We start from the raw sequence: 57,671 nt of genomic DNA on the forward strand, positions 1-57,671 counted from the left end.
TAGCGGCGCCTGACTCGCGACACGCGCGGCAACCCGCGGGCGCATCGCCTTGCGTCCGCTCTTGCCCTTCTGGCGCAAGCTGGCGGTGCGCGCGGGCCGTCGGTTTATAATCGAACGACAGTCTCATAACGACCAACCGCGCCCGGGCCGCGCGCACCGCAACGCACTGGCGGGGCGCCTGAGCCCGGCATAGCATTTTCAGGGCCGGACGACATGGAAGCCAAACCTCCCCGCCGCACACGCGAACGGATTCTCGAGCTGTCGCTGAAGCTGTTCAACGAGATCGGCGAGCCGAACGTCACCACGACGACCATCGCCGAGGAAATGGAGATCAGTCCAGGCAACCTGTATTACCACTTCCGCAACAAAGACGACATCATCAACAGCATCTTCAGCCAGTTCGAGCAGGAGATCGACAAGCGTCTGCGTTTTCCCGAAGACCATCGCGCCACCATCGACGAGATGTGGGCCTATCTGCAGTACATGGTCGATTTCACGTGGCGCTACCGCTTTCTGTATCGCGACCTGAACGATCTGCTCGCGCGCAACCGCACGCTGGAAATGCACTTCAAGCGGATCATCAGCCACAAGGTGCACTTCGCGAAGCAGTTCTGCGAGCAGCTCGTGGAAGACGGCGAAATGGTCGCCACGCCCGCCGAGATCGACGTGATCTCGACCAACATCGGCGTGATCGCCACCTACTGGCTGTCGTACCAGTTCGTGATGAACCCGCGCAAGTACAACGACCAGGCAGCGATTCGCGACGAGCTGCATCAGGTCAGCGTGCAGATCGTCTCGCTGATGGCGCCGTACCTGCGCGGCCGCGCGCGCGAACTGTTCGACGACCTCGTTTCGGGCAAGCTCGCGAAGCGCGAGTTCTACGATTACCTGCCGCCGCGCGAGGGTGCGAACACAGCGAAAGACAACCGCGAATAAAGGCCACAGCCGAATGAAAGCAGTCTGCGTATATTGCGGCTCCTCGCCTGGAGCCAACCCGATCCACACCGAAGCGGCGCAGGCATTCGGCCGCGCGCTCGTCGCCGCGAATCTCGCGCTCGTCTACGGCGGCGGCAAGGTAGGTCTGATGGGCGTGATCGCCGACACCGTGATGGCGGGCGGCGGCCGCGCCATCGGCGTGATTCCCGAGTTGCTGGTCGACAAGGAAGTGGGCCACGCGGGCCTGACCGAGCTGCACGTCGTGCCCGACATGCACCAGCGCAAGAAAATGATGGCCGATTTCTCCGACGCTTTCGTCGCGTTGCCGGGCGGCGCGGGCACGCTCGAAGAGCTGTTCGAGGTCTACACCTGGGCGCAGCTCGGCTATCACCGCAAGCCCGTGGGCGTGCTCAATATCGGCGGCTTCTACGATCCGCTCATGGCGCTGCTCGATCACACCGTGCGCGAAGGCTTCATGCGCCAGACCTACCGCGATATGCTGCAAACCGACAGCGACCCCGTCGCGCTGATCGCGAAGCTCAAGCGCTACCACGCGCCCGCGAAAGACAAGTGGGCGCAGCAGCGCGAGAACGTTTGATCCCCGTCGGATCGCATGGCGCCATTGGCGCAGACCAACCCGAGTCACTACGCGCAGTCATCACCATGAGTGCATCGCAATGAGCAAGGTTGCCCTGATCACCGGCGCGAGCCGCGGCATCGGCCGCGCGACGGCGCGCCTCCTCGGCGCACACGGCTGGACCGTGGGCGTCAACTATCTCCACAACGAGCCGGCCGCCGACGAATCCGCCGCCGAGGTGGGCCGCGCCGGCGGTCACGCGCGCGTGCTGCGCGGCGACGTGGCGAGCGAGGCCGATGTCATCGCGATGTTCGACACGCTCGAATCGGCCTATGGCAGGATCGACGCGCTCGTGAACAACGCGGGCATCGTCGCGCCCGGTAGCCAGGTCGCCGACATGAGCGCCGAGCGCCTGAAGCGCATGTTCGACGTGAACGTCTATGGCGCATTCCTGTGCGCGCGCGAAGCGGCGCGGCGCATGTCGAAGGACCGCGGCGGCGACGGCGGCGCGATCGTGAACGTCTCTTCCGCGGCGGCGCGGCTTGGCTCGCCCAACGAGTATGTGGACTATGCGTCGTCGAAAGGCGCAATCGACACGATGACGATCGGCCTCGCCAAGGAACTCGGCCCCCAGGGCGTGCGCGTGAACGCGGTGCGCCCCGGCCTCATCGATACCGAGATCCACGCGAGCGGCGGCCGCCCCGAGCGCGCAGCCGTGCTCGGCGCGCAAACGCCGCTCGGCCGGCCCGGCAGCGCCGACGAAGTCGCGCAAACGATCGTGTGGCTGCTGAGCGACGCCGCGTCCTATGTGACGGGCGCCCTCGTCGACGTGAGCGGCGGTCGCTGAAGAAACGCGCTGACGTTCGTTAGAACGACGATCCGCGTTCGCGCAGGAATGCCGTTTCCTCTTCCGTGGACGCGCGCCCGAGTTGCGCATTGCGATGCGGAAAGCGCCCGAAGCGTTCGATGACCTTCGCGTGCTGCACCGCGTAATCGTAGTAGCCCTGACCTTCCGGATCTTTTGCCAGCTCGCCGAAGAGCCGCAGCGACTCGCGCTGCGCCTCGATGCTCTCGGCATGCTCGAAGGGCAAGTAGGCGAACGCGCGGTGCTGCAGCGTGGGCAAGCGCAGATCGGCGCCGCTCGCCACCATCGCGCGCGCGATCGCGAGCGCCTTCTCGTCGGCGACGAACGCGCGCGGCGTGCCGCGATGGCAGTTGCGCGAAAACTGGTCGAGCACGATCACGAGCGCGAGCGCCCCCTCGGGCGTCGCGCACCAGGCGTCGAGTTCGCCCGCGTGGGCGGCGTCGACCAGCGCGCCGAAGCGTTCGCGCAACTGTGCGTCGAACACCGCGCGTTTGCGGAACCACATCTTGCGTTCGCGGCCGAACGCCTCCGTGCCCGGCGCACCGAACCAGAAGTCGAGCACCGCGCGCGGACCGGGATTCATTGCACGAGTTCGAGGACGAGGCGCCGCGTGCGTGCGCTCTTCTTCTCGAGCTTCGCGACGCGCAGCCCGCCGATCTCCTGCGTGTTGCGCACGTGGGTGCCGCCACAGGGCTGCAAGTCGACGTTTTCGATACGCAGCAGACGCACGCGGCCAAGGCCCATCGGCGGCTTGACGCTCATCGTGCGCACGAGGTCGGGGCGTTGCGCCATCTCGTCGTCGGTGATCCATTCGGTCGCCACCGGATGCGCGCCCGAGACGAGCTCGGCGAGCCGCGCCTCCACCGTCTCGCGCTCGATAGGCTCCACGGTCGCGAAGTCGAGGCGCGCGTAGTCGGTCGTGATGCTGCAACCGTCCACGGGGTAAGGCAGCACTGCGCACATCAGATGGCTCGCCGTATGCAGACGCATATGCCGATGGCGGCGCGCCCAGTCGATCTCGGCGCGCACGCGTGCGCCGGCGGCGAGGCGCGCGAGGAGCGCTTCCTGCCCGGGCGCGGGGACGTGCAACGCGTCGTCGGGCGTCGCGCCGTCGAACTTTGCCTTGCGCGTGTCGGCGATCTCGATGCGCGTGCCGTCGGCGAGCACCAGCGCGCCCGTGTCGCCGGCCTGGCCGCCGCCGAGCGGATAGAACACGGTCTGGTCGAGGCGCACGCCGTCGTCGCCGACGGCGAGCACGGTCGCCTCGCAATGCGTGAGATAGGCGTCTTCGCGAAAGAGCGCGCGGGTGGTCGTCATAGAGGGTGTCTCCTTGTTCCGTCTACCGGTGGCCGTGCGGCGCGCAATCCGCGTCTAACCCAAACCGCCTCGCCAAAAGGCCATTATGGCCGCGTAGCAGACGTCCTCGCCGGACAGCCGCAATCCGTGAGCGCCTGACTGTACTGGCCCACGAACCGGCACAATGGAGCGCAGCCGACCCGGCTCCAACCGGGCACCGCCTCAGCCCGGATGATTGCGCATCCAGTCGGCCGTATCGAAAAACGAATGGAGCAGGCGCTCGCGCAGCGGCTCGGGCAGGCCGACGTCTTCCATCGCCCAGGCCATGCAGCGCAGCCACTGGTCGCGCTCCGAAGAGGCGATCGCGAACGGCAGATGACGCGCACGCAGGCGCGGATGCCCGAAGCGCTCGATATAGTGGTCCGGGCCGCCGAGCCAGCCGCAAAGGAACCAGAACAGCTTGTCGCGCGAACCATCGAGCGTTTGCGGATGCATCGCGCGGATGCCCGCGAATTCGGCTTCGAGGTCCATCAGGTCATAGAAACGGTCGACGAGCTCGCGCACGCGCGCCTCGCCGCCGACGAGTTCGAAGGCCGTGGGTTTTTGCGGCGCTTCGTCAGCGGGATCGGTCATACGGTCAATACAATGCGAAATGAGGGACGGCCAAGCGCGCCATCGCGCCGCCGGCAAGCAGCGATTTTCGCATAGTGGCGCGGCGCGGGCTGGCGCGTCACGCGTCGCGCAGCGATTGCAATGCCGGCCGCGCGAGCACGTGCCGCAGGCTGATCCAGCCCCCCACGCCCGCGCAAACCACGCCCGCCGCGATGCCGGCCGGCAAGACCCATGGATCGAACGGGAGATAGAACTGGAAGACGTGCGTGGCGAGCACCGAGCCGACGGCCTGCGCGCCGATCGCCGCCATGAGCCCCGCGAGCGCGCCCACGGAGATGAATTCGGCCACCTGCACCGTGCGGACCTGCCGGTGCGACGCGCCCAACGCACGCAGCAGCGCCGACTCGCGCATGCGTTCGTCGCGCGTGCCTGCGAGCGCCGCGTAGAGCACCAGCACGCCTGCCGCCAGCGTGAAGAGAAAGAGGAACTGCACGGCGCCGATCACCTGCTCCAGCACGCGTTCGATCTGCGCGAGGATCGGCGCGATGTCGATGGCGGTAACGTTCGGATAGCGCGCCACGAGGCCATCCACGACCCCGCGCTGCGCGGGCGGCAGGTGAAAGCTCGTGATGTATGTCGCAGGAAAATCGCGCAGCAGCCCGGGCGGCATCAGGACGAAGAAGTTCACCTTGAAAGAACCCCAGTCGAGCTTGCGCACGCTCGTCACGGGCGCCGTCACTTCGAGGCCGGTCACGTCGAACTTCAGCACGTCGCCGGGCTTGACGCCGATGAGCTTCGCAAGGCCCTGCTCGATCGAAAGCTGCGGCGCACTGGAATCGCCGTACCAGGTGCCCGCCTCGATGCGGTTGTCGTCGGGCAGCGTAGTCGTATACGAGAGATTGAATTCGCGGTCTACGAGCCGCCGCGCGTCCTCGCTCTTGTACGAGTCGGGATTCACGGGCTTGCCGTTGATCGAAATGAGGCGCCCGCGAACCATCGGCTGGAGGTCGCTATCGGTCATTCCCGCAATGCCGTGCGTGCGCAGCCAGCTGGCCACGGCGCCGCGCTGATCGGGCTGGATGTCGATGAGAAACTCGTTGGGCGCGTCGGGCGGCGTGGACTTGCGCCAGCCTTCGACGAGATCGTTGCGTGTCATCGCGATCAACAAGAGGCACATCAAGCCGATGGCGAGCGCCGTGATCTGCAGCGCGCTCGCGCCGGGCCGCCGCTCGAGCGACGCCAGCGCATAGCGCCAGCCCACGCCGGCGCGCGTCTGACCGCCCAGGCGTCCACTGCGCGCCACGCGCGCCGCGCACCAGAGCGCCGCGCGCGCCACGCTCGCGAATACGAGCAGCCCGATGGCGAAACCACCGGCCACGATGCCGCCGAGCTTCAGCTCCCCCGCCGCGAGCACGAGGAGCCCCGCGAAGAGCGCAATCCCCACGCCATACGCTGCCCACGCGGCGCGCCCTTCGTCGCCCCACTCGCGGCGTAGCACCCGCACCGGCGGCACGCGCGTGAGCGGCAAGAGCGGCGGGAGCGCGAAGCCCAGCAACAGCACCAGTCCCGCGGCGATGCCCTCGATCACGGGCAACGGGCCGGGCTGCGGCAGCACGACGTCGATTAGATTGCCGAGCCATGCGAGCAGCGCGAGATGCCCCGCATAGCCGAGCGCGACGCCGAGCGCGCCGCCCACGAGCCCGAGACCCGCGAATTCCAGCACGAAGAGTGTGCGCAGCGTGCGCTGGCTCGCGCCGAGGCAACGCATGGCGGCGCAGGCGTCGAGATGGCGGCGCGTATACCGATGCGCGGCCATGGCGATCGCAACCGCCGCAAGCAAAGCAGTGAGGAGCGAGACGAGCGTGAGGAAGTGGCGTGCGCGATCGAGCGTCTCACGTACTTGCGGCTGGCCGTCCTGGAGCGATTCGAGCGCGACGCCGCGCATCTTGCCGCCCTCCACGCGCGCACGCGCCCAGGACGCGAACTGCGCGACGGCCGGATCGGCGCCCGCCACCAGCAGTCGGTAAGTCACGCGGCTGCCATAGCCGATCAAACCCGTCGACGCGACTTCGTCCGCGCGCATCATGAGGCGCGGCGAGAAGTTCACGAACGAAAATCCGCGGTCGAGTTCTTTCGTGATGAGCGCATTCACCGTGAAGGTGCGCGTGCCGACCTTGACGGTATCGCCGATGTGCACCTTGAGCGCTTCGAGCAACTCGTCGTCGACCCAGACGGTGCCGGGCGGCGGAATGCCCTGCGCCGCGTGGTCGGACGCCCCCGGCGCGGCCGCGATGCGCAGCGCGCCGCGCAGCGGATAGCCGGCCGAGACAGCCTTGATGGCCGCAAGGCGCGAGGCCGTCGCACTTGCGGCGGCGCCGGATGCTGCGAAAGCGGATGGCGCGCCCGAGCTGACCATGCTCGGGAAAATGGCGGTGGTCGCCGTGCGTAACGCCAGCGCTTGCGCCTCGCGCGCAAACATTGGATCGACGGGATGATCGGCGCGCACGATGAAGTCCGCCGCGATCATGCGCCGGGCATCGCGTTCGAGGCCGCGCTGCAGCCGGTCGGCGAGAAAACCCACGCTGGCTAGCGCGGCCACGGCGAGCACCAGCGCGAACAGCAGCATCGTCAGCTCGCCCGCTCGCCAGTCGCGCGCCGTCATCCGTGCGGAAAGATGCACGAGATCGGACCAGCCCGGCGTGGCCCGCACGGCGGCGGACCGATGCGTGCCGCCCCGGTCGCCGTTGGCCCCGGGCGGCTCGTCCTGGACGAGCCCCGGGCCACCGTCGCTACGCGCAGGCCTGCTGTTGGGGGAAGAAGGCGCGCCGCCGCTCAATCGTGATGACCTCGCAACGAAAGCCGCGAGACCATGTGCGCTGCCATGCCGCGGAAGCCGCCCTGCACGCCGCGCCACAGGCGCGGCAGCGCCCAGCCCGCCAGCACGAGAAACGCCACCAGCATGACGAGGAAGAGCAGCGGCACGAAGAACGCGAGCAGGACGCCCACGAACGTCATGCCGTCCTCGGCAGTCGACGTGACGACGTTCGACACGGGCTCGGGCGATAGATTGATGAGTGCGCGCGTGCCGGCCTTGGCGAGATGCGCCGTGCCCGCGAGCGTGCCGCCCGCGAGCGCGGCGACGGTCAACAGCGCCGGGTCGGCATGGCCGAGCGAGCCGGCCGCGAGTACGGCACCGGCCGGAATGCGAATGAAGGTATGCACCGCGTCCCACAGCGAGTCGAATGCGGGGATCTTGTCGGCGAGGAATTCGAGCACCGTGAGCACCGCGGCAATGCCGATCACCCATGGCGATGCGAGCACGGCAAGCGTGTCGGGCAGATGGATGAGCCCAAGGCGCTGCAGTACCCCGGCCAGCAGCACGGTGAGATAGAGGCGCAGGCCGCTGCCCCAGGACAGGCCCGCCGCTAGCGAAAGTGGTTCCAGCATGGCTGCCTCCTCGCGCGGCGCGGCCGGGGCGCCGGCGCTCCGCGTCTGAAGCGGGAGAGCATGAGCGACACGCGCATGCTCGCCGCTCATGCGGCGCGGAGTGTTATCGGGTTATGACCGTTCCATTATAGCCACCCTCGCTGCGGTGCCGCAGCGGGTGTTGCGCAGCCGCGGCACAAGCTCCTCGTCAAGGTATGCACAGCGAATTTGCGGCTGTAGTCGACTCAGACGGCCGAAGAAAGCTTCATGCCAACGAGACCGACCACGATCAGCGCGGCGCTCGCCACGCGCATGGCGCTCACCGTCTCGCCCAGCATGACGATGCCGAGCACGAACGCACCGACCGCGCCGATGCCCGTCCACACCGCATAGGCGGTGCCGAGCGGCAGCTGCCGCATCGCCATGGCAAGCAGCACGAAGCTGCTCAGCGCCGTAACGACGGTGAACACCGAGGGCCAGAATCGCGTGAAACCTTCGCAGGATTTGAGACCGGCGGCCCACGCCACTTCGAGCAGGCCAGCAATAAGGAGAAGAAACCAGGACATGGGGAACGCTCCATTCAAAAAATGGGGCCGTCCCCGATGAAATCGATACGCGCAAGGCCGTCCTTACGAAACTGTAATCATAGCACCGGCGAGGTGAAGGACTACTGCACACCGACCAGCCGATATCCCACGCCTGTCTCGGTGATGATGTGCTCGGGCTGCGCGGGGTCGCGCTCCAGTTTCTGCCGCAGATGCGCCATGTAGATCCGCAGGTAATGGCTGCTCTCCACATGCGACGGCCCCCAGACCTCGCGCAGAAGCTGCCGGTGCGTGAGCACGCGTCCGGCGTCGCGCACGAGCGTGGCGAGCAGGCGGTACTCGATGGGCGTGAGGTGCACCGGCGCGCCGTCGCGCGTGACCCGGCGCAATCCGAGGTCGACGCTCACGCCGCCGAAGCTCACTTGCGGCGCTTCGTTCGCGCCGCCGCGGTTGCGACGGCGCAACTGGGCGCGAATGCGCGCGAGCAGTTCCGAAACACCGAATGGCTTCGTGAGGTAGTCGTCGGCGCCGGCGTCGAGCGCGGCCACCTTCTCGCTTTCCTGGGTGCGCGCCGAGAGCACGATCACGGGCAGGTCGCTCCAGCCGCGCAGTTCGCGGATCACGTCGAGCCCATCGGTGTCGGGCAGCCCCAGATCGACGATCACGAGATCGGGCTTGCGCGTGGCCGCCTCGACGAGGCCCTGCTTGCCGGTCTCGGCGTCGTGCACGACGATCCCCTCGTCTTCTAGCGACGTGCGCACGAAACGGCGAATCTGCTTTTCGTCTTCGATCAGGACAACGGCGATGCTCGGGTCACTCATGGGCGGATTTGGGATCGTCGGTTGTCTGCGCCGCGGGCGTCCTCGGGGCGGGCTCGGATTCCGGCTCGTTCAACGCTTCGAGCGTATCGAGCGGCGCCGGCGACTCAGCCACATCCGCGGGAAGCGGCGGCGGCGTCTCCACGGGCAGCGCGAACCAGAACGTCGCGCCTTCCACGCGGCCGTCGGCGGCGACGCGATTGGCCGCGCCGATTGTACCCCCATGGGCCTCCACAATCGCCCGGCAGATCGCGAGCCCGAGCCCGATGCCAGGCTTCGCCGACTCCTTCTCGCCGCGCGTGAATTTTTCGAACACGCGCTCGCCCATGCCCGGTGGAAGACCCGGCCCGTTGTCCTCGACCGAGACGCGCACGAACGGCTGGCCGCCCTCCTCCACACGGCGCGCGGCGATGGTGAGCGGCGTGTCGGCGGGCGTGTACTTGGCCGCGTTTTCGAGCAGGTTCGAGAAGAGCCGCTCCATCAGCACGGCATCGAGTTGCAGCAGCGGCAAGCCTGGTTCGAGCTTCACTTGCACCGGGTGGTGCGCGAGCACCCGGCGGCAGGCGGCGAGCGCCGCCCCCACGGTTTCTTCGAGCACCGTCCACTGGCGGTTGAGCCTCAGGCTGCCCGCCTGCAGCCGCGCCATATCGAGCAGGTTCGTGACGATCCCCGTCATGCGCAGTGCCTCGTCGTGGATCGCCTCGATCAGTTCGCTCGAGCGCGAGTCGCGCGGCATGTCGGCCGGCTCATGCGTTTGCGCGAGCATCGACGAGAAGCCGACGATCGCCGTGAGCGGCGTGCGCAAGTCATGCGAGATGGCGGAAAGCAGCGAGTTGCGCAGCCGCTCCGATTCCATGTTGACGAGCGCGTCGCGCGCGATGTCCACGTAGTGCACGCGCTCGAGCGCGAGCGCGATCTGCGCCGCGAACGCGTCGAGCATGCGCTGCTGCTCGGGCACGTGCAGCTCGCGAGCGTCGCGGGGCACGACGGCGAGCACGCCGCGCGTGCGCATCGGCGCCCTGAGCGGCAAATAGCGCGCGGCGGCCGCCGGCAGCGTGTCGGTGCCGTGGCCGGCGGGCTTTTGCTGGTCGTACACCCACTGCCCCACGTCGAGGTCGAGGTTTTCGGCATCGAGCATGATCTTCGGATCGGGCTCCTCGATCTTCTGCTGCACCTTGTCGACGCTATCGGGCAAGAGCAGTGCCACGCGCGCGCCGAACACCTCGCTCACGTGCCGGCTGCCGATCGCCACGATCTGCTCGGTGGTGAGCGCCGCGGCCAGCTCGCGCGCCATCGCATACATCGCGCCCGTGCGCTGCTCGCGCCGCTGCGCGACGCTCGCCTCGCGGCGCAGGCTCGACGTGAGGTGGCTGATGACGAGCGAGGTCAGCAGCATGCCGACGAAGGTCAGCAGATATTGCGTGTCGGAGACCGAGAACGACATGCGCGGCGGCACGAAGAAAAAGTCATACGCCGCGACGCTCGCGAACGAGAGCATCACGCCCGGCCCGCGCCCGAGCTTCGTCGCCGCGAAGATCACGCCGAGCAGATACAGCATCACGAGGTTCGCGAGGTCGATGCGGTCGATCAACATGCTCGCGATGAGCGTCACGCCGGCGCAGATCGCGAGCGCGGCCGCATAGGCGCGCGGCGGCGAGCGCTCGGCGCCGCCCACCGCGAGCGCTTCGCGCCAGGCATTGGCGGCGCGCGCGGCCGCGCTTGCCGCGCCTTGCTCGCCGCTCGCGCGTACCGTCTCACCCGCTTTTGCCCGCACCAGCGTGAGATCGACGTCGCCGGCCTTCTCCGCGAGACGCTCGCCGAACGAGCGCTTGAGCCAGCGTGAAATGCCGGTGCGCAGCGATCCGCCCGCCACGAGCTTCGACACATTGCGCAGCCGCGCGTAACCGACCAGCGTGGTCGCCGCGTCTGCACCCGCGAGCGTCGCCGTTTCGGCGCCCAGTTCGGAAGCGAGCTTGAGCGCGCCGAGCGTGCGCTCGCGGACCGCATCGGGCAGGCGCTGGAGCCTCGGCGTCTCCACATACACGGCGATCCAGTCCGCCTTCAGGCTCGCCGCCAGCCGCGCGGCGGCGCGCACCAGCGCGTTCGCCTCGGGCCCCGGCCCGACGCAGACGAGCAGGCGCTCGCGCGCCTGCCACACGTGCTGGATCGAGCGGTCGGCGCGATACTCGCGCATCTGCGCGTCCACGCGATCGGCCGTGCGGCGCAGCGCCAGTTCGCGCAACGCGATCAGGTTGCCCTTGCGGAAGAAGTTGCGCACCGCGCGCTCGGCTTGCGCCGGCATGTAGACCTTGCCGTCGCGCATGCGGTCGAGCAACTCTTCGGCGGGCAGGTCGACGAGCGTCACTTCGTCGGCGCCGTCGAACACGCGGTCGGGCACGGTCTCCCATACGCGGATGCCCGTAATCTGCCCCACCACGTCGTTGAGGCTCTCGAGGTGCTGGACGTTGACGGTCGTGTAGACGTCAATGCCCCCATCGAGCAGTTCGTAGACGTCCTGCCAGCGCTTCATGTGGCGCGCGCCGGCCACGTTCGAATGGGCCAGCTCGTCGACGAGCACCAGTTGCGGCTTGCGCGCGAGCGCCGCGTCGAGGTCGAACTCTTCTAGCACACGCCCGCGATACGCGATGCGCTGGCGCGGCATCACTTCGAGGCCGCTGGTCAGCGCGGCGGTCTCGCTGCGCCCATGCGTCTCGACGATGCCCACCACGACGTCCACGCCTTCCTCGGCGCGGCGGCGCGCGGCCTGCAGCATCGCATAGGTCTTGCCGACGCCCGCCGAGGCGCCGAAAAAAACCTTGAGCTTGCCGCGGCGGCGCTTTTCTTCGTCGCGCTGGAGGCGGTCGAGCAGTTCGTCGGGATCGGGGCGGTTCATGCGAAGGTCGGGATGCGAGGTTGGGAATGCACAGCACGTGATGTCACGGACCACGAAAGATCGTCTCACCGCGGCACCGAAATGGCAAACCGCATGCACCGCGCGTCGTGCGCCGTGCATGCGGATGAAGCGCTGATGCCGCTCGAGCGTCGCTCAGCTCGCCTCTTTGCCGTCGAGCGCGAGGTTCAGTTCGAGCACGTTCACGCGCGGCTCGCCGAGCACGCCGAACTGGCGGCCCTTCGTATGCCGATCCACGAGCGCCTGCACATCATTCGCGCTCAGGTGGCGCGCCTGTGCGACGCGCGCCACCTGGTAGGCGGCGGCGGCGGGCGTGATCTCGGGGTCGAGGCCGCTGCCCGAGGACGTCACGAGGTCGACAGGAATGGGCTGCGAGACATCCGTACCCGCCGCCTTGAGGGCGGCGATGCGGCCTTTGACTTCGTCGGCGAGCGCCGGATTGGTCGGCCCGAGGTTCGAGGCGCCGGAACCCGTCGGGTTGTAGGGCATCGGCGTGGTGGCCGAGAGACGGCCCCAGAAGTACTGGGGCGCGTCGAACTGCTGGCCGATGAGCGCGCTGCCCACCACCTTGCCGTCGACTTCGACCAGACTGCCGTTGGCCCGGCGGTGGAACGCGGCCTGGCCGAAGGCGGTCATCACGGCCGGATACACGAGGCCGGTGATGACCGTCAGCACGGCGAAGATCACGATCAGAGGACGAAACTGCGATTTCATTTTGGTTTCCTATGTATCTATCCGTGTGTGTCGGCGGACGTGGATCAGACCCAGCCGAACGCGGCGAGCACCATGTCGATCAGCTTGATGCACGGGAATGGCAGCAAGATGCCGCCGAGGCCGTAGATCAGCAGATTGCGGCGCAACAGCGTCGCGGCGCCGAGCGGCCGGTACTTCACACCCTTGAGCGCGAGCGGAATCAGCATCACGATGATCAGCGCGTTGAAGATCACCGCCGAGAGGATCGCCGACGACGGCGAGCTCAAATGCATGACGTCGAGCACGCGCAGTTGCGGGTAGGTCGTGGCAAACGCCGCGGGGATGATCGCGAAGTACTTCGCTACGTCATTGGCGATCGAGAACGTCGTGAGCGAGCCGCGCGTCATGAGCATCTGCTTGCCGATTTCGACGATCTCGATGAGCTTGGTCGGGTTCGAGTCGAGGTCGACCATGTTGCCCGCTTCCTTCGCGGCCTGGGTGCCCGTGTTCATCGCCACGGCCACGTCGGCCTGCGCGAGCGCCGGGGCGTCGTTGGTGCCGTCGCCCGTCATCGCCACGAGCTTGCCCTGCGCCTGGTGCTCGCGGATCGTTGCGAGCTTGGTTTCAGGCGTGGCCTGCGCGAGGAAGTCGTCCACGCCGGCTTCGGCGGCGATCGCGGCCGCGGTCAGGCGGTTGTCGCCCGTCACCATCACGGTCTTGATGCCCATCTTGCGCAGCTCGGCGAAGCGCTCCTTGATGCCGCCCTTCACCACGTCCTTCAGCTCGATCACGCCGAGCACGCGCGCCGTGCCGTCGTGCATCTCCGCCACCACGAGCGGCGTGCTGCCCCGGCGCGCCACGTCGTCCACGGCGTGTTCGACTTCGGCCGGGAAACGGCCGCCGCGCGCTTGAACGTACTGCTTCACGGCGTCGGCGGCGCCCTTGCGGATTTCGCGCCCCGGCAGATCCACGCCGCTCATCCGCGTTTGCGCGCTGAAGGCGATGAAATCCGCGTGCAGCGGACCCATGTCGCGCTGGCGGATGTTGAAACGCTGCTTCGCGAGCACGACGATGCTGCGGCCTTCCGGTGTTTCGTCGGCGAGCGACGAGAGCTGCGCGGCGTCCGCGAGCACCTCTTCGGTCACGCCCGGGGCGGGCACGAACATCGACGCCTGACGGTTGCCGAGCGTGATCGTGCCGGTCTTGTCGAGGAGCAACACGTCCACGTCGCCGGCGGCTTCCACCGCGCGGCCCGACGTCGCGATCACGTTGGCCTGCATCATGCGGCTCATGCCGGCCACGCCGATCGCCGAGAGCAGACCGCCGATGGTCGTCGGAATCAGGCAGACGAGCAGCGCCACGAGCGCCGTGATCGTGACCACGTGGCCGACCGAATGTGACAAATGAGCGGCTTCGACCGAGAACATCGAGAACGGCAGCAGCGTTGCAGTGGCAAGCAGCAGCACGATGCTTAGCGCGACCAGCAGGATCGTGAGCGCGATTTCGTTAGGCGTTTTCTGGCGCTTCGCGCCTTCGACCATCGCGATCATGCGGTCGAGGAACGCTTCGCCGGGGTTCGCCGTCACGCGCACGACGATCCAGTCGGAGAGCACGCGCGTGCCGCCCGTCACCGACGAAAAGTCGCCGCCCGACTCGCGGATCACGGGCGCCGATTCGCCCGTAATCGCCGATTCGTCCACCGATGCCACGCCTTCGATCACTTCGCCGTCGGCCGGAATCGTGTCGCCGGTCTCGACCAGCACCACGTCGCCGCGGCGCAGGTCGGACGCCGTCATGATGCGGATCGGCGCTTTCGGATGCGGCTCGTTGAGCTTCTTGGCCATCACGTCTTTCTTGGCCTGGCGAAGCGATGCGGCCTGCGCCTTCGAGCGCCCTTCGGCGAGTGCTTCCGCGAAGTTCGCGAACAGCACCGTGAACCACAGCCAGAGCGCGACCGCGAGGATGAAACCCGCGGGCGCTTCGGCCTGGCCCACGAGCGCTGCGATCCAGAGGATCGTCGTGAGCACGCTGCCCACGTACACGCAGAACATCACGGGGTTGCGCAACTGCGTGCGCGGGCTGAGTTTTCTGAACGAGTCCACGACGGCCGGGCGCAGCAGCGCCGGATCGAACATGGACCGGGTTGCACTATGCTGATTCATTTTCGTTTCGCTCATGTTGCGAAGGGCCCCGTTCAATGCACGCCCATCATGATCAGATGCTCGACGCCAGGACCGAGCGCGAGCGCGGGCACGTAGGTGAGCGCGCCGACCAGCAGCACCGTGCCGAGCAGCAGCACGACGAAGAGCGGGCCATGCGTGGGCAGCGTGCCGCCCGTCACCGCAATGCGCTTCTTGCCCGCAAGCGACCCCGCGATGGCCAGCACCGGGATGATCGTGCCGAAGCGGCCGAACCACATGGCAATGGCGAGCAGCGAGTTATAGAACGGCGTGTTCACGGTGAGGCCGGCGAATGCGCTGCCGTTGTTGTTGGCGGCCGAGCTGAACGCATACAGGATCTCGGAGAAGCCGTGCGCGCCCGGATTGGCGATACCGGCCTTGCCCGCGTCGGCAAGCACCGCGATCGAGGTGCCGAGCAGCACGAGCAGCGGCGTGAGCAGCACGACGATCGAGACCATCTTCATCTCGAACGACTCGATCTTCTTGCCGACGTATTCCGGCGTGCGGCCGATCATGAGACCCGCCACGAAGACCGCGAGCAGCGCGAACACGAGCATGCCGTAGAGCCCAGAGCCTACGCCGCCGAAGATGACCTCGCCGAGCTGGATGAAGAGCAGCGGCACGAGCCCGCCGAGCGGCGTGAGCGAGTCGTGCGCCGCATTCACGGCCCCGCACGATGCCGCCGTGGTGGCGACGACGAAAATGCCCGTTTGCGCCATGCCGAAGCGCGTTTCCTTGCCTTCCATGTTGCCGCCCGCCTGCAGCGCACTGGCATGCTGATCGACATTGAGCGACGTGAACATCGGATTGCCGGCCTGCTCGGCGGAAAGCTCGAAGCCCACGGCCACGGCGAACGCGATCGTCATGACCGCCAGCACGGCGATGCCCTGCCTGCGATCCGCCACCATGTTGCCGAATACGAGACACAGGGCCGCCGGAATGAGCAGGATCGACACCATTTCGACGAAGTTCGAGAACGGCGTGGGGTTCTCGTACGGATGTGCGGAGTTCGCATTGAAGAAGCCGCCGCCGTTCGTGCCCAGCATCTTGATCGCGACCTGCGAGGCAACGGGGCCCATGGCGAGCGTTTGCGACGTGACCTTGGTGTCCACCGTCACGGGATTGCCCTTCGCGTCCTTCACGGGGTTGCCCTGGGCGTCGAGCTTCGGCGCGGCGTAGGTCGTGGTCTGCAGAACGGGCACGTCCTGATAGGCCTTGAAGTTCTGGATCATCCCCTGGCTCATCAGCAGCGCGGCGATGAGCGCCGCCATCGGCACGAGGATGTAGAGCGTCGTGCGCGTGAGGTCGACCCAGAAGTTGCCGATGGTCTGCGCCGAGTGCCGCGCAAAGCCGCGGATCAGCGCGATCACCACCACGATGCCGGTTGCCGCCGAGAGGAAGTTCTGCACGGTGAAGCCGAGCATCTGCGTGAGATAGCTCACGGTCTGCTCGGGCGTGTAGTCCTGCCAGTTGGTGTTGGTGACGAAGCTCACGGCCGTGTTGAACGCGCCGTCGACGGTCATCGCGCCGAACTGCTGCGGGTTGCCGAGGTTGGCTGGCAGCCAGCCCTGGATGCGCAGCAGCACGTAGAGAAAGCCCACGCCGAGCACGTTGAACGAGAGGGTGGCGAGCGCATAGCGCTTCCAGCTCATCTCGGCTTGCGGATCGACGCCCGCCACGCGATAAAGCAGGTTTTCGAGCGGCGCGAACAGGCGCACGACGCGCGAGCGACCATCGAGCACGCGCGTGATGTAGCCCGCGAGAGGCACGGCAAGCGCAAGCAGGACGACGATGAAGAGCCCCGTCTGCAACAGATTGCTGGTGTTCATTCGATATCCTCCGCGCGCAGGAGCGCATGGACGAGATAGACGAACAGCAGCAGCATTGCCGCCCCCGATAGCCAGAAGATCCAGGTCATGAGCGCACTCCCTTCGCGCCCTGATCGCGGCGGTACTGCATGAGCTTCTCGCAGCCCGCGATCAACGCGTAAGTGAGCGCGGCGAAAACCGCCAGCCCCCCGATATACAGCACATCCATTTCGTGTTCTCCATTCACGGATGACGGATGGCTGCAAGGTACCTGTTGCCGCATTAAATCCGGATCAAAGGTTCTGGGCTGTGTATAAAAAACGTGTAAACGACGCGCGGGCCGTGCCTGCACGAGGCCTACCGGCAGCGCAAAAGGAAAAGGCGCGCAACGGTGGTGTTGCGCGCCTTTGAGTTCGCCGTGGCGGCGTAACGTAAAAGTCGAATCGATACGCCGGCGCCGGTCTCATTGCCTATGCGGCCCGGCACCGCGTCCATTCATCTCAGGGCACCAGCACCGTCGAGCCCGTGGTCTTGCGCGCTTCGAGCGCGGCATGCGCCTCACCGACGTCCTCGAGCGCATAGCGCTGGTTGATCGACGTTTTCACCTTGCCCGAGGCAACCACTTCGAACAGTTCGGCCGCCATCGCCTCGTAGTCGGCACGCTTTGCGATATAGGTGAAGAGTGTCGGGCGCGTGAAGAACAGCGACCCGCGCCCGGCGAACTCCGACGAATCGATCCGCGGCAGCGGCCCCGACGCGTTGCCGAAGCTCACGAACATGCCCAGCGGCGCGAGACAGTCCAGCGATTTCGTGTAGGTGTCCTTGCCGATCGAGTCGTACACCACGGGCACGCCCGCGCCGTTCGTGATCTCGCGCACGCGCGCCGTGAAATCCTCGCGCGTATAGACGATGGGATGATCGCAGCCGTGCGCCTTTGCAATCGCGGCCTTCTCGTCCGAGCCCACGGTGCCGATCACGGTCGCGCCCAGCGCCTTCGCCCACTGGCACACCAGGAGGCCCACGCCGCCCGCCGCTGCCTGGATGAGGATGGTGTCGCCGGCCTTCACGCGATACGTGCGGCGCAGGAGGTACTGGGCGGTGAGACCTTGCAGCATGATCGAGGCCGCCGCTTCGTCGCTGATCGCATCGGGCAGCTTGATCACCTGGTCGGCGCGCAGCACGCGCTCCTGCGCATAGGCGCCCGGCGGACGCGCGACATAAGCCACGCGGTCGCCCACTTTCAGTGCGCTCACGCCCCGGCCCACCGCCGTCACCTCGCCGGCCGCCTCCATGCCGAGCCCCGCTGGCAGCGGCTGCGGATAGAGCCCCGTGCGAAAGTACACGTCGATGTAATTCAGGCCGCACGCGCTCTGGCGCAAGCGCACCTCGCCCTCGCCCGGCTCGCCCACGTCGACGTCCACCCACTTCATCACTTCGGGGCCACCGGTTTTTTCGTAACGGATTGCCTTGGTCATCACGTCTCCTTGGTGTCGTCCTCGCTGCGTATCTGGCAGGATATCTGGCTACATCGCTGGCTACATGGCGCGCGCCTCAGACTGCATTCTTCTGGCGCAGCGTGAGCACGTCGAGAAGCATGCGCGCCGTCGAGATGTTCGTGGCGCACGGCACGTCGTGCACGTCGCAGGCGCGCACGAGCGCGTTGATGTCGGGTTCGTGAGGCTGCGGGGTCATCGGGTCGCGCAGGAAGATCACGATATCGACGTTGCCTTCGGCCAGGCGCGCGCCGATCTGCAGGTCGCCGCCGTGCGGCCCCGAGAGCATGCGCTCCACGTTCAGGCCGGTCGCGGCCTCGATGCGCGAGCCGGTCGTGCCGGTGGCGATGATCTCGCAGTGACGCAGCGTATCGACGTATTCGACCGCCAGCTTGACGATGTCTTCCTTCTTGTGGTCGTGCGCGATCAGTGCGACTTGGGTTGGCATGGCGTCCAGCTCCTTGATGTGAGGGTTGCGTGCGTGGTGGTCCGGATGCGGCGCGAAGGGCACCGCACGGTGTTGTTCGATGTCGTTCAGTAAGTGCCCGGATACGCCCCGCCGTCTATCAGCCAGTTCTGCCCGGTGATATAGCCCGCATGAACGCTGCACAGAAATGCGCAGGCGCGGCCGAATTCCTCAGGCGTGCCGAAGCGCCCGGCCGGAATCGTCTTGATCCGACGCGCACGCGCTTCGTCTTCCGAAATATTGCTCGCCTTCGCCTGCGCGACGATGGTGGAGTGGATCCGGTCGGTATCGAACGCGCCCGGCAGCAGGCTGTTGATCGTGACACCCGTGGCCGCGACCTGGCGCGCCACGCCCGCGACGAAGCCCGTGAGGCCCGAACGCGCGCCATTGGAGAGGCCGAGCACGTCGATGGGCGCCTTCACCGAGGAGCTCGTGATGTTGACGATGCGCCCGAAGCCTCGCGCGATCATCGCGTCGATGGTGGCCTGGATCAGCGCGATCGGCGTGAGCATGTTCGCCTCGAGTGCCGCGATCCATGCTTCGTGCGTGTACTTGCGGAAGTCGCCCGGCGGCGGGCCGCCCGCATTGTTCACGAGGATGTCCGGCGACGGGCAGGCGGCGAGCGCCGCGGCGCGGCCTGCCTCGGTGGTGATGTCGCAAGCCACCGCCGTCACGTCCACGCCCGTGCTCTTGCGGATATGCGCCGCGGTCTCTTCGAGCGTCTGCGCAGTGCGCGCGACGATCGTCACATTGACGCCTTCGGCGGCGAGCGCCTCGGCGCAACCGCGCCCGAGTCCCTTGCTGGCCGCGCACACCAGCGCGGAGCGTCCTGCGATGCCCATGTCCATCGTATTCGTGTCCTTTTTACGTCGATGACCGTCATATGACAAGCGGGCGCGCGTGAGCCTGCCGCTCAGCCCATGCCGCGCCGCCCTCCAATCTTTTTGCGATTCTAGAAGAATCGGACGCGGCGCGTGGAAGCCCGGCGGCGGCCGGACGCTTCGGGTGCCGGTGGACTGTGCGCGAAACGGCCCTGCCGCACGCCATGCGCGTGCGGCAGCATGTGCGCTTTGCCGCTTGCCCGCTTGCCCGCCTGGCCGCTTGCCCGCTTGCCCGCTTGCCCGCTTGCCCGCTTGCCCGCTTGCCCGCTTGCCCGCTTGCCCGCTTGCCCGCTTGCCCGCTTGCCCGCTTGCCCGCTTACAGGTCCGCTTACCCCGCATAACGCCCCCGCTCAGTTCGGTCTTTGCTCCCGCCCAGTTCCCGTATACTTGCGCCTGTAGCGCGGCCCGGCGCCCTCGCAAGCCACGAGCGCTTGCCGCGCGCGGCGGGTCGCGCCCGCCGCAACCGCGCAACCCGGGCACGACGCTCCGGACTCGCGCGGCAGCGGCACGACCGATTCTCCGATTCCCTTGCAGCCTTACGCCCCGCCATGAAACAGGACAGCCGTTTCCCGAATCTCTTCATCCTCGATCACCCGCTGATCCAGCACAAGCTCACCCACATGCGCGACAAGGACACGTCCACGCGCACGTTCCGCGAGCTGCTGCGCGAGATCACGCTGCTGATGGGCTATGAAATCACGCGCGCGCTGCCCATGACGACGCGGCGCGTGCAAACGCCGCTCGTCGAGGTCGACGCACCCGTGATCGCGGGCAAGAAGCTCGCCATCGTGCCCGTGCTGCGCGCGGGCGTGGGCATGTCCGACGGGCTGCTCGAGCTGATCCCGTCGGCGCGCGTGGGCCACATCGGCGTATATCGCGCCGACGACCATCGGCCGGTCGAATATCTCGTGCGCCTGCCCGACCTCGAAGACCGCACCTTCATCCTGTGCGATCCGATGGTCGCCACGGGTTACTCGGCGGCGCACGCCATCGACGTGCTCAAGCGCCGCGGCGTGCCCGGCGAGCGCATCCTCTTCCTCGCGCTCGTGGCGGCGCCCGAAGGCGTGGAGGTGTTCCAGAAGGCGCATCCCGATGTGAAACTCTATGTGGCTTCGCTCGACTCGCACCTCAACGAGCACGCGTACATCATCCCGGGCCTCGGCGACGCCGGCGACCGTCTGTTCGGCACGAAGAACTAGGTCGGCGCGTCCGCGCGGGCATGCCCATGCCGGTGTGCCCACGCCGGTGTGCCCACGCCGGTATGCCCACGCCGGTATGCCCACGCCGGTATGCCCACCCCGGTATGCCCACGCCGGCATGCCCACGCCGGCATGCCCACCCCGGTATTCCCACGCCGGTACGCCAGCGCCGGTATGCCCGCGCCGGTCGTCCTTCCCCAGCCTCGATCCCGCCCCGGGCGAAGGCGGCGCGCCGCCTCATCACGCAGGCAGGCGAAGCCGGACGGTTCGGGCGTGATAAAATTGAAATCCACCTGAACGGGCGCCGTCCCGGTCGTAATCGGCGACAAGGGCGACCAGGGAAGGCAGCCGGCGAATCCAGGCGGGCGCCGGTGTCGAGCGAGACCGCGCAGGCAGCACGAGCGCCGCGCGATCGTCGCAAGCACTGGCCCGCGACGCCGCGGGCAGGCGCCATGGGGGCGCAAGCGCCATCGAGCGGCACCGCAAGGTCGGACGGGATGCTCAGGGCCGCACCGGCTCGAGCGCGGCACGTCGTTCACACGACGGCGCAGGCACGAGGCCACGCCCGGGAACACGCAACGACAACAGCACATTGCACACTGCACGCGCGCGGCGCGTGCGACGGAGAAAGGTATGGCGGGTCATTCGAAATGGGCCAACATCAAGCACAAGAAGGCTGCTGCTGACGCGAAGCGCGGCAAGGTCTGGACGCGGCTCATCAAGGAAATCCAGGTCGCGGCGCGCATGGGCGGCGGCGATGCCGACACGAACCCGCGCCTGCGTCTGGCCGTCGACAAGGCCTACGACGCCAACATGCCCAAGGACAACGTCAACCGCGCGATCCAGCGCGGCGTGGGCGGCGTGGACGGCGCGAACTACGAGGAAATCCGCTACGAAGGCTACGGTATCGGCGGCGCGGCCGTCATCGTCGACACGATGACCGACAACCGCACCCGCACCGTCGCGGAAGTGCGCCACGCGTTCTCGAAGTTCGGCGGCAACATGGGCACGGACGGCTCGGTGGCGTTCATGTTCGACCACGTCGGCCAGTTCGTGTTCGCGCCGGGCACGCCCGAAGACGCGCTCATGAACGCCGCGCTCGAAGCCGGCGCCGACGACGTCGTGACGAACGACGACGGCTCCATCGAAGTGGTCTGCCCGCCGTTCGACTTCCCGAAGGTGAAAGCCGCGCTCGAAGCCGCGGGCTTCAAGGCGGAAATGGCCGAAGTCACCATGAAGCCGCAAACCGAGGTCGAGTTCACGGGCGACGACGCCGTGAAGATGCAAAAGCTGCTCGACGCGCTCGAGAACCTGGACGACGTCCAGGAGGTGTACACCAACGCGTCGATCGCCGAGGAATAAGGCATCGGCCCGGGAGGCCCCGCTTCCCGCATGCGATTTTTCACGGCCGGCGCACTGTGCGCCGGCCGCAACTGTTTCTGGTTCTGGTCTTTCGGGGATTCACATGAAGTTACTCGTCGTCGGTTCTGGCGGCCGCGAACATGCGCTGGCGTGGAAGCTCGCGCAGGCGCCGCGCGTGCAGCTCGTCTACGTCGCACCCGGTAACGGCGGCACCGCGCAGGACGAGCGGCTCGCCAACGTCGACATCACGGACATCCACGAGCTTGCCGATTTCGCCGAGCGCGAACTAGTCGCCTTCACCGTGGTCGGCCCCGAAGCGCCGCTCGCGGCCGGCATCGTCAACGTGTTCCGCCAGCGCGGCCTGAAGGTATTCGGCCCGACGAAGGAAGCCGCGCAGCTCGAAAGCTCGAAGGACTTCGCCAAGGCGTTCATGAAGCGCCACAACATCCCGACCGCGGCCTACGAGACCTTCTCCGACGCCGCGGCCGCGCACGCCTACGTCGAGAAGAACGGCGCGCCCATCGTCATCAAGGCCGATGGCCTCGCCGCCGGCAAGGGCGTGGTCGTGGCGATGTCGCCGGAAGAAGCGCACCAGGCCATCGACATGATGCTCGCCGACAACAAGCTGGGCGACGCCGGCGCGCGCGTGGTGATCGAGGAATTCCTCGCGGGCGAGGAAGCGAGCTTCATCGTCATGGTGGATGGCAAGCACGTGCTGGCGCTCGCTTCGAGCCAGGACCACAAGCGCCTGCAGGACGGCGACCAGGGCCCGAACACGGGCGGCATGGGCGCTTACTCGCCCGCGCCCATCGTCACGCCGCAGCTGCACGCGCGCGTGATGCGCGAAATCATCCTGCCGACCGTGGCGGGCATGGAAAAGGAAGGCATCCGCTACACGGGCTTCCTTTACGCCGGCCTCATGATCGACGCGCAAGGCAACCCGAAGACGCTCGAATTCAACTGCCGCATGGGCGACCCGGAAACGCAGCCGATCATGGCGCGCCTGAAGGGCGACTTCTCGAAGGTCGTGGAGCAGGCGATCGCCGGCACGCTGAATCAGGTCGAGCTCGAATGGGACCGCCGCACCGCGCTGGGCGTCGTGCTCGCCGCGCACAACTACCCGGACACGCCGCGCAAGGGCGACCGCATCAGCGACATCCCGGCCGAGACCGCCGATTCGGTCACGTTCCATGCGGGCACGCAGATGGTGGACGGCAAGCTCGTGACCTCGGGCGGCCGCGTGCTGTGCGTGGTCGGTCTCGCCGATTCGGTGCGCAGCGCGCAGCACGTGGCTTATGAGACCGTGAACCGCATCTCGTTCGACGGCATGCAGTATCGCAACGACATCGGGTATCGCGCCGCAGGGCGTAAGCAGTAAGCGCGGTAACGCGTTCCTGGGGCCGCCATCCGTCGATGCGGTTGATGCGGCCCCAAACGACGCGGACGGCCATCCGGCTGCGCGCCGCGGCCGCACTCGCGAGCTGCTTCGTCTGGCCGCTCGCACCCGAAAGCAAGGCAACCCATCGCGAACGGACCCGCGCAGCAGCGACGTCGCACTGACGGCACGCCCTCGCGCCGACAGTGCCAGGCAACGCGCCAATCGGCGCTACACTGCCGCTGTCGGGCCGCCCCCGGGCGGCCTGTCCCCTAACCCAGATCCGGCGCCGGTGCGCCGCCGTCCCCATTGCATCGATGACCGACATCCCAAACAGCGGCTCCCCGGACAGCGCCGCCGTCCGCGCCTGGCTGACCAGCCTGCAGACGCAGATCGCCGACACCCTCGGCGCTTTCGACGGCACGCCGTTCGCGACGGACAACTGGCAGCGCGCGCCCGGCGAGAAGCTGCGCGGCGGCGGCTGCACGCGCATCATCGAAGGCGGCCAGTTCTTCGAGCGCGGGGGCATCGGCTTTTCCGACGTGTCCGGCGACGCGCTGCCGCCCTCCGCGACCGCGGCGCGCCCCGAACTCAACGGCCGCGGCTTCGAGGCGATGGGCGTCTCGCTCGTCCTGCATCCGCGCAATCCGTACTGCCCGACCGTGCACATGAACGTGCGCATGCTGCTCGCGACGAAGGCGGGCATGGCGCCGGTGTTCTGGTTCGGCGGCGGGATGGACCTCACGCCTTACTACGGCTTCGAGGAAGACGCGCAGCATTTCCACCGCGTGTGCCGCGACGCGCTCGCGCCCTATGGCGCGGACCGCTACCCGCGCTTCAAGCGCTGGTGCGACGAATATTTCTTCCTGAAGCACCGCAACGAGGCGCGCGGCGTGGGCGGTATCTTCTTCGACGATTACGCCGAAGGCGGCTTCGACGCGGCGTTCGCCATGCTCAAGAGCGTGGGCGACGGCTTCCTGAAGGCCTATCTGCCGATCATCGAAAAGCGCCGGGCGACGCCATACGGCGAAGCCGAGCGCGAATTCCAGGCGTACCGGCGCGGCCGCTACGTCGAGTTCAACCTGGTCTGGGACCGCGGCACGCATTTCGGCCTGCAAAGCGGCGGCCGCACCGAGTCGATCCTCATGTCGATGCCGCCGGGCGCCACGTGGCGCTACGACTGGCAGCCGCAACCGGGCACCCCCGAAGCGCGCCTTTATACCGACTTCCTGCCGGTGCGCGACTGGGTCTGACGCCGTGACGCAAGCTTTCACCGCCCCACCGAACGCGCTTGCACGGCGCGTCGGGCTGCTCGGCGGCACCTTCGATCCGATCCACGAGGGCCATCTCGCGCTCGCGCGCCATTTTGCGCGCGTGCTGGACCTCAACGAACTGATCCTGCTGCCCGCCGGCCAGCCGTGGCAGAAGCCAGGCGTCACCGCGGCGCGGCATCGGCTCGCCATGACGCGCGCCGCCGCCGCTTCGCTCGCGCTGCCGGGCGTGACGGTAACCGTCGACGCCGACGAAATCGAGCATGACGGCCCGACCTACACCGTGGAAACCCTGGGCCGCTGGCGCGCGAGGAACGACAGCAACGCGAGTGCCGCGCTGACGCTGCTAATGGGCGCGGATCAACTGCTGCACCTCGATTCCTGGCACGAATGGCGCGAGCTGTTCGCGCTCGCCCACGTGGCCGTGGCGAGCCGCCCGGGCTTCGACTTCGCGGCGCTGCCGCAAGCGGTCGCGCAGGAAGCCGCTGCGCGCCGCGCGAGCGCCGCCGTGCTGGCGGCAACGCCGCACGGCCACCTGCTGGTCGACGCTACGCTCGCGCTCGACGTTTCGGCGACCGCAATCCGGCGCGACCTGCCGGCCTGCGTGGCGAGCGGGCAACGTCGGGGCACGGCCGCCGACAAGGTCCCCGCGGCCGTGTGGGACTATATCCTTCAACATCATCTCTATCTGCATCACGGGTAAACATGGACATCCGCAAACTTCAACGCGCCATCGTCGACGGTCTCGAAGACGTCAAGGCACAGGACATTCGTGTCTTCAACACGAGCCATCTGACCGAGCTGTTCGACCGCGTGGTCGTTGCCAGCGGCACCTCGAACCGCCAGACCAAGGCGCTTGCCAACAGCGTGCGCGAAAAGGTCAAGGAAGCGGGCGGCGACATCGTCAGCACGGAAGGCGAGGACATCGGCGAATGGGTGCTCGTGGATTGCGGCGACGCGGTCGTCCACATCCTGCAGCCCGCGCTGCGCCAGTACTACAACCTCGAGGAAATCTGGGGCGACAAGCCGGTGCGCGTGAAGCTCGCCAACAACACGGGCTTCGTGGGCGCGCGCCCGAGCGAGCCGATGGACGACGAAGACGACGAAGTCGTGGAACACGCGCCGGTCGCGAAGAGGCCGGCCCGCAAGACGGCCGCGCGCAAGACCGCGAAGTGAGCGCGTCGACTAGCGCCCTAGCGTCCGCTCTCAAGTCTCACGCATTAGCACGATGAAACTGCATATCGTCGCCGTCGGCCACAAAATGCCGGACTGGATCGCCGAAGGCTTCGAGGAATACACGAAGCGCATGCCGCCCGAGTTGCGCATCGAACTGCGCGAGGTGAAGCCCGAGCAGCGCTCGTCGGGGCGCCCCGCCGAGAGCGTCATGGCCGCCGAGCGCACGCGCATCGAAGCCGCGCTGCCGAAGAACGCGCGCATCGTCGCGCTCGACGAACGCGGCAAGGACTGGACCACGATGCAGCTCGCCAAGGCGCTGCCGCTCTGGCAGCAGGACGGCCGCGACGTGGCGTTCCTGATCGGCGGCGCGGACGGCCTCGACCCCGAACTGAAGTCGCGCGCCGATACGCTCCTGCGCCTGTCCTCCCTCACGCTGCCGCATGCGATGGTGCGCGTACTGCTTGCCGAGCAGCTTTACCGGGCGTGGACCATCACGCAGAATCACCCCTATCATCGCGTGTGAAGAAAGCTCGCAGGGCACGCCGCGATGGAGGTTCATAGCGAGGTTCAACGCGCGCCCGAGCCGCTTTTCGTCGCGCGCCTGCGCCTTGACGGCAGGCGCGCACGTCAACCCGAAGTCCGTAACGACAAAGACGCTCCGATGCCCACCAACGCGCCCTATCCGTTCGTCTATCTCGCCTCGCAAAGCCCGCGACGCCAGGAGCTGCTGCAGCAGCTCGGCGTGCGCTTCGAACTGCTCCTGCCGCGTCCCGACGAAGACGCCGAAGCGCTCGAAGCCGCGCTGCCCGGCGAGGAAGCCTCCGTCTACGTGGAGCGCGTGTGCGCCGCGAAGGCCGACGCCGCCCGCGCGCGGCTCGTCGCCGGCGCGCACGCGCATGCGCCGATACTCACGGCCGATACGACGGTTGCGATCGACGGCCATATCCTCGGCAAGCCGCACGACGCCGCCGACGCCTACGCGATGCTCGAACGCCTCGCCGGCCGCGTGCACGAGGTCCTCACCGCCGTCGCCGTGGTGAACGCCGAAGGCGTGTGCCTCCCCATCGCGGTCTCGCGTTCGCACGTGCGCTTCGCCGCTGCGCTGCCCGCCGCGATCGCACGTTATGTCGCGAGCGGCGAGCCGTTCGGCAAGGCCGGTGCATACGGCATCCAGGGCCGCGCGGCGGAATTCGTCGAGCGAATCGACGGGTCCTATTCGGGTATCATGGGTTTGCCACTATTCGAAACGGCCGCCCTCCTGCGCGCCGCGGGCATCGACTTCTAGAACAAACCATGAATGAAGAAATCCTGATCAACGTCACGCCCCAGGAGACGCGCGTCGCATTGGTCCAGCAAGGCGCAGTACAGGAGCTTCACGTCGAGCGCACGCTTTCGCGCGGGCGCGTCGGCAACGTCTATCTCGGCAAGGTCGTGCGCGTGCTGCCGGGCATGCAGTCCGCCTTCATCGATATCGGCCTCGAGCGCGCCGCGTTCCTCCATGTGGCCGACATCTGGCATCCGCGCATTGCCGGCGAAGCGCATGCGCCCGTGCATCACCAGCCCATCGAAAAGACCGTGTTCGAAGGGCAGACGCTCATGGTGCAGGTCGTGAAGGACCCGATCGGCACGAAGGGCGCGCGGCTTTCCACGCAGGTGAGCATCGCGGGCCGCACGCTGGTCTATTTGCCGCAGGAGCCCCATATCGGCATCTCGCAGAAGATCGAGAGCGAGGCCGAGCGCGAAGCGGTGCGCGCACGCCTCACGGCCGTGCTGCCCGCCGATGAAAAAGGCGGCTATATCGTGCGCACGATCGCCGAAGACGCCACGAGCGAAGAGCTCGCCGCCGATGTGGCTTATCTGCGCAAGACGTGGGCGACGATACTCGCGCAGGCGCAGCGCGTGCCCGCCACGAGCCTGCTTTATCAAGACCTGAATCTCGCGCAGCGCGTGCTGCGCGACTTCGTGAACGACGAGACCTCGCGCATTCAGGTCGATTCGCGCGAGACGTTCCAGAAACTCACCGAGTTCGCCACCGAGTTCACGCCCGCCGTGCTGGCGAAGCTGCACCACTACACGGGCGAGCGGCCGCTCTTCGACCTCTACAACATCGAGGCCGAAATCCAGCGCGCGCTCTCGCGGCGCGTGGACCTCAAGTCGGGCGGCTACCTCGTGATCGACCAGACCGAGGCGATGACGACCATCGACGTGAACACGGGCGGCTACGTGGGCGCGCGCAACTTCGACGACACGATCTTCAAGACGAACCTCGAAGCGGCGCATACGATCGCGCGACAACTGCGTCTGCGCAACCTGGGCGGCGTGATCATCATCGACTTCATCGACATGGAGAACGTCGAGCATCGCGATCAGGTGCTCGGCGAACTCAAGAAAGCGCTCTCGCGCGACCGCACGCGCGTGACCGTGAACGGCTTCTCGCAGCTGGGCCTCGTGGAGATGACGCGCAAGCGCACGCGCGAATCGCTGGCGCACGTGTTGTGCGAGCCCTGCCCGACGTGTCTCGGCAAGGGGCAGGTGAAGACCCCGCGCACCGTCTGCTATGACGTGCTGCGCGAGATCCTGCGCGAGTCGCGGCAATTCAACCCGCGCGAGTTTCGCGTGGTGGCTTCGCAGCAGGTCATCGACCTGTTTCTCGAAGAGGAATCGCAGCACCTCGCCATGTTGATCGACTTCATCGGCAAGCCGGTTTCGCTGCAGGTGGAATCGAATTTGAGTCAGGAGCAGTACGACATCGTGCTCATGTAGCGCGATATCCCGTAGCGCATCACCGGAGCATCGCAGTTGGATCACCAGCGCGTCACCATCGAACACATCGGCGAATTCGACGAGATCGTCGACGTGCGAACGCCGCTCGAATTTGCCGAGGACCATATTCCCGGTGCGATCAACGCGCCCGTGCTCAGCAACGAGGAGCGTGTGATCGTCGGCACGATGTACAAGGACTCGCCCTTCGAGGCGACGCGCGTGGGTGCTGCGATGGTGGCGCGCAACATCGCCGCCCATCTCGACACGCTCTTCGCCGACCGTCCGCGCAACTGGCGTCCGCTCATCTATTGCTGGCGCGGCGGGAAGCGTTCGGGCTCGATGACGGCGTGGTTCAACATGATCGGCTGGCGCGCGCGTCAGCTCGATGGCGGCTACAAGACTTACCGGCACACAGTCGTGGAAGCGCTCGGCACGCTGCCGGGTGCGTTTCGCTATATCGTGCTCGCCGGGCCGACAGGGAGCGGCAAGACACGCCTCTTGAAGGCGCTCGGCAACGCTGGCGCACAGATGCTCGATCTCGAAGCGCTCGCCGCGCATCGGGGTTCCTTGCTGGGCGCATTGCCAACGCGCGCGCAGCCATCTCAGAAGTCGTTCGATACGGCGCTCGTGCAGACGCTGCGCGGCTTCGATGCCACGCAGCCCGTGTTCGTCGAGGCGGAGAGCCGGCGCATCGGCGTCATCACGCTGCCGCCCGCGCTCGTGGAACGCCTTCATGGCGCGCCCTGTGTCGTCCTCGATGTCGCGCGCGACGAACGAATCGCGTTGCTGCTCGAGGAGTACGGACATTTATTCGGCGAGCGCGGGTATTTTCGCGAGCAACTGCAAAAGCTCACTCCGCTGCACGGGCGCGAGCGCATCGACTCGTGGTGCAAGCTGCTCGACGAGGATCGGCGCGCTACGCTTTACGAGACGCTCGTGGCCGAGCACTACGATCCCGCCTACACCCGCAGCACACGGCGTAATTTCGCGAAGCTCGAAAAATCGCTGCACTTCGCGTTCCGGCCAATGGCGGGCGATACGCTCGCGCAAGCCTGCACGCTGCTCGCGCAATTGCAGCAAGAGTCGTATGCAGGTGAAGCGGTGGGCAGCGAAGCCGAAGTGCCTCGCGCCATCTGACGCCTTCCGTTCGCCTCCTCTCACGCAGATAGCGACGAGCGAGGTGTTACCGGCGCGCCGTGGCGGTCTCCTTGAGCGAGGCGGTGTGCTGAAGCTGCGACGGCAGATCGGGCTCCCACGCCTCGAGATCTTCGGTCGGGTAAAGGCCGAACGCGTACATCACACGCTTGAGACGGCTCACGAAGTTGGGGCGCGGCACGTTCGGCAGCGTGCCCGGCGCGGCGCCGGCCGTGCGGCTCATGTAGTTGCGCTTGAAATCGCGCTGCGAAACGCCCCATTTCATGAGGAATTCGCGACCGCCGCGGTTGCGGCGAATACGTCCCGTCGTGCGACAGCCGAAATGATAGATGCGGCTCGCGCCGACGGATCGGAACGTGCGGCAGCCCACCAGCCAGAGCTTCATCAGGAAGTCGTCGTCGCTGCTCATGCCGGGCCCGAACTCGATGCTGTAGCCGCCGACCCGCAGCCACAGCTCGCGGCTCACCAGGGTGGGCTGCAGCGCGATGCCGTCGCGATCGGCGGTATCCATCTTCGCGGCAAAAGCGAGCAACGCCGCTTCGTCGAAATCGGCAGGGCCGGTGCCGAAATGGGCAACGGTCACGAGGCCGTTGCCGGTATCGGTCGGCTCGATGATCTGGGAGGCCAGATAGGCCGGCGCCTCGCCGATCTCGCGCAGCGCGTCGACGAAAGCAGTGTCCCAATCCGGCGTGCAGAACATGTCGTCGTTCATGAACAGGATCCACTCGCGCGAGGCGAGACGCGCCACATCGTTGACGGCGATGCAGACGCCCACGTTCCCCTTGCTCCACGTATGGCGTATGCCCTGCTCGCGGACCCATTCGAGGGTGCCGTCGCTGCCGTCGTTCACGTGCACGAGAATCTCGTGCTCGAACGCGGAATGGCGCCGGATGCTGTCGACGCAGAGCTTCAGATACGGCAGGTTATTCCAGGTCGGGATCAGAATGCTGAACATGAAGGTGCGCCCTATGAAGGGTCCGATTTGTTATTCGCACGTTCCGCAATCGCCGCGAGGACGGCAATCACGGTCGCGTAGAACGCCACCGTGCTCTTCAGGTCGAAGGTCTCGACCGTCAGCCCGAAGACGAAAAACATCAGGACGAAAGCGAGGCCCATGAGCGCCGTACGCCTCGTCGTCCTCGACCCGGACTTCAGCTTCGCCGCGAAAAAGACCGCCGGCACGACGTAGATCGCAAGTAGCGCAAGACCGCCCACGATGCCGTAGTTGGCCATATAGGCGAGCAGCTGGTTGTGGACCTCGCCCTTGCCGAACATCGCTGCCACCGGGGTGAGCGCGCCCTGACTGGCCATCGAGTTCATCTTGTCGCGAAACCCGTCGCCGCCCAGGCCCAGCACCGGATGTTCGGCGATCAGTGTAGAGGCCGCCTCGTAGAGTTGCAGACGCACGCCGACCGGCGTGTCGCGGTGGCCGTGCATGTACTGCGTCAGGTCGGACGAAACGTCGTTGACGCGCCCGCGCACCGTCCCCGACAGCCCGTACGCGAGCCCGAGCATCAGCACGACGGCAACCGGCATCGCCACCTTCCAGTGCCAGGTCTTGTTGCGCCCGAGTTCCCAGACGATGAGCAGCGCAACGAGCGGAATCGCCGCCCAGCCGCCGCGCGAGCCGGACAGCAGCGAGGCGCCCAGACCGGCAAAGAGGCCGGCGATCTTGAGCGCGCGCAGGAACGCCGAATCCTTGCGCCACCAGTTCAGCGCAATCGCGGAGAGCACGCCGAGCGCGAGCGCGAGGTCGCCGAAATGGATCGGATTCAGGAACGCGCTGCCGATGCGGCCGTCGCCCCAGTCGCGGGGCAGGAACAGCGCAATGGCGAGTGCCGAGAGGGCACCAAACGTGAAGGATAGATCGGCCCAGGCGAAGATCCGCGCAGGCGCGCGGCGCAAGGCGAGGAAGACGGGCACCGCGAGCAGGAAGCGCGACGGCGAGTCCCAGGTCCGCAGCACGAGATGGCCATGCGCAAGCGTGCTGAGCGCCACGGCCGCCACGGGGCTACCCAGCGCGATGCAAAACGCCAGTGCGAGACGGTCGGGGCGCGCGTAGGCATACGGCGCACCGGCGGGCCGCCAGCACAATGCGCCAAGCGAGATGACCGCCGCGCCGATCGACACGGCGCTCGAGGCGCCCTGGACGAGCATGGCGATGGCGGGAAAAGCGAGGAGAAAGAGCGCGGTCAGCCAGTCGCCGGGCTCCGTGCGTCGGGAATCGATCGTAACTGCTGTCGGCATCGCTACACTGCTATGGTCGGTAAGGGCGGGATCACTCCGTCCCCGCGTGACGTCCTCACTACGCGGCTTTATGGGTGCGAAGCATGACGGGAAACCCACTATTGTACGCATACATCCCCCCCTTTCGAGACGGCGCTGCCAATTCCGCGCTGGCAAAGCCGGCGGCCACCAACGACCGGGGCCCGCCGCGGCACCCTGCGATTACAGCCGTGCTACAATGAACGGTTATCTGGAAATACACTAGACCCGTGTTTCAGCAGAGCAACTCAACCATTTCGTGGTTTTCGCCGCGTAGCTGGATCGACAATGCCGTTTCCCGGTCGACTGTGATCCCGTATCAGGGCGTGCCCTACGAGCCGGAGGCGTTTCTCGCCAGCACCAGCCGGCTCAAGATCGCGAAGAAATATCTGCACAAGCAGATCCTTCTGAGGGCGCACGGCCAGTTACGCCTCGAACGCGCGCATCTGGATCCCGCGCAGCGGATTCTGTGGATCTACGCCAAACGCAATTTCGGCGACGCCACGATGGACATGGCCGGCCGCGCGCTTCTCAAGGGCAAGGGCGTGAGCGTCGATCTGCTCGCCCTGCCGTCGCTGGTTCCGCTTTTCAACGAAGACGACGTATTCGGCAAGGTATACGGCGACCCGGGTGAAGTCGACGCGAGCCGCTACGACGCGGTTCTCCTGTCCGAATACAACCTCCCGTCGATTCGCCTCAAGACCCGGCACTTCGCGCATCTGCCCTACGCCGGCCTGTTCCGCTATTTCAACGGCCCGGACCGTAACCAGACCTGCTTCAGCTACGCCGGCATCAACGACGTGTTCTCGCTGGGCCACGACGCCGCCACGCTCGCGACCGTCAGCAAGCCCTATCTGGCCAGCCGCGCGGCAACGCGCGAGTCGGTGCGCGACTTGTTGCCGGGCCGGCCGTTCATCGTGGTCGCGGCCGGCGGCGTGGACCCGGATCGCACATATCAACGCTGGTCCGAAGTCATCGAGTTGCTGAGCCACTACGACGACGCGAGCGCGGCAAAGGAAATCGTCGTACTCGGATCGGACAACGGCGCGCAGATCGCGCAGCAGCTGTGCGCGCACGCACCCCGCAACGTGCGCATTCGCTCGCTGACCGGCAAGCTCACGTTCCTCCAGTCACGCGAGATCGTCGCGCACGCCGAACTATTCCTCGGCGCCGACGGTGGACTGATGCACGTCGCCCACACCACCGGCACGCCTGGCGTTTCGCTGTTTTCGCACCGCGAACCGCCTCGCTTGCGCTTGACCCAGGCCTGTCATTCCATTGGCCTGCAGGGCAGCGGCAACGTCAATACCATCCCGCCCGCGCAGGTCGTTGGCGCGGCGCTGCGGCAACTTGCCGCCCGCGAACCGGCCGCCGCCCCCTCGGCTGCCTGAGGCGGCCTTCTTGCCCCCGGCGCGCACGTCGCGCCGCCCCTGCACCTTCATGATGGCGACGCGCGGAGCTCGCGCGCCGCGCCACTGCGCAGCCGGATCAAGCAGCGCTTTGTTGATACTGGATCTTGTGCAGGTGCGCGTACATCCCGCTCGTCGCGAGCAGTTCCTGGTGCGTGCCGGATTCGACGATGCGGCCGCCATCCATCACGAGAATGCGGCTCGCGCGCTCGATCGTCGACAGGCGGTGCGCGATCACGAGCGTCGTGCGTCCGCGCATCAGCGTTTCCAGCGCCGCCTGCACGTGGCGCTCCGACTCCGAATCGAGCGCCGACGTCGCCTCGTCGAGAATCAGGATCGGCGCGTCCTTGTAGATCGCGCGGGCGATCGCCAGGCGCTGACGCTGACCGCCCGAGAACTTCATGCCGTTGTCGCCGATCAGCGTGTCGACGCCTTCGGGCAGCGCCGAGATGGTCTCCCACAGGTTCGCCGCGCGCAGCGCGCGCTCCACACGCGCGCGGTCGGCCGTCTGGCCATAGGCGACGTTGTTCGCGACCGTGTCGTTGAACAGCACCACGTCCTGGCTCACCATGGCGATCTGGTTGCGCAGCGCATGCACGTCGTAATCGGTGATCGGCACGCCATCGACGAGCACCTGGCCGCCGCTCGGATCGAAAAAGCGCGGTAGCAGATTCACGAGCGTGGTCTTGCCGCTGCCCGACGGCCCGGCGAGCGCCACCATTTCGCCGGGATTGATCCGGAACGACACATGATCGAGCGTCACCCGGCGACTCGCGCCATACGCGAACGATACGTCGCGGAACTCCACCTCGCCGCGCGCGCGAGCGAGCGGCAAGCCACCGCCGGCGGGCTCGGGCGGCTCGTCGATGAGGCCGAAAATCAGCTCGGCAGCCGTCATGCCGCGTTGCAGCGGCTGGTTCACGTCGATCAAATGCTTGAGCGGCGAGATCACGAGCAGCATCGACGTGACGAACGCCACGAAGCCGCCCACCGTTGTCTGGTCGTTCGACGCCTGCACGACCGCAATCGTGATGACGATCGCCAGCGCGATCGAAGCGAGGAACTGCGTGAGCGGCTGCGCGAGCCCGCCCGATACCGTCATGCGCATCTGATAGCCGCGCAGCCGGCGGCTCATTTCGCCGAAGCGCTCCTTTTCGTAGTCCTCGCCGTTGTGAACCTTGACGACCTTGTAGCCGCCGACGGTCTCCTCGACGATATAGGACAGATCGTTCGTGAGCATCTGGTGCTCGCGATTCAAGCGCCGCAAACGCCTGTTGATCTTGCTGACGAGCCAGCCGATGGCGGGCAGCAGCACGGCGACGATCAGCGTGAGACGCCAGTTCAGGTAGAACAGGTAACCCAGGAGAAAGATCACCGTGAGCGAATCGCGCACGAGCGTGACCAGCACGCCGAGCAGCACGCCGAGAATCTGGTTGACCTCGAACACGATCGCGTTGATGACCGTGCTCGCGGTTTCGCGCTGGAAGAAGCCGACACCCGCGTGGATCATGCGCTCGAACATCTTGAGCCGCAGCGCGAGCAGCACGCGGTTCGAGACGTATTGCAGCAAATACCCTGACGCGTATTGCGCGACGCCGCGCACGAGCGACAGCCCGATGACCGCGACGGGCACCAGCCATCGCGCCTTGTGGTCGCCTCGCGTCCCGAAGCCGTGGTCGAGCAGCGGCTTGAGCAGCGCGGGAATGCCTGCCTCGGTGGCGGCCACCACGCCCATTGCGACCACCCCTGCGAGGAGCACCCACATAAGCGGCTTCACATACGGCCACAGCCGCCGGCCGATCTCGACCGGCGACGACTTCGTGCCGGAGCCGATCGGCTTGCTCAAGGTTGATCTCTCGCTCAAAATTTCCTCTAGATACAGGTAGATCTGCCCGCCTCCCGGCAAACAGGTACGCCATTGTAAACGTTCGGCCCCGGAGTCGATCGATCCGCCCGGCTGCTGCGCGAGATGCGAAACCGTCCGGGAGCGCGCCGCGGCATGCGGCTTCGCGATTTCGTCGCGGGATGCGTTTTTGTATATACTCACCGGTCCGGCTTCGGCGCGCGAATGCACGCGGTTCCGGGCCAGGCCACCAAAAGGTCACTGCAAGGCCACTGCGGGGTCACGGCGAGGCCACGGCCAGCCCTTCTGCGATGCCGAGCCAGCCGTATCCGGCCTTCCTATCTTCTCCATCTTCTTCGGGCCATCGCGAGCCAGCGCCGATGAACGACAGCGCCAAACCCGATGCGATCAGTGTCATCGTCATCGTCAAAAACGAAGCACACGATATTCGCGACTGCCTTGCTTCCGTGCACGGCTGGGTCGACGAAATCGTCGTGCTCGACTCGGGGAGCACGGACGGCACCCAGGCCATTTGCCGCGAGTTCGGCGCGAGGGTCGTCGAAACCGACTGGCCCGGTTTCGGGCCGCAGAAGCAGCGCGCGCTCGAGATGGCCCGCGCCCCCTGGATTCTCTCGCTCGACGCCGACGAACGCGTGTCCCCCGCCCTGCGCGACGAGATTCTTGCGAGCGTGAAAGGGAACGGCGCCGAGTTGTTCCGCCTGCCCCGCCAGTCGAACTATTGCGGCAAGTGGATCCGCCACTCCGGCTGGTCGCCCGATTACGTCACGCGGCTCTTTCGCCGCGACGCCGCCCGCTTCTCGAACGATCTCGTTCACGAGCGCGTGATCGCCGCGCCCGAGGCGCGCGTGGGCACGCTCGCCGAGCCACTGATTCATTACAGCTTCCGCGACTTCTCGGAAGTGCTCGGCAAGATCGACAGCTATTCGAGCTACGGTGCGACCCAGGGCGCGGCGCGCGGCAAGCGCGGTGGCCTGCGCAAGGCGCTGCTACATGGTTTCTGGTCCTTCGTGCGCAGCTGGATCATCCAGCGCGGCTTCCTCGACGGCAAGATGGGCTTCGTGCTGGCCATCTCCAACGCCGAAGGCACCTACTACCGCTACCTCAAGCTGATGCTGCTGGAAACACAGCAGACGGCCACGACAAAGGCCCGCGACGAAGCCTCGGGGGGCCGATGAACACACGCCGCGACATGCTGATCTCCGTGATCGTGAGCACCTACAACCGGCCCGATGCGCTCGAGCGCGTGCTCGCCGGACTGGGCGCGCAATCCGACACACGCTACGAAATCATCGTCGCGGACGACGGCTCGGCCGATGCAACCCGCGAAACGGTCGAGCGCTGCGCGCAAGCGGGCGCGGTGCACATCGAGCACGTATGGCACCCGGACGAGGGCTTTCGCCTGGCCGAGATCCGCAACAAGGGCATCGTGCGAGCCCGCGGCGACTATCTGATCTTTCTCGACGGCGACTGCGTGCCGCAGCACGATTTCGTCCAGCGCCACCGGCAACTCGCAAGCGAGTGCGCCATCATCACCGGTAGCCGCATTCTGCTCGACGAAACACTCACGCAGCAGGTGATCGGCAAAAAAATGTCCCTGGCGGATCAGGGCTTCGGCTTCTGGGCGAAGCAGCGTCTCTCGGGCCACGTCAACAAGATCGCCCCCCTCTTCGTCAAGCTGCCGGATGGAAAGTGGCGCGACGTCGAGCAATTCAAGTGGCGCGGCATCAAGGGCTGCAACATGAGCGCCTGGCGCAGCGACATCGAGCGTGTGAACGGGTTCGATACCAGCTTCACCGGCTGGGGGCATGAGGACGCCGACTTCGTGGTGCGGCTCGCCAACTGCGGCGTGCACCGCAAGCTCGGCGCCTACGCGACGGAAATCTTCCACCTGTGGCATCGCGAGCAGCCGCGCACGCAGGCGAGCCCCAATCAGGAACGGGTCAAGGTGCGCATTGCGGACGGCACCGTGCGTGCCGAGCGCGGTCTGGCCGAACTCGCCAGTCAAGCGCGTTGAGACGGGCGAGGGAAAAAGCGCGTTGCCGCGCTCTACGCTTCCTCGCTCTACGCTTCCTCAGTAAACGATCTCAATCGAACTCCCGGCAAACTCGCCGCGCAACGCCGCGAGCAGATCGTCCGTAGGCTTGACCCGCCAGGCGTCGCCGAGGCGCACCTCGCCTTCCGCGCGATCGTTGCGGTAGGCGATCTGCACCGCGAGTCCGTTGGGAATCACCGCCTGCGAACGCTCGCCGCGATCGCGCCCGAACCCGCCGCGGCCGCGCGTTTGCTCTGCCGGCGCCGGCAGCGAGTCGTCGGGCCTTGCGCGATACGCTTCGAGCACGGTGCGCAGCGCGCCCGCGTTGGCGTTGCCATTCACCTGCACCTTCACGGCTTGCGCGTAGCGGCTGCGCGCACGCTCCAGATCCATTACGGTATCGACGGTGAAGCGAATGCCGCCCGTGAACGCGTCATTGCGCGCCCCGCCCTGCACGACGAGCAGCTCGTCTTCCTTGAAGAGCGCCTTGTGCGCCTCGAACTGCTCGTTGAATACCGTCACTTCGCACTGGCCGGTGCCGTCGTCGAGCAGCGCGATCAGCATCTTGCCGCGCTGGGTCATTTGCGTGCGCAACGAAGCGATCACGCCCGCGATCAGCTTGTCGCGCCCCTCTTTCAATTCGCCGATCTTCTGGCGCACGAAGCGGCGCACTTCGTCCTTGTAGGCATCGAAGAGGTGGCCCGAGAGATAAAAGCCAAGCGCGCCCTTCTCTTCCTGGAGCTTGCGCTTCTCGCCCCACGCGGGCTCGTCCACGAGTTCGTGCGCGGCGAGCGGCGCGTCGCCCATGTCGAACAGACCGGCCTGCATGGCGTTGGCGCTCGCCTGGTCGGCGGCTTCCATCGCCATCGGCACGGAGGCGAGCAGTTGCGCGCGGTTCGCATGGATGGTGTCGAACGCGCCGGCGCGGATCATCGCTTCGATCGTGCGGCGGTTCACCAGACGGCGATCGACACGCTCGCAGAAGTCGAACAGGTCCTTGAACGGACCGCCCTCTGTACGCGCACGCAAGATTTCTTCGATGGCGTTCTGGCCGCTGCCCTTGATCGCGCCCAGGCCATAACGGATCGTGCGCGAGCGCTTGCCCTCGGCGACGTGCTCGTCGGCGACCGGTTCGAAGCGATACGCCGACGCGTTGACGTCGGGCGGCAGCACCTTCATGCCGTTCGCGATGCAGTCCTCGAAGAGGATCTTCACCTTGTCGGTGTCGTCCATGGCGAGCGACATGTTCGCCGCCATGAATTCGGCCGGATGGTGCGCCTTGAGCCACGCCGTGTGATAAGCGAGGAGCGCGTACGCCGCGGCGTGCGACTTGTTGAAGCCGTAGCCCGCGAACTTCTCCATCAGGTCGAAGATCTCGTCGGACTTCTCGCGCGTGAGGCCGTTCTTCGCGGCGCCTTCCGCGAAGATCTCGCGGTGCTTGGCCATCTCCTCGGGCTTCTTCTTGCCCATCGCGCGGCGCAGCAGGTCGGCGCCGCCCAGCGAGTAGCCGCCGATGATCTGCGCCATCTGCATCACCTGCTCCTGGTAGACCATGATGCCGTAGGTCTCTTTCAGGACAGGTTCCACGCGAGGATCGGGATACTCCACCACTTCGCGGCCGTGCTTGCGCGCGCAGAAGCTCGGAATCAGATCCATCGGGCCAGGCCGGTACAGCGCCACGAGCGCGATGATGTCCTCGAAGCGGTCGGGCTGGGCGTCCTTCAGCATGCCCTGCATGCCGCGGCTTTCCAGCTGGAACACGGCAACCGTGTTGGCCTTCTTGAGGATCTGGAACGACGGCGCGTCGTCGAGCGGCACCTGCGCGAGCGACCAGTCTTTCTTCGACGGATCGAGCATGCGGATATAACGCTCGGCCCAGTCGAGGATGGTCAGCGTGGTGAGGCCCAGAAAGTCGAACTTCACGAGGCCGACGGCTTCCACGTCGTCCTTGTCGTACTGGCTCACGACGCCGCTTTCGTCCCCCTGCGTGTAGAGCGGGCAGAAGTCGGTGAGTTTGCCGGGCGCGATCAGCACGCCGCCCGCGTGCATGCCGACGTTGCGCGTGAGACCTTCCACGAGCTGCGCGAGATCGAGCAGCTGATGCACTTCGTCTTCGTTGTCGTAGCGCTCCTGGAGGAGCGGCTCTTCCTTCATCGCGTCGGCGATGGTGACGTGCTTGCCCGGCTTGAACGGGATGAGCTTGGCCACGCCGTCCGTGAAGTTGTAGCCGAGGTCGAGCACGCGGCCGATGTCGCGCACGGCCGCCTTGGCTGCCATCGTGCCGAAGGTGGCGATCTGCGAGACCGCATCGGCGCCGTACTTTTCCTTCACGTACTGAATGACGCGGTCGCGCCCGTGCTGGCAGAAGTCGATGTCGAAGTCGGGCATCGAGACGCGTTCCGGATTCAGGAAGCGCTCGAACAGCAGGTTGTAGCGCAGCGGATCCAGATCGGTGATGCCGAGCGCGTACGCAACGAGCGAGCCCGCGCCCGAGCCGCGGCCCGGGCCGACCGGCACGCCGTTGTTCTTGGCCCAGTTGATGAAGTCCGCGACGATCAGGAAGTAGCCCGGGAAGCCCATCTTGATGATGGTCCCGCACTCGAAATCGAGACGCTCGTTGTAGCGCGCGCGCTCGTTCTCGCGCTCGGCCTCGTTCGGGTAAAGCTGCACGAGGCGCTTTTCGAGGCCCTCCTTCGAAAGCTGCACGAGGTAGTCGTCGAGCGACATGCCGTCGGGCGTCGGAAAGAGCGGCAGTTTCGGTTTGCCGAGTTCGAGCGTGAGATTGCAGCGCCTGGCGATTTCGACGGTGTTCGTGATCGCCGAGGGAATGTCCGCGAAGAGCGCGGCCATTTCCTGCTGCGTACGAAACCGCTGTTCGGTCGTGAAGCGCTTCTGGCGGCGCGGATTGGCGAGGATGTCGCCTTCGGAGATACACACGCGCGCTTCGTGCGCGGTGTATTCCTCGTCGGTCATGAACTGCATGGGATGCGTGGCGACCACGGGCAGCCCGAGCGCCGCCGCGAGCGCCACCGCCTGCTCGACATACTGCTCGCCGCCGGGCTGCCCGCAGCGCTGCAGTTCGATGTAGTACGCGTTCGGAAACAGCTTCGCCCAGCGCTGCGCGTGACGCTTTGCGCTTTCGACGTTGCCCGCCGCGAGCGCGAGACCCACGTCGCCCTGCTGCGCGCCCGAGATGGCGAGCAGCCCTTCAGCCAGCCCTTGTTCGAGCCACGCGACATCGACTTCGGCGCGGCCGCGATGCTGGTTCGTGAGCCACGCCTTCGAAAGCAGCTCGCACAGGTTCAGGTAGCCGCGCTTGTTCTTCACGAGCAGCAGAAGCCGCGAAGGTTTGTCGCGGTCGTCGGGATTCATGATCCAGACGTCGCAGCCGGCAATGGGTTTGACCCCTTTGCCACGGGCTTCGGTGTAGAACCTGACGAGGCCGAATGCGTTGCCGAGGTCAGTGAGCGCGAGCGCGCCCTGGCCGTCTTTCGCCGCCGCCTTGACGAGGTCGTCGAGGCGCACGATGCCGTCGGCAATCGAAAATTCGGAGTGGACGCGGAGATGGACGAAGCGGGGATCTGACATGGCCGTGATTGTACCTCCAGGGTCGCGCGAATTTCGGCGCGCGATCGCATGCGCACGTGACGGTGGCGTGGACCAAGGCCTTGCACGAACTCAAGGGCGCCGCATGGCGCGTCGATTACGCCGCAGGTGGCGCGACGTGCGATTGGGGGATAATAGCGGATTGCGCCCGGCGCGCACCCTGCCCGATTTCCGATCGATTCCCAATGCGGGGAACCGGCAGTGCGCACGTCCGGCTCTGGTTTTCATGCGCGCGTCCGCTTCCAGTCGCGCACCTTTTCAGTTGCACCATGCGTATCCTCAATCTCTCCGCTTACCAGTTCGCCACGCTCGAGAAAACCGCCGAATGGCGCCCGCTCGTGCTCGAACGCTGCAAGTCGCTCGATTTGCGGGGCACGATCCTGCTCGCCCCGGAAGGCATCAACCTGTTCGTTGCCGGCGACGAGCCGAACGTGCGTGCGTTCATGGACTACATCAACCACGATCCGCTCTTCGAGGGCAAGTTCGCGACGCTGCGGTTCAAGGAAAGCTTCTCCGAAACGCGGCCCTTCAACCGCATGCTCGTGCGCCTCAAGCGCGAGATCATCACGATGAAGAAGCCCGCGATCCGCCCCGAGGAAGGCCGCGCGCCGTCGGTGGCGCCCGTCGTGCTCAAGCAATGGCTCGACCGCGGCTTCGACGACGCAGGCCGCCCCGTCGTCATGCTCGACACGCGCAATGCGTTCGAAGTGGACGTCGGCACGTTCGATCGCGCGCTCGACTATCGCATCAGCAAGTTCAGCGAATTCCCCGGCGTCATCGAGGCGAATCGCGCCGATCTCGAAGGCAAGACGGTCGTGTCCTTTTGCACGGGCGGCATCCGCTGCGAGAAGGCCGCGATCCACATGAAGGAAGTCGGCATCGAGCACGTCTATCAGCTCGAAGGCGGCATCCTCAAGTATTTCGAGGAAGTGGGCGGCGCGCACTACAACGGCGACTGCTTCGTGTTCGACCAGCGCACCGCACTCAATCCGCAGCTCGACCCGACCGACACGGTGCAGTGCTTCGCGTGCCGTGCCGTCGTCACGCCCGCCGCGCAGGCGTCGCCGCTTTATGTGGCCGGCAAGAGCTGCCCGGCGTGCCATCCCCAGCGCGCGGACGCGGCTGCGGCGTTTCCGGCGCAGGCGGCATAAGACGCGCGTGGGCGTGCCCTCCCAAGGCTATCGCGGGCGCTTCGCGCCTTCGCCCACCGGCCCGCTGCATTTCGGCTCGCTCGTTTCGGCGCTCGCGAGCTGGCTCGATGCGCGCGCGAACGGCGGCGCGTGGCTCGTGCGCATGGAGGACATCGACGGTCCGCGCACCGTGCCGGGCGCGGCCGAGGACATCCTCGCGACGCTCGCCGCCTTCGGCTTTCACGCTGACGAGCCGCCCCAGTGGCAAAGCCGCCGCACCGGTCTGTATCGCGCGGCACTCGACCGCCTGATCGCCTCGGGGCACGTCTACCCGTGCGGCTGCACGCGCAAGGAAATCGCCGATTCGCAGCTGCGCGCGCACCAGCGCAACACCACGCTGATCTATCCGGGCACCTGCCGCGACGGCCTGCACGGCAAGCCCGCGCGCGCGTGGCGGCTGCGCGTGCCGGACGACGCTCCCGCAAGCGCGCACGGCAATCCCGCGCTGATCCGTTTTCACGACCGCTGGCAAGGTCCCCAGCAACAGAACCTCGCGACCGAGGTCGGCGATTTCGTGCTGCTGCGCGCGGACGGCCAGTGGGCGTACCAGCTCGCCGTGGTCGTGGACGACGCCGAACAGCACATCACGCACGTGGTGCGCGGCGCGGATCTGCTCGATTCGACGGCGCGGCAAATCTGGCTCCAGCAGTGCCTCGGCGTGACCACGCCCGCGTATCTGCACGTGCCCATTGTCATGAACGCGGAAGGTGAAAAGCTCTCGAAGCAAACCGGCGCGCAAGCGCTCGATGCCTCGCGACCGCTCGAAGCGCTGATGGATGCCGCGCGGCATCTGGGGCTCGCGCTTCGCCACCCCGCGCCATCGACGCTCGAAGCGTTCCAGGCCGAAGCGATCGACGCCTGGAAGCGGCGGCTCGCCCAATTGCCAGCCGCATAAGCAAAAACGGCATGTCGCTCGAGGCGCCATGCCGTTTTCCCTTGCCTCGCGCGCGGATCCTGCGCGCGCCCCGACTCAGTTCGACGAAGACGACGTCGGCTTGTTGCGCCACGACGACCCGAGACCGCCCAGCAGCGCGGCGAGCGGCTGCTTCGTCTGCGCCTTTTGCGGCGCGGCGCTCGCGGGCTTGTCCTCGACCTTGTTGCGAGCGCCCGGCGAGGGCTCGTAGGGCTTCAGGAAGAAGTCGTCGATGGGTTGCGCGCGGTGATGATGGGTGCGCTCATGCGATGCCACGCGGCGGTGGGCGCCGCGCTCCGAACGGCCTTCGCGGCCCTCGCGGCTTTCGTAGCCATCGCGCTCGCGGCGGCGGCCGCCACCCTCGTGATGCGCGACCGGCACGTCGACCACGAGTCGCTCGACCGTGAGCGGACGCTTGATGAGCTTCTCGATATCGGCGAGCTGCTTCTTCTCGTTCGGGCTGCACAGCGACAGTGCGTCGCCCGACGCGCCCGCGCGGCCCGTGCGGCCGATGCGGTGCACGTAGTCTTCGGCGTTGAACGGCAGGTCGAAGTTGATGACGGCCGGCAGTTCGGCGATGTCGAGACCGCGCGCGGCGACGTCGGTTGCCACCAGCGCTTCGATCTCGCCGCGCTTGAAGGCGTCGAGCGCCTGCATGCGCTCGCTCTGCGAGCGGTCGCCGTGAATCGCCGCCGCGACGATGCCCTGCTTCTCGATCAGGCGGGCAAGGCGGCTTGCGCCGATCTTGCTGTTGCAAAACACGATCACCTGTTTCAGGCCCCGGTCGCGGATCAGCTGCACGACCGCCCCGGTCTTGTCGCCCTCGGGGACTTCGTAGACGACCTGCGTGACGTTGGTCGCGGTGGAATTGCTGCGCGCGACTTCGATGGTCTGCGGCGTGCGCAGGTAAGTCGCGGCCAGCTTCTTGATCTCGGCCGAGAACGTGGCCGAGAACAAGAGCGTCTGGCGCTCGGTCGGCAGCAGGTTCAGGATGCGCTGCAGGTCGGGCAGGAAGCCCATGTCGAGCATGCGGTCGGCTTCGTCGAGCACGAGCATCTGCACCTGGCCCAGGTTCGCGTTCTTCTGCTGCACGTGGTCGAGCAGACGGCCCGGCGTCGCGATCAGGATTTCCACGCCGCGGCGCAGCTCGTCGGACTGCGGATTCATGTCCACGCCGCCGAACACCACCGCGCTGCGCAGCGGCGTGTGCATCGCGTAGGTGCGCACGTTGTTGGCGACCTGGTCGGCCAGCTCCCGCGTGGGCGTGAGGATCAGCGCGCGCACCGGGTGGCGCGCGGGCGATGCGCTCGTGCTCGCCATCGGCAACAGGCGTTGCAGGATCGGCAGCGAGAAGCCCGCCGTCTTGCCGGTGCCGGTCTGCGCCGCGGCCAGCACGTCGCGACCCGTGAGCACCACGGGAATCGCCTCCGCCTGGATCGGCGTGGGCGTCGTGTAGCCCTGCTCCTTGATGGCCCTGAGGATTTCGGGTGCAAGGCCAAACTGGTCGAAGGTCGCAGTGCTGGGCTTGACGGCTGTGTCGGACATGGTGGCTTCGCTATAAAGGCGCTTCGCGCGCGAGGCGCGGGAGCGCCTCAAAAGGTCACTGCTGGTATTGCAGGTCAATGCAGCAGGTCGATGCAGGCCCGCGCCACAAAGAGGGCGCGCCCTGCGGCGACGGGCGGGATGCTCGCTCGGGCCGGCCGCCAGACGGCTGGCCACCGAACGTCGAGAAGGTCTGCCGGGGGCGCCGGCTCCGTTGCCGCGCTCGCTCGGGTGCAATCCGGGCAGACTCGCTCAATTCCCGCTCAATTCCCGCTCGATTCGGATCGGGTTCCGGCGTTTTCGTCGGCGCCATCGCCAACTTCGCCCTTACCGCTCGATCGGCTTACCGGCGGCAGATCACGCTGGCTCGCCGGGTCGGCGGCTTTCCACGCCGCTGCCCGGCCGCTCTCGGGCCGCATTTCAATCCGCCCCGGCAGGCCTCACGTTGGCTGCTGCCGGGTTCTGGCCGCCAGCGGCGGCAGGCACAAAGGGCCGAAAGGCCGGTATTGTAGCACCTTGGCATAAATCCCTATGGCAGCGGGGCAGGCATTCTGCAAATCGGGCGCACGGGAACGCCCCGCGCGCCATGCGGCGAAACATCGCACTTTTTTCGGACGGCCCGCTCACCACGTTTCGCGCATCACCATCAGGCGCAGCTCGGTCATGTCCTCGATCGCGTAGCGCACGCCCTCGCGTCCGAGCCCCGAGTCCTTCACGCCGCCGTACGGCATGTTATCGACGCGAAATGACGGAATATCGTTGATCACCACGCCGCCCACGTCGAGCCCGTCCCAGGCGCGGTGAGCGTTGGCGAGCGAATCGGTGAATACGCCCGCCTGCAGGCCGAAATCGCTGTCGTTGACGATGTCCAGCGCCTCGCCGAAGTCGTCGAAGCGCTCCAGTATCGCCACCGGCCCGAACGCCTCCTTGCGGTAGAGATCGGTGTCGCGGCCCACGTTTTCGAGCAGCGTGGCCTCGAACATCGCGCCATCGACCTTGCCGCCCGCGACGATCTTCGCGCCCGCGAGCACCGCGCTCTCCATCCAGCCCGCGAGGCGCTTCGACTCGGACTCCGAGATCATCGGCCCGACGAAGGTCTTTTCGTCCTTCGGGTCGCCCATCCTGAGCGTCTTGACCTTGGCGATGAGCTTCTCGCGCAGCGCGTCGTAAATCGACGCATGGACGAGAATGCGCTGCACGCCGATGCAGCTCTGCCCCGACTGGTAATACGCGCCGAACGCGAGCCGGTCGACCACGTAGTCGAGCTTGCCGCCCTGGTCGCCATCGACCACGGCCGCCGCGTTGCCGCCCAGCTCGAGCACCACTTTCTTCTTGCCGGCCTTTTTCTTGAGATCCCAGCCCACCGCGGGCGAGCCCGTGAACGAGAGCAGCTTGAAGCGCTCGTCGGTGGTGAAGAGATCGGCGCCATCGCGGTGCGCGGGCAGGATCGAGAACGCGCCTTTGGGCAGATCGGTTTGCGCGAGCACCTCACCGATGATGAGCGCGCCCACCGGCGTGCGGCTCGCGGGCTTGAGCACGAACGGCACGCCCGCCGCGAGCGCCGGCGCGACCTTGTGGGCGGCGAGGTTGAGCGGAAAATTGAACGGCGAGATGAACGAGCACGGCCCGATCGGCACGCGCTTCACGTAGCCGTGATAGCCCTTCGCGCGCGCCGAAATCTCGAGGTTCACGATGTCGCCATCGATCCGCACGCTTTCCTCGGCGGCCACGCGGAACGTGTCGATGAGGCGCGTGACCTCGCCGCGCGAATCGTTGATCGGCTTGCCCGCCTCGATGCACAGCGCCATCGCCAGTTCGTCGAAGCGCTCGCGAAAGCGCGCCACGCAGTGATCGATCACCGCCTGGCGCTTGAACGGGGGGAACGCGCGCATCGCGGGCATGGCGGCTTCGGCGGCGGCAATCGCTTTGTCGATGGCTTTCGCGTCGGCCAGCGCGACGCGCGTGGCGACTTCGCCGCTGTACTTGTCGGTGACCTCGAGATCGGTGTTGGCGGCGACCGCCTCGTTGGCCAGGTAATACGGATAGGTCGGTTTGAGCATGCGAATTCTCCGTTGAAGGGTGCCTCAGAGCTGCGCGCTCAGGCGCTTGATCTCGCGGTTGAGCACGCGCTCGTTGTCCGAGTAATCGATGGGCACGTCGATCACGTGCACGCCGGGCTGCGCGAGACACTGCTCGACAAGCGGCCTGAGCGCATCGGCCGCGCCCACCCGGTGGCCATGCGCGCCATAGCTGCGTGCATAGTCGACGAAGTCGGGGTTTTGCAGCGTCATCCCGTAGTCGGGGAAGTTCATGTTCTCCTGCTTCCAGCGGATCATCCCGAAGGCGTCGTCGCGCAAGAGCAGCACGACGAGATCGAGCTTCAGGCGCACGGCCGTCTCCAGCTCCTGCGAATTCATCATGAAGCCGCCGTCGCCGCACACGGCCACGACCTTGCGCGCCGGATGCACGATCTTCGTGGCGATGGCCGAAGGCAGCCCCGCGCCCATCGAGGCGAGCGCGTTGTCGAGCAGCAGCGAATTGGGCTCGCGCGCGCGGTAGTAGCGCGCGAACCAGATCTTGTACATGCCGTTGTCGAGGCACAGGATGCCGTCCTCGGGCATCGCGGCGTAGACGTCGTGCACGAGCCGCACCGGGTACATCGGAAAGCGCTCGTCGTGCTGGCCACGGGCGAGATGCGCCTCGAAATGGCGCTTGATCTCTTCGAAGCGGGCGAAGTCCCACGCATGCTCGCGCGGCTTGAGCCGCTCCTTCAGTTGCCACACTGCGTTGGCGATGTCGCCCACCACCTCGATCTGCGGGAAATACACGGGGTCGACTTCCGCGCCGAGAAAGTTGACGTGGATGACCGTTTTGTCCTCCGCGCTGCGCATGAAGAACGGCGGCTTTTCGATCACGTCGTGGCCGACGTTGATGATGCAGTCGGCGTGCTCGATCGCGCGGTGCACGAAGTCGCCGTCGGAGAGCGTGGCGTTGCCGAGCCAGAGCGGATGCGATTCGTCGATCACGCCCTTGCCCATCTGCGTGGTGAAGAACGGGATGCCGGTTTCGTCGACGAATTCGCGCAGCACGTTGCGCGTGGTCTTGCGGTTGCCGCCCGCGCCGATCATGAGGAGCGGATGGCGCGCCGAGCAGATGGCCGCGACCGCGTGCGCGACCGCCTTCTCTTCAGCGACGGGCCGGCGGCTGTAGCTCTTCGGAATCGGCTTGCCGTCGCCCTCCTCGTCGGCGACGTCTTCGGGCAGCTCCAGATGGACGGCGCCGGGCCGCTCCTGCTCGGCCTGGCGAAACGCCTCGCGCACGAGCGCGGGGATATTGCCGATGGAGACGATCTGGCGCGCGTACTTGGTGAGCGGCTCCATCATGCGCACCACGTCGACGATCTGGAAGTGGCCCTGCTTGCTAGATTTGATGGGCTTTTGCCCCGTGACCATCAGCATGGGCATGCCGCCCAGCTGCGCGTAGGCGGCGGCGGTCACGAAATTGGTGGCGCCGGGCCCGAGCGTGGACAGACACACGCCGGTGCGGCCGGTGAGCCGCCCGTAGGTGGCGGCCATGAAGCCCGCGGCCTGCTCGTGGCGCGTGACGATCAGACGAATCTTCGAGCGCCGCAGCGATTCGAGTAGATCGAGATTTTCTTCCCCGGGAATACCGAACACATAATCGACGCCTTCGGCTTCGAGCGCCTTCACGAACAGATCCGATGCTTTCATCGACCACCTCGTTGGCTGGAGCGTGGCCGACGGCGCGGGTGGCAGCCGGCCTTTACCCTTCATGCATGTTCATGCAGGCCGACAGGTTACTCCGCCAGGGCGGAATGCGTCGTGAAGCGTGCGCGGCGCGTTAGCGCATGATCGTCGCGCAGCCGGAGACGACCGGCTTCGGGCTCGCGTCGGACATCGTGTCGTAGAGGTCCGCGCCGGGGCCCTTGGTCCACCAGGCGTAGCGGTCGGCGACGTACTTCACGCCGGAGGCCGCGATCACGCCGACGAAAAGCAGCTTGCGGCCGTTCACGGGCACGAGCGCAAAGCTTTGGCCGTTGGCCGCATTGAGATAGGTGACCTTGAAGGTCTTGCCGTTCGCGCAGGTGTAGTTGAACGTGTGGCGCGCCTGCACCTGGATGTCGCGGACTTCGAGCGGAGCGGTGCCGGCCGCCCGGGCCACGTTCATGGACAGCGCGGCGGCGAACCCGCACGCCAGCGCGAGCGCGCGGCGCGACCGGACTGCGCGGTTTGCACCTGGGGAAAAGCCCCCGTCCGCGCCGCTTCGACGACCTTCGATCATTCCGTTCTCCGTGTGTAGCGATTGCCCCTGCGGCCACCGGTGCTACGCACCGCTGCCGCGCGCGCAGGGATCGCCCACACGATAACCCGGGACGCGCGCTGGCCGCCTTGCGCTCGGCCAGCGCTGCGTGCGGGACGCAGACGCTTACTGCGCTTCGCCGCCTGCGACGGGAAGCACGGGATGCACCGCCGCAGCCGCCGCGCGTGCGCGCGAGCGGGCCTCGCCGGTATCGGCGCCCGTGGCGAGCGCCACACCCATGCGGCGCTTCACGAAGCTCTCGGGCTTGCCGAAGAGACGCAAGTCCGCGCCCGGCACGGCCAGCGCCTGTGCCACCCCTTCGAACGCGATGCCGCGCGCGTCCATGCCGCCGTAGATCACGGCGGAGGCGCCCGGGCCGCGCGCCGTCGTATCGACGGGCAGGCCGAGGATCGCGCGCGCATGGAGCTCGAACTCGGAGAAGCGTTGCGAGGCGAGCGTGACGAGCCCCGTGTCGTGCGGACGCGGGCTCACTTCCGAGAACCACACCTCGTCGCCGCGCACGAACAGCTCGACGCCGAACAGGCCGCGCCCGCCCAGCGCCTCGGTCACCTTGTGCGAGATTTCGCGCGAGCGCTCGAGCGCCTTGGCGCTCATCGGCTGCGGTTGCCACGACTCGACATAGTCGCCGTCGATCTGGAGGTGGCCGATCGGATCGCAGAACCAGGTTTGCACCTGGCCGCTTGCCGGATCGATCGCGCGCACTGTGAGCTGCGTGATCTCGTAGTCGAACTCGATGAACCCCTCGACGATCACGCGCCCGCGATTCACGCGGCCGCCCGCCAGCGCGTACTCCCAGGCGCGCTCGACGTCGGCATCGCTGCGCACGACCGACTGCCCCTTGCCCGACGACGACATCACCGGCTTCACCACGCACGGATAGCCGACTTTGGCGATGCCGGCCTTCAGCTCGTCGAGCGAATCGGCGAACGCGTAGGGCGAAGTGGCGAGGCCGAGTTCCTCGGCGGCGAGGCGGCGAATGCCCTCGCGGTTCATCGTGAGCTGCGCGGCGCGCGCGGTGGGAATCACCTCGGCGATGCCTTCGGCTTCGACGTCGGCGAGCGCGTCGGTGGCGATGGCCTCGATCTCGGGCACGACGAGGTGGGGACGCTCCGCGTCGATGAGTGCGCGCAGCGCCTTGGGATCGGCCATGTCGATCACGTGCGCGCGATGCGCGACCTGATGGCCGGGCGCGTTTGCGTAGCGATCGACGGCGATTACTTCGACACCGAGACGCTGCAGCGCGATGATCACTTCCTTGCCCAGCTCGCCCGCGCCGAGCAGCATGACACGGGTAGCGGTAGCGGAAAGCGGCGTGCCGATGCGGGGGCGGGTTTGCATGGTGTCTCCAGAATGACGGTGGTGCGCAAATGCGTGAGAGCGCCGATGTTAACACGCAGGCTCGCCGCCGCGAGGCGCTTTGCGGCACTGGCGCACGGCCTTCGTGCGAGCGGCGCCCGCACGTTTGCGCTCGCGTGCTGCAGCGCGGTGCGTTACGCTTACGCCTTCGCCGATTACGAGGAACGATGCGATGCTTGACAGCCAGAGTCCGTGCCAGCGCCAGCGCCCTGCCCATGGCGTTTTCGCGCGGCCGCTCGCCTCGCGCGCGGCGATGCTCGCCGCGGCCCTTCTGGTTTGCGCATGCAAGCTGCCCGTGCATACGGACGCCTCGGCGCCATTGCCCGATCCGTTCAATCCCGCCACGACGCAACTGCTCGACAACACGCACTGGCAGCTCGTGGAATGGAAGCGCGCCGACGGCACGCTGCGCGCGGTGCCTGGAGCGAACCCCAGCACCGGCAGCGGCAGCGCCGAAAACCCCGACGCGCGCCCGCTCACGCTCGATCTTTCCACCGAAACCGGCCAGCGCCGCGCGAGCGGCTTCTCGGGCTGCAACCGCTATTTCGGCGCCTATGCGCTCAAGAACGGCCTGATCTCGTTCAGCCAGCTCGGCGGCACGCGCATGGCGTGCATCGGCGCGGGCGGCGAGATCGAGGGGCCCTTCCTGGAAGCGCTCTCGCATATCGCCCGCTCCGGCGTGCAGATGCGCCATCCGCAATCGCTCTTTCTCGTGCTGGAAAACGGCGACCGTCTGACGTTCGCCGAAGCCGGCGCCGCCTCAGGTGCAGCAACGGGCGCGACGCCGTCCGCCGCCTCCGACGCCAATCCGGCGAAGTGAACGCCGCACGCGAAAACCGCCGCGCCCTCGCCCGGCGCGGCGCTTTTTTTGCCCGGCGCGAACCAAAGCAGCGCACCGCCGGTCTTTTGCCTGTCGATCGCGCAACGCTCCCCGGATCTCGCTCAACACCGCATTCGAGCCGATGGCGGCACGCGCGGGCCGAGCGGTTACACTCCACACGTCGCACACCTTCTCTACGTACATCCCTGGCATGCACACGGTAGTTCCTGGCTGGTTCGGCATTTCGGCCGTCTGGTTCATCCCTCTGATCTGGCGCCTCGCCAAGTCCGTGCTGCCGGGCGGCGCGGGCCTGCGCGGCCCGGGCACGATCCGGCTCTGGCTCGGCTTCGCCGGCGTGCTCATCGCGAGCTGCGCGCTCGAAGCGACGCTCATCGACATCGCCGGTTTCGACTCGCTCGGCCATGCGCTTTCGGGCGGGCTCGGCAGGCTCATCGGCCACGTGGCCGCGCCGCTCGCAATGCTGGCGCTGCTTCTCGTGAGCTTGCCGTGGCTGCTCGACTTCCACTGGCGCGACTTCCTCGTGTGGGCCGACATCTCGCTCGGGCTCGGCCTGAACATCCGCGCGAGGCGCGACACCGCGAACGACACGTCAGACAGATCGCGCCGCGAACGCCGCAGTCGACGCGACGCGGCCGACGACGGAGTTCTCGCGCACGGCACACCCGCCATCAACTTGCCGATGCCCGGCGACGGCGCACGCCGCAGGCGCCCGACGATCTGGCGGCCGCCCGCGCGCGAAGGCCGTGAGGCGCGTGACAAGCGCGATGGCGCGCGCACAGCCGCAGCGATAGGCGCGGAGTTCGGCGCAACGGCCGCCGCGGCGGCGCAGGACCTGCCTGCGGGAGCGTCGTCGTGGCGTGTCGAACCGGGCTTGCGCGGCCCCGCCGATCCCTCGGCCGCAGGGGCGCGCACCGAGCCGACCGCCGCCGCGGACTGGCTGCGCGGCACGCGCGGATCGCCGCCCGCGAGCATGGCGCGACCGGCCATGGAAGCGCCGCGCGCACCGCTGCAACACGGTGCGCCGCCCGGTGACCCGCGCCGCCCGCCGGCGCGCGGCGCGAGCAGCGCACCGGCCTTCCCCGCGCAATCGAATGGGCCATGGGGCGCGGAGCCGGGCCGCGCACGCCCCGCCGCGTCCGCTGCGATGGCGGGCGCGCGCGCGGCGGCGGCCGCGATGCACGGCGCACCGGTTGCCGCCGCTAGCGCCGCGGTCACTGCCGCGCGCAGCGCGGCTTCCACCGCCGCACCGGCGCCGCGCGATCCGCTGACTTCGCCATTCGCGCAACCGGCCATGCCGCGCCGCAGTGCCCCCCCGCCGGCGGCGGGCAGCACGGCGGCGCGCGCCGCTGCCGCCGCACCGCCGCGCGTTGCGAAGCCGCCGCGTCCGTTGGTGTGGCAAGGCCAGCCTTCGCGTGTCCACGCCCGGCCGCCGATGCCGGCGCCCTTCACTTCGCAGTCGGCGCACACGCCGCCAGCAATGCCGGCTTACTCGCGTCCTCCGGCTGACGTCGCGAAGGCCGAAGCACCGCTCTCGACGAGCGTGCTGGAGACGCTGCGCTCGATCGAAGAGAACGCCGCGCGCTGGACCACGCTCGCCGGCGCGAGCCTCGCGCGTCGCACGCTCGACGAAACCGGCGCGATGCCGGGCGCGGAGCAGACGCACGCGCAAGCCCCGAACACATCGCTGGAGATTGCGCCGATGGCTGCGCCGGCTTCCGCAGCCACGGCGACTGCGCCGATTCAGCAGGAAGTGGCGTTCGCGCAGCACGATGGCAACGATGTCTCGCCGAACGCGCGCGTCCACTCGGTCCAGCAAACAGGCACCGACGGCCAGCCCGACGATTCGACGACAGGCACGGCACCCGCCGCGCACGCCGCCACCCCGCCTGCGGCGGCGCAGGACGCCTCAATGTCCGAGGCAGCCTCCGTCACTTCCGCCCGCGAGCAGACGACTGTGCCAAGTCCCCGGCAACCCGCGCCTGCGGAGGTTCCGGCGCAGAGCGCTTCGAGCGCGATGGCACCCGATGCCTCGCCGGAGTCGATACACGCCGGGCCTGCGCACGCCCGACCGCCGGAGATCGCGAGCGCCTCCCCCTGGCCGACGCTGGATCACGGCGTGCCGTGGATCCTGCTCGACGACGAACCCACGACGGCCTCCTCTGCCGACATTCGGGCAGCGGAGCCGTTCGTCACGTTCACGCCGGTGCCGGTGGAAGACCAGGCGCCCCAGCCTCTCGCAGCCGATCCCGCTGCTTCCCCACCCGTCACCGCGCCGATGCTGCCCCCCGCCGCGGCAAGCGAGCAGCCCGCACGACCGGCGCCCGCCGAGGCGGATCCCGTGCCGTATGCGCCATATGAGCCGGCCCGGCCGAACGTCGTGCACGCTCCGCGCCGCGAGGCGCAACATGACACCGCCTCAGCGTCGGCAACTCACGCAGCGCCGCTCGGCGAGCGCACGCCTGAAGCGGATGCCACCGTCGACATGGTTGATAGCGCAGCGACCGTAGACCTCGACGAGTCCGCGCCTGTGACGCCTGCGCACGCCACCTACGGCGGTGCGCTCGACTCATCCACGCATACGATGCCCGCATACGTTGGGGCCACTGCCTCGCATGCGGCATCTTCGATGCCGCTCGACGCGGCACGGCAAACCGCGAGCGAATCGCACATCGACGCGCCCGCCGCCGGTTTCGCTCAGCCCCAGGTCGTTGTGAGCGCAGCGCCCGAAGCGCCGTCGGCACTTGCCGGAGTGGAAGCGCAAGCGCAGCAAGTCCGCGTCGACGTGCCGGGCAGTGTTGCGCTTACCGCGCCGTTGGCCGCAAGCGGTACTGCGGCAACCGCAACCGCGCCTGGCTCCGTCACGCCGTCGCCCGTCGCGCCAGCCACCTGGGCAGTACCTGCGTCCATCACGACACCCCCGTGGGTGGCCGATGCGCAGCCAGCAGACCACCCCGCTGCGGTCCTGGCGGCGCCTGCATCGAGTCCCGCGCCCGTCACAGCACCGCTCGTCGCCGCTCCGGCGCCCTACCCCGCCGTCCCTGCCGAACGCAGCGCAGCGAGCCCTGACCTCGCGCCCGCGTACGACGCCCCGGAACCCGTCGAGGCGCCCGAGCCGCCCGCCGCGCGCACTCCCGTGCGCGGCCACGCGCCCACGAGCTTCGTGTTCGAGCCGCTCAGCGCATCGGCGGTCGAGTTGCCCGGGCTCGATCTGCTCGAATGCGCCTCGTCCGAGATCGAGCCCGTATCCGAGGAAAAACTCGCCGAAACGAGCCAGCTCATCGAGCAGCGCCTCCAGGAGTTCAAGGTGCCCGTGACGGTGGTCGGCGCATCGGCGGGGCCGGTCATCACGCGCTTCGAAGTGGAGCCCGCGCTCGGCGTGCGCGGCAGCCAGATCGTCGGCCTCATGAAGGATCTTTCGCGCGGTCTCGGCCTCACGTCGATCCGCGTGGTCGAGACGATCCCCGGCAAGACCTGCATGGGCCTCGAATTGCCCAATGCGCGCCGGCAGATGATCCGCCTCTCCGAGATCCTCGAATCGCCGCAGTACCAGCGCTCGCAGTCGAAGCTCACGATCGCGATGGGCAAGGACATCGTCGGTCATCCGATCGTCACGGATCTCGCGAAGGCGCCGCACATGCTCGTCGCGGGCACGACCGGCTCGGGCAAGTCGGTGGCGATCAACGCCATGATCCTCTCGCTGCTCTACAAGGCGACGCCCGAGGACGTGCGCCTCATCATGATCGACCCGAAGATGCTCGAGCTTTCCGTGTACGAAGGCATTCCGCATCTGCTCGCGCCGGTCGTGACCGACATGAAGCTCGCCGCCAACGCGCTGAACTGGTGCGTGGGCGAAATGGAGAAGCGCTACCGGCTGATGTCGGCCGTGGGCGTGCGCAATCTCGCGGGCTTCAACCAGAAGATCCGCGACGCCGAAGCGCACGAAAAGAAGATCGGCAATCCGTTCTCGCTCACGCCCGAGGCGCCGGAGCCGCTCTCGCCGCTGCCGATGATCGTGGTCGTGATCGACGAGCTCGCCGATCTCATGATGGTCGCGGGCAAGAAGATCGAAGAGTTGATCGCGCGTCTCGCGCAAAAGGCGCGCGCCGCGGGCATTCACCTGATTCTCGCGACGCAGCGTCCTTCGGTGGACGTCATCACGGGTCTCATCAAGGCGAACATTCCGACGCGTGTGGCGTTCCAGGTGTCATCGAAGATCGACTCGCGCACGATTCTCGACCAGATGGGCGCCGAATCGCTGCTAGGCCAGGGGGACATGCTGTTCCTGCCGCCGGGCACGGGCTACCCGCAGCGCGTGCACGGCGCGTTCGTCGCCGACGAGGAAGTGCATGCCGTGGTGGAGTATCTGAAGCAGTTCGGCGAGCCCGAATACATCGAGGGCATTCTCGACGGCCCGGCTTCCGAAGGCGCGCCGCAGGACCTGTTCGGCGATTCCCCCGATGCCGAAGCCGATCCGCTCTACGACGAAGCGGTCGCATTCGTCGTGCGCACGCGGCGCGCGTCGATCTCGTCGGTGCAGCGGCAACTGCGCATCGGCTACAACCGTGCCGCGCGTCTCGTCGAGCAGATGGAAACGGCGGGCCTCGTCTCGCCGATGGGCATCAACGGCAGCCGCGAAGTGCTCGTGCCGGGCGGCGGCCAGGGCGAGTGAGGAAGGCGCGACGCGCGCCTTCATTCCCCATCCTCAAGTGCGTTACTGCGCGACGAACTTGAAGTCGACCGGCGAGCCGATATCGATGCGCTTAGGGTTCGGCTCGAGCAGCCCCGTCTGCCGATCGCGGCGGAACACGTAGGCCGTATCGCTGTTCTGGTTGCCCACGATGAGCCACTGCCCGGTCGGATCGATCGCGAACTCGCGCGGCGCCTTGCCGAGGCTCGACTGGCGCCCCACGCGCGTGAGCTTGCCGCTGTCGCCATCGACCGCGAAGATCGAAATGTCGTTGGCGTCGCCGCGATTGGAGACGTACAGAAACTTGCCGTCCGGCGAAAGGTGCAGCGCCGCCGCGCCCTGCGTGCCCTGGAAGCCCGGTTCGGCGAGCTCCTCGATCTGCTCCGGATCCATGTGGCCGTCGTGATAGCCGAACACCGTCACGGTGGCGGCCAGTTCGCTCGTGAGATACGCGTGGCGGCCATCATTGCCGAAGCGCAGATGGCGCGGGCCGCTGCCGGCCTTCACGCCGGTGTAACGCCACTCGGCCGGACTCACGACGTCGCGGCTGCCGTCGGGCGTGTAGACATAGGCCCAAAGCTTGTCGGTGCCGAGATCCTGAGCGAAGAGGTAGTGCCCATCCGGCGAAAACACCGTGGAGTGAACGTGCGCGTTGTCCTGACGCCCCTTCACGGGGCCGCCGCCCTCGTGATGCACGGTGAGCACGGCCTCGCCGAGCTTGCCGTCGGGCTGCACCGGCAGGGCCGCGAAGCTTCCGCCCGGATCGGTCGCGACCGAATAGTTGGCCACGAAGAGATAGCGCCCATCGGGCGACAGGCTCAGGTAGCACGGATCGTTGCCCTGCGCCGAGACCTTGTTGAGGAACGTTAGCTGACCGCTTGCGGCATCGAAGGCGAACGCGCTCACGTCGCCGCGCAGGCTGGCAGGCCCGTTATCGCCGGGCAATTCGTTCACTGCGTAAACGAAGCGGCTGTCCTTGCTCACGACGAGAAACGACGGATTCACGGTCTTCGCGACGCTCACTTGCTGCGCGTCGCCGGTTCGCGTATCGAAGTGGTAGACGTAGAGGCCCTCGCTCTTGCCGCCCGTGTACGTGCCGATGATGAGGTTGTAGATCCCGCCAGCAGACGATCCCGTGGAGCCGGATTGCGAAGCGGATTGCGCGAATGTGGGCGCCGCGGCGACGGAAGCCATGATGAAGATACCTTTAATGAGCTGCGTCAGAAAATGCGCGCGTCCGTGCACGGTTCGACGAAGACGGCCATATGAACGCGAAGCCGCGGGCACGATCCTTGCGACTCCAAGGCGAAGGAACATAGCGATCTCCTTTTTCTTGTCGATGCGGCGCAATGGCTCGGCAGCAATGGCGGTGCGCAACCGCGATCCTGATCGCCAGGCCATTTCGTCTGATGCATGGGATACCGACCCAGTATAAGAGACCTCGAGCGCGCCCGCCGCGCAAGCGTAGCGGCCCCAGGCACGCATCGCCCATGCCCGCCGCCGCGCACCGATCATCGAGGGCAATAAGGAATCAACGTCGGAGCAACTGCACAACGCTTCAAACCAGCAGCCACAAGGGAGCCGTAATGAACATTCACGTCGCCATCGGGCCGCTCGTCGCGCTCATCGCGGGCATTCTTATCCTCGTCGTGCCGCGCCTGCTCAACTACATCGTCGCGCTCTATCTCATCATCATCGGACTCGTCGGGCTTTTTGGGATGGGGCGTCTCTGAGGCCCTCGTTGACGTTCGTTGACCTGGCCGCATAGGGATTTGCGTGTGTTGCCCCGCAAAACGCATTGCACAGGCGGCCCCGCT

Annotated in this window: 48 protein-coding genes (1 of these 48 running past the window's edge); 22 read left to right on the top strand and 26 right to left on the bottom strand. The window is 67.2% G+C overall.

Annotated elements, in window-relative coordinates:
* From VSR34_RS20770 to VSR34_RS20785, 4 genes are all read left to right on the top strand, one after another.
* Nucleotides 1-3: the final stretch of a diacylglycerol kinase gene (locus VSR34_RS20770; RefSeq protein ID WP_238327647.1), read on the top strand. It extends 711 nt beyond the left edge of the window; 3 of the gene's 714 nt are visible here — the last part of the coding sequence; the start codon falls outside the window, past its left edge; its stop codon occupies nt 1-3.
* Nucleotides 4-213: 210 nt separating this feature from the next.
* Nucleotides 214-936 carry a TetR/AcrR family transcriptional regulator gene (locus tag VSR34_RS20775; protein WP_028210426.1) on the top strand — a complete coding sequence of 241 codons (723 nt, stop codon included), beginning with the start codon at nt 214-216 and terminating at the stop codon, nt 934-936.
* 13 nt (nt 937-949) lie between these two features.
* Nucleotides 950-1,534 (top strand): TIGR00730 family Rossman fold protein, encoded by a 585-nt coding sequence (locus tag VSR34_RS20780; RefSeq protein ID WP_028232280.1) that lies wholly within the window; start codon nt 950-952, stop codon nt 1,532-1,534.
* A gap of 79 nt (nt 1,535-1,613) precedes the next feature.
* Nucleotides 1,614-2,360: an SDR family oxidoreductase gene (locus tag VSR34_RS20785; protein WP_342963354.1), complete on the top strand. Its 747-nt coding sequence runs from the start codon at nt 1,614-1,616 to the stop codon at nt 2,358-2,360.
* Nucleotides 2,361-2,379: 19 nt separating this feature from the next.
* Here the strand turns inward: VSR34_RS20785 and VSR34_RS20790 are convergent, their stop codons facing one another.
* The 16 genes from VSR34_RS20790 to VSR34_RS20865 form a co-directional block, all read right to left on the bottom strand.
* Nucleotides 2,380-2,961, bottom strand: a complete 582-nt coding sequence (locus VSR34_RS20790; RefSeq protein WP_342963355.1) for a DUF924 family protein — start codon at nt 2,959-2,961, stop codon at nt 2,380-2,382.
* Nucleotides 2,958-3,695, bottom strand: a complete 738-nt coding sequence (locus tag VSR34_RS20795; RefSeq protein ID WP_028210429.1) for an alanyl-tRNA editing protein — start codon at nt 3,693-3,695, stop codon at nt 2,958-2,960. The genes VSR34_RS20790 and VSR34_RS20795 overlap by 4 nt, the downstream gene beginning before the upstream one ends.
* Nucleotides 3,696-3,896: 201 nt before the next feature.
* On the bottom strand, nt 3,897-4,307 hold the full coding sequence (locus VSR34_RS20800; protein ID WP_028210430.1) for a group II truncated hemoglobin: 411 nt from the start codon (nt 4,305-4,307) through the stop codon (nt 3,897-3,899).
* Between the two features lie 97 nt (nt 4,308-4,404).
* Entirely contained in the window at nt 4,405-6,948 is a 2,544-nt protein-coding gene (locus VSR34_RS20805; protein WP_028210431.1) for an FtsX-like permease family protein, read from the bottom strand.
* Between the two features lie 170 nt (nt 6,949-7,118).
* The gene (locus tag VSR34_RS20810; RefSeq protein WP_028210432.1) at nt 7,119-7,733 is read right to left on the bottom strand and encodes a DUF4126 domain-containing protein; all 615 of its coding nucleotides are present in this window, start codon (nt 7,731-7,733) and stop codon (nt 7,119-7,121) included.
* A 224-nt stretch (nt 7,734-7,957) separates the two neighbouring features.
* Nucleotides 7,958-8,278: a quaternary ammonium compound efflux SMR transporter SugE gene (gene sugE, locus VSR34_RS20815; RefSeq protein WP_342963356.1), complete on the bottom strand. Its 321-nt coding sequence runs from the start codon at nt 8,276-8,278 to the stop codon at nt 7,958-7,960.
* A gap of 101 nt (nt 8,279-8,379) precedes the next feature.
* Nucleotides 8,380-9,078 (bottom strand): two-component system response regulator KdpE, encoded by a 699-nt coding sequence (gene kdpE, locus VSR34_RS20820; RefSeq protein ID WP_342963357.1) that lies wholly within the window; start codon nt 9,076-9,078, stop codon nt 8,380-8,382.
* Nucleotides 9,071-11,968 carry a sensor histidine kinase KdpD gene (locus VSR34_RS20825; RefSeq protein ID WP_342963358.1) on the bottom strand — a complete coding sequence of 966 codons (2,898 nt, stop codon included), beginning with the start codon at nt 11,966-11,968 and terminating at the stop codon, nt 9,071-9,073. Before VSR34_RS20825 ends, kdpE begins: the two co-directional genes overlap by 8 nt.
* Nucleotides 11,969-12,121: 153 nt before the next feature.
* A complete protein-coding gene (gene kdpC / locus VSR34_RS20830; RefSeq protein ID WP_342963359.1) occupies nt 12,122-12,700 on the bottom strand; it encodes a potassium-transporting ATPase subunit KdpC in 579 nt (192 codons plus the stop codon).
* A 44-nt stretch (nt 12,701-12,744) separates the two neighbouring features.
* Nucleotides 12,745-14,841 carry a potassium-transporting ATPase subunit KdpB gene (gene kdpB / locus VSR34_RS20835; protein WP_028210436.1) on the bottom strand — a complete coding sequence of 699 codons (2,097 nt, stop codon included), beginning with the start codon at nt 14,839-14,841 and terminating at the stop codon, nt 12,745-12,747.
* A gap of 32 nt (nt 14,842-14,873) precedes the next feature.
* On the bottom strand, nt 14,874-16,688 hold the full coding sequence (gene kdpA / locus VSR34_RS20840; RefSeq protein WP_028232277.1) for a potassium-transporting ATPase subunit KdpA: 1,815 nt from the start codon (nt 16,686-16,688) through the stop codon (nt 14,874-14,876).
* On the bottom strand, nt 16,685-16,777 hold the full coding sequence (locus VSR34_RS20845) for a potassium-transporting ATPase subunit F (protein ID WP_342963360.1): 93 nt from the start codon (nt 16,775-16,777) through the stop codon (nt 16,685-16,687). Before VSR34_RS20845 ends, kdpA begins: the two co-directional genes overlap by 4 nt.
* Nucleotides 16,774-16,896, bottom strand: coding sequence for a hypothetical protein (locus VSR34_RS20850; protein WP_028210438.1), 123 nt, complete (start codon nt 16,894-16,896; stop codon nt 16,774-16,776). Before VSR34_RS20850 ends, VSR34_RS20845 begins: the two co-directional genes overlap by 4 nt.
* A gap of 271 nt (nt 16,897-17,167) precedes the next feature.
* On the bottom strand, nt 17,168-18,142 hold the full coding sequence (locus VSR34_RS20855; RefSeq protein WP_342963361.1) for a quinone oxidoreductase: 975 nt from the start codon (nt 18,140-18,142) through the stop codon (nt 17,168-17,170).
* Between the two features lie 76 nt (nt 18,143-18,218).
* A complete protein-coding gene (locus VSR34_RS20860) occupies nt 18,219-18,608 on the bottom strand; it encodes a methylglyoxal synthase (protein ID WP_028210440.1) in 390 nt (129 codons plus the stop codon).
* Between the two features lie 86 nt (nt 18,609-18,694).
* Nucleotides 18,695-19,474, bottom strand: a complete 780-nt coding sequence (locus tag VSR34_RS20865) for an SDR family oxidoreductase (protein ID WP_028210441.1) — start codon at nt 19,472-19,474, stop codon at nt 18,695-18,697.
* 581 nt (nt 19,475-20,055) lie between these two features.
* Between VSR34_RS20865 and upp the strand changes: the two genes are divergently transcribed.
* The 10 genes from upp (at nt 20,056) to mnmH (ending at nt 29,790) form a co-directional block, all read left to right on the top strand.
* Nucleotides 20,056-20,706: a uracil phosphoribosyltransferase gene (gene upp, locus VSR34_RS20870; RefSeq protein ID WP_028210442.1), complete on the top strand. Its 651-nt coding sequence runs from the start codon at nt 20,056-20,058 to the stop codon at nt 20,704-20,706.
* Nucleotides 20,707-21,339: 633 nt separating this feature from the next.
* Nucleotides 21,340-22,068, top strand: a complete 729-nt coding sequence (locus VSR34_RS20875; RefSeq protein WP_028210443.1) for a YebC/PmpR family DNA-binding transcriptional regulator — start codon at nt 21,340-21,342, stop codon at nt 22,066-22,068.
* A gap of 103 nt (nt 22,069-22,171) precedes the next feature.
* On the top strand, nt 22,172-23,446 hold the full coding sequence (gene purD, locus VSR34_RS20880) for a phosphoribosylamine--glycine ligase (protein WP_028232275.1): 1,275 nt from the start codon (nt 22,172-22,174) through the stop codon (nt 23,444-23,446).
* 314 nt (nt 23,447-23,760) lie between these two features.
* A complete protein-coding gene (gene hemF, locus VSR34_RS20885) occupies nt 23,761-24,696 on the top strand; it encodes an oxygen-dependent coproporphyrinogen oxidase (protein WP_342963362.1) in 936 nt (311 codons plus the stop codon).
* Nucleotides 24,697-24,700: 4 nt separating this feature from the next.
* Nucleotides 24,701-25,417 carry a nicotinate-nucleotide adenylyltransferase gene (locus VSR34_RS20890; protein WP_342963363.1) on the top strand — a complete coding sequence of 239 codons (717 nt, stop codon included), beginning with the start codon at nt 24,701-24,703 and terminating at the stop codon, nt 25,415-25,417.
* A 2-nt stretch (nt 25,418-25,419) separates the two neighbouring features.
* Complete coding sequence (gene rsfS / locus VSR34_RS20895; RefSeq protein WP_342963364.1) at nt 25,420-25,890, top strand: ribosome silencing factor; 471 nt, start codon at nt 25,420-25,422, stop codon at nt 25,888-25,890.
* Between the two features lie 52 nt (nt 25,891-25,942).
* Nucleotides 25,943-26,413, top strand: coding sequence for a 23S rRNA (pseudouridine(1915)-N(3))-methyltransferase RlmH (gene rlmH / locus VSR34_RS20900; RefSeq protein WP_028210448.1), 471 nt, complete (start codon nt 25,943-25,945; stop codon nt 26,411-26,413).
* A gap of 138 nt (nt 26,414-26,551) precedes the next feature.
* A complete protein-coding gene (locus VSR34_RS20905) occupies nt 26,552-27,175 on the top strand; it encodes a Maf family protein (RefSeq protein ID WP_028210449.1) in 624 nt (207 codons plus the stop codon).
* Nucleotides 27,176-27,183: 8 nt separating this feature from the next.
* The gene (gene rng / locus VSR34_RS20910; RefSeq protein ID WP_028210450.1) at nt 27,184-28,653 is read left to right on the top strand and encodes a ribonuclease G; all 1,470 of its coding nucleotides are present in this window, start codon (nt 27,184-27,186) and stop codon (nt 28,651-28,653) included.
* A gap of 36 nt (nt 28,654-28,689) precedes the next feature.
* Entirely contained in the window at nt 28,690-29,790 is a 1,101-nt protein-coding gene (gene mnmH / locus VSR34_RS20915; protein ID WP_342963365.1) for a tRNA 2-selenouridine(34) synthase MnmH, read from the top strand.
* Between the two features lie 46 nt (nt 29,791-29,836).
* On the opposite strand, the gene VSR34_RS20920 is transcribed toward mnmH, so the two are convergent.
* Both VSR34_RS20920 and VSR34_RS20925 read right to left on the bottom strand, forming a co-directional pair.
* Complete coding sequence (locus VSR34_RS20920; protein ID WP_342963366.1) at nt 29,837-30,763, bottom strand: glycosyltransferase; 927 nt, start codon at nt 30,761-30,763, stop codon at nt 29,837-29,839.
* Between the two features lie 11 nt (nt 30,764-30,774).
* On the bottom strand, nt 30,775-32,055 hold the full coding sequence (locus tag VSR34_RS20925; protein ID WP_342963367.1) for an O-antigen ligase: 1,281 nt from the start codon (nt 32,053-32,055) through the stop codon (nt 30,775-30,777).
* Nucleotides 32,056-32,303: 248 nt separating this feature from the next.
* Here VSR34_RS20925 and VSR34_RS20930 point away from each other — a divergent pair, with 248 nt between their 5' ends.
* Complete coding sequence (locus VSR34_RS20930; protein ID WP_342963368.1) at nt 32,304-33,464, top strand: glycosyltransferase family 9 protein; 1,161 nt, start codon at nt 32,304-32,306, stop codon at nt 33,462-33,464.
* Between the two features lie 97 nt (nt 33,465-33,561).
* Here the strand turns inward: VSR34_RS20930 and msbA are convergent, their stop codons facing one another.
* The gene (gene msbA / locus VSR34_RS20935; RefSeq protein ID WP_028230623.1) at nt 33,562-35,346 is read right to left on the bottom strand and encodes a lipid A export permease/ATP-binding protein MsbA; all 1,785 of its coding nucleotides are present in this window, start codon (nt 35,344-35,346) and stop codon (nt 33,562-33,564) included.
* A gap of 359 nt (nt 35,347-35,705) precedes the next feature.
* Between msbA and VSR34_RS20940 the strand changes: the two genes are divergently transcribed.
* Nucleotides 35,706-36,521, top strand: coding sequence for a glycosyltransferase family 2 protein (locus tag VSR34_RS20940; RefSeq protein WP_028230622.1), 816 nt, complete (start codon nt 35,706-35,708; stop codon nt 36,519-36,521).
* Nucleotides 36,518-37,360 (top strand): glycosyltransferase family 2 protein, encoded by an 843-nt coding sequence (locus VSR34_RS20945; RefSeq protein WP_036018117.1) that lies wholly within the window; start codon nt 36,518-36,520, stop codon nt 37,358-37,360. The genes VSR34_RS20940 and VSR34_RS20945 overlap by 4 nt, the downstream gene beginning before the upstream one ends.
* 57 nt (nt 37,361-37,417) lie before the next feature.
* Here VSR34_RS20945 and dnaE read toward each other — a convergent pair whose 3' ends face one another.
* The gene (dnaE, locus tag VSR34_RS20950; RefSeq protein WP_028230621.1) at nt 37,418-40,975 is read right to left on the bottom strand and encodes a DNA polymerase III subunit alpha; all 3,558 of its coding nucleotides are present in this window, start codon (nt 40,973-40,975) and stop codon (nt 37,418-37,420) included.
* 278 nt (nt 40,976-41,253) lie between these two features.
* Here dnaE and VSR34_RS20955 point away from each other — a divergent pair, with 278 nt between their 5' ends.
* Entirely contained in the window at nt 41,254-42,135 is an 882-nt protein-coding gene (locus tag VSR34_RS20955) for a sulfurtransferase (protein WP_342963369.1), read from the top strand.
* 13 nt (nt 42,136-42,148) lie between these two features.
* The gene (gluQRS, locus tag VSR34_RS20960) at nt 42,149-43,069 is read left to right on the top strand and encodes a tRNA glutamyl-Q(34) synthetase GluQRS (protein ID WP_342963382.1); all 921 of its coding nucleotides are present in this window, start codon (nt 42,149-42,151) and stop codon (nt 43,067-43,069) included.
* 75 nt (nt 43,070-43,144) lie between these two features.
* Here the strand turns inward: gluQRS and VSR34_RS20965 are convergent, their stop codons facing one another.
* The 5 genes from VSR34_RS20965 to purT all read right to left on the bottom strand — a co-directional run bounded on the left by VSR34_RS20965 (nt 43,145) and on the right by purT (nt 50,308).
* Nucleotides 43,145-44,632: a DEAD/DEAH box helicase gene (locus VSR34_RS20965; RefSeq protein ID WP_028230618.1), complete on the bottom strand. Its 1,488-nt coding sequence runs from the start codon at nt 44,630-44,632 to the stop codon at nt 43,145-43,147.
* 620 nt (nt 44,633-45,252) lie between these two features.
* Nucleotides 45,253-46,689 (bottom strand): aldehyde dehydrogenase family protein, encoded by a 1,437-nt coding sequence (locus VSR34_RS20970; RefSeq protein WP_028210458.1) that lies wholly within the window; start codon nt 46,687-46,689, stop codon nt 45,253-45,255.
* 24 nt (nt 46,690-46,713) lie between these two features.
* Nucleotides 46,714-48,360 (bottom strand): acetolactate synthase large subunit, encoded by a 1,647-nt coding sequence (locus VSR34_RS20975; RefSeq protein ID WP_028210459.1) that lies wholly within the window; start codon nt 48,358-48,360, stop codon nt 46,714-46,716.
* 130 nt (nt 48,361-48,490) lie between these two features.
* Nucleotides 48,491-48,817, bottom strand: coding sequence for an MliC family protein (locus VSR34_RS20980; protein WP_036044701.1), 327 nt, complete (start codon nt 48,815-48,817; stop codon nt 48,491-48,493).
* A 258-nt stretch (nt 48,818-49,075) separates the two neighbouring features.
* Nucleotides 49,076-50,308, bottom strand: a complete 1,233-nt coding sequence (gene purT / locus VSR34_RS20985) for a formate-dependent phosphoribosylglycinamide formyltransferase (protein WP_342963370.1) — start codon at nt 50,306-50,308, stop codon at nt 49,076-49,078.
* A 271-nt stretch (nt 50,309-50,579) separates the two neighbouring features.
* Between purT and VSR34_RS20990 the strand changes: the two genes are divergently transcribed.
* Complete coding sequence (locus tag VSR34_RS20990; protein WP_342963383.1) at nt 50,580-51,146, top strand: META domain-containing protein; 567 nt, start codon at nt 50,580-50,582, stop codon at nt 51,144-51,146.
* A gap of 211 nt (nt 51,147-51,357) precedes the next feature.
* Entirely contained in the window at nt 51,358-55,836 is a 4,479-nt protein-coding gene (locus VSR34_RS20995) for a DNA translocase FtsK (RefSeq protein ID WP_342963371.1), read from the top strand.
* A 42-nt stretch (nt 55,837-55,878) separates the two neighbouring features.
* Here the strand turns inward: VSR34_RS20995 and VSR34_RS21000 are convergent, their stop codons facing one another.
* Entirely contained in the window at nt 55,879-57,048 is a 1,170-nt protein-coding gene (locus tag VSR34_RS21000) for a lactonase family protein (protein ID WP_342963372.1), read from the bottom strand.
* Between the two features lie 392 nt (nt 57,049-57,440).
* On the opposite strand from VSR34_RS21000, the gene VSR34_RS21005 reads away from it, so the two are divergent.
* On the top strand, nt 57,441-57,587 hold the full coding sequence (locus VSR34_RS21005) for a DUF3096 domain-containing protein (RefSeq protein WP_081715866.1): 147 nt from the start codon (nt 57,441-57,443) through the stop codon (nt 57,585-57,587).
* The last annotated feature ends 84 nt before the right edge of the window (nt 57,588-57,671 follow it).

Origin of the sequence: Paraburkholderia sp. JHI2823 (genome assembly GCF_038900695.1) — a bacterium.
GTDB classification, from domain to species: Bacteria; Pseudomonadota; Gammaproteobacteria; order Burkholderiales; family Burkholderiaceae; genus Paraburkholderia; species Paraburkholderia mimosarum.

Coding starts and splice junctions, on each gene's coding strand:
- VSR34_RS20810 (WP_028210432.1), bottom strand. CDS start 7,733: ATGCTGGAACCACTTTCGCTAGCGGCGGGCCTGTCCTGGGGCAGCGGC.
- VSR34_RS20940 (WP_028230622.1), top strand. CDS start 35,706: ATGAACGACAGCGCCAAACCCGATGCGATCAGTGTCATCGTCATCGTC.
- VSR34_RS20965 (WP_028230618.1), bottom strand. CDS start 44,632: ATGTCCGACACAGCCGTCAAGCCCAGCACTGCGACCTTCGACCAGTTT.
- VSR34_RS20825 (WP_342963358.1), bottom strand. CDS start 11,968: ATGAACCGCCCCGATCCCGACGAACTGCTCGACCGCCTCCAGCGCGAC.
- VSR34_RS20860 (WP_028210440.1), bottom strand. CDS start 18,608: ATGCCAACCCAAGTCGCACTGATCGCGCACGACCACAAGAAGGAAGAC.
- VSR34_RS20845 (WP_342963360.1), bottom strand. CDS start 16,777: ATGACCTGGATCTTCTGGCTATCGGGGGCGGCAATGCTGCTGCTGTTC.
- purD (WP_028232275.1), top strand. CDS start 22,172: ATGAAGTTACTCGTCGTCGGTTCTGGCGGCCGCGAACATGCGCTGGCG.
- VSR34_RS20955 (WP_342963369.1), top strand. CDS start 41,254: ATGCGTATCCTCAATCTCTCCGCTTACCAGTTCGCCACGCTCGAGAAA.
- rsfS (WP_342963364.1), top strand. CDS start 25,420: ATGGACATCCGCAAACTTCAACGCGCCATCGTCGACGGTCTCGAAGAC.
- VSR34_RS20865 (WP_028210441.1), bottom strand. CDS start 19,474: ATGGACATGGGCATCGCAGGACGCTCCGCGCTGGTGTGCGCGGCCAGC.
- VSR34_RS20780 (WP_028232280.1), top strand. CDS start 950: ATGAAAGCAGTCTGCGTATATTGCGGCTCCTCGCCTGGAGCCAACCCG.
- VSR34_RS20990 (WP_342963383.1), top strand. CDS start 50,580: ATGCTCGCCGCGGCCCTTCTGGTTTGCGCATGCAAGCTGCCCGTGCAT.
- sugE (WP_342963356.1), bottom strand. CDS start 8,278: ATGTCCTGGTTTCTTCTCCTTATTGCTGGCCTGCTCGAAGTGGCGTGG.
- VSR34_RS20790 (WP_342963355.1), bottom strand. CDS start 2,961: ATGAATCCCGGTCCGCGCGCGGTGCTCGACTTCTGGTTCGGTGCGCCG.
- purT (WP_342963370.1), bottom strand. CDS start 50,308: ATGCAAACCCGCCCCCGCATCGGCACGCCGCTTTCCGCTACCGCTACC.
- kdpB (WP_028210436.1), bottom strand. CDS start 14,841: ATGAATCAGCATAGTGCAACCCGGTCCATGTTCGATCCGGCGCTGCTG.
- rng (WP_028210450.1), top strand. CDS start 27,184: ATGAATGAAGAAATCCTGATCAACGTCACGCCCCAGGAGACGCGCGTC.
- VSR34_RS21005 (WP_081715866.1), top strand. CDS start 57,441: ATGAACATTCACGTCGCCATCGGGCCGCTCGTCGCGCTCATCGCGGGC.
- VSR34_RS20995 (WP_342963371.1), top strand. CDS start 51,358: ATGCACACGGTAGTTCCTGGCTGGTTCGGCATTTCGGCCGTCTGGTTC.
- kdpA (WP_028232277.1), bottom strand. CDS start 16,688: ATGAACACCAGCAATCTGTTGCAGACGGGGCTCTTCATCGTCGTCCTG.
- VSR34_RS20875 (WP_028210443.1), top strand. CDS start 21,340: ATGGCGGGTCATTCGAAATGGGCCAACATCAAGCACAAGAAGGCTGCT.
- rlmH (WP_028210448.1), top strand. CDS start 25,943: ATGAAACTGCATATCGTCGCCGTCGGCCACAAAATGCCGGACTGGATC.
- VSR34_RS20795 (WP_028210429.1), bottom strand. CDS start 3,695: ATGACGACCACCCGCGCGCTCTTTCGCGAAGACGCCTATCTCACGCAT.
- VSR34_RS20855 (WP_342963361.1), bottom strand. CDS start 18,142: ATGACCAAGGCAATCCGTTACGAAAAAACCGGTGGCCCCGAAGTGATG.
- kdpC (WP_342963359.1), bottom strand. CDS start 12,700: ATGAAATCGCAGTTTCGTCCTCTGATCGTGATCTTCGCCGTGCTGACG.
- VSR34_RS20980 (WP_036044701.1), bottom strand. CDS start 48,817: ATGAACGTGGCCCGGGCGGCCGGCACCGCTCCGCTCGAAGTCCGCGAC.
- VSR34_RS20805 (WP_028210431.1), bottom strand. CDS start 6,948: ATGACGGCGCGCGACTGGCGAGCGGGCGAGCTGACGATGCTGCTGTTC.
- upp (WP_028210442.1), top strand. CDS start 20,056: ATGAAACAGGACAGCCGTTTCCCGAATCTCTTCATCCTCGATCACCCG.
- VSR34_RS20775 (WP_028210426.1), top strand. CDS start 214: ATGGAAGCCAAACCTCCCCGCCGCACACGCGAACGGATTCTCGAGCTG.
- VSR34_RS20920 (WP_342963366.1), bottom strand. CDS start 30,763: ATGTTCAGCATTCTGATCCCGACCTGGAATAACCTGCCGTATCTGAAG.
- VSR34_RS20785 (WP_342963354.1), top strand. CDS start 1,614: ATGAGCAAGGTTGCCCTGATCACCGGCGCGAGCCGCGGCATCGGCCGC.
- kdpE (WP_342963357.1), bottom strand. CDS start 9,078: ATGAGTGACCCGAGCATCGCCGTTGTCCTGATCGAAGACGAAAAGCAG.
- VSR34_RS20970 (WP_028210458.1), bottom strand. CDS start 46,689: ATGCTCAAACCGACCTATCCGTATTACCTGGCCAACGAGGCGGTCGCC.
- VSR34_RS21000 (WP_342963372.1), bottom strand. CDS start 57,048: ATGGCTTCCGTCGCCGCGGCGCCCACATTCGCGCAATCCGCTTCGCAA.
- VSR34_RS20945 (WP_036018117.1), top strand. CDS start 36,518: ATGAACACACGCCGCGACATGCTGATCTCCGTGATCGTGAGCACCTAC.
- VSR34_RS20800 (WP_028210430.1), bottom strand. CDS start 4,307: ATGACCGATCCCGCTGACGAAGCGCCGCAAAAACCCACGGCCTTCGAA.
- VSR34_RS20905 (WP_028210449.1), top strand. CDS start 26,552: ATGCCCACCAACGCGCCCTATCCGTTCGTCTATCTCGCCTCGCAAAGC.
- VSR34_RS20925 (WP_342963367.1), bottom strand. CDS start 32,055: ATGCCGACAGCAGTTACGATCGATTCCCGACGCACGGAGCCCGGCGAC.
- VSR34_RS20850 (WP_028210438.1), bottom strand. CDS start 16,896: ATGGATGTGCTGTATATCGGGGGGCTGGCGGTTTTCGCCGCGCTCACT.
- hemF (WP_342963362.1), top strand. CDS start 23,761: ATGACCGACATCCCAAACAGCGGCTCCCCGGACAGCGCCGCCGTCCGC.
- VSR34_RS20975 (WP_028210459.1), bottom strand. CDS start 48,360: ATGAAAGCATCGGATCTGTTCGTGAAGGCGCTCGAAGCCGAAGGCGTC.